Origin of the sequence: Komagataeibacter xylinus, from assembly GCF_009834365.1 — a bacterium.
Lineage (GTDB): Bacteria > Pseudomonadota > Alphaproteobacteria > Acetobacterales > Acetobacteraceae > Komagataeibacter > Komagataeibacter xylinus_D.
The window spans coordinates 2,625,565-2,681,993 of sequence record NZ_CP041348.1; the positions used below are offsets into that span (position 1 = coordinate 2,625,565).

54 protein-coding genes and 1 tRNA gene are annotated in these 56,429 nt (G+C 63.9%); 34 read left to right on the forward strand and 21 right to left on the reverse strand.

Going from position 1 to position 56,429, the window contains the following annotated elements; translation table 11 throughout:
* Positions 1 to 66: 66 nt before the first annotated feature.
* From FMA36_RS12575 to FMA36_RS12590, 4 genes are all read left to right on the forward strand, one after another.
* The gene (locus FMA36_RS12575) at positions 67 to 762 is read left to right on the forward strand and encodes a hypothetical protein (protein ID WP_159262693.1); all 696 of its coding nucleotides are present in this window, start codon (positions 67 to 69) and stop codon (positions 760 to 762) included.
* A 40-nt stretch (positions 763 to 802) separates the two neighbouring features.
* A complete protein-coding gene (locus FMA36_RS12580) occupies positions 803 to 2,176 on the forward strand; it encodes a PQQ-like beta-propeller repeat protein (RefSeq protein WP_159262695.1) in 1,374 nt (457 codons plus the stop codon).
* A gap of 16 nt (positions 2,177 to 2,192) precedes the next feature.
* Positions 2,193 to 3,620, forward strand: coding sequence for a ribosome biogenesis GTPase Der (gene der / locus FMA36_RS12585; protein WP_159262697.1), 1,428 nt, complete (start codon positions 2,193 to 2,195; stop codon positions 3,618 to 3,620).
* 128 nt (positions 3,621 to 3,748) lie between these two features.
* Complete coding sequence (locus tag FMA36_RS12590; RefSeq protein WP_159262699.1) at positions 3,749 to 4,612, forward strand: nicotinamidase; 864 nt, start codon at positions 3,749 to 3,751, stop codon at positions 4,610 to 4,612.
* 18 nt (positions 4,613 to 4,630) lie between these two features.
* On the opposite strand, the gene FMA36_RS12595 is transcribed toward FMA36_RS12590, so the two are convergent.
* A complete protein-coding gene (locus tag FMA36_RS12595) occupies positions 4,631 to 5,974 on the reverse strand; it encodes a GntT/GntP/DsdX family permease (protein WP_159263925.1) in 1,344 nt (447 codons plus the stop codon).
* 204 nt (positions 5,975 to 6,178) lie between these two features.
* On the opposite strand from FMA36_RS12595, the gene FMA36_RS12600 reads away from it, so the two are divergent.
* A complete protein-coding gene (locus FMA36_RS12600) occupies positions 6,179 to 6,928 on the forward strand; it encodes a dienelactone hydrolase family protein (protein WP_159262701.1) in 750 nt (249 codons plus the stop codon).
* On the opposite strand, the gene ubiA is transcribed toward FMA36_RS12600, so the two are convergent.
* Entirely contained in the window at positions 6,918 to 7,835 is a 918-nt protein-coding gene (gene ubiA / locus FMA36_RS12605) for a 4-hydroxybenzoate octaprenyltransferase (protein WP_159262703.1), read from the reverse strand. The two genes, FMA36_RS12600 and ubiA, sit on opposite strands and share 11 nt — an antisense overlap.
* Before the next feature lie 171 nt (positions 7,836 to 8,006).
* Between ubiA and FMA36_RS12610 the strand changes: the two genes are divergently transcribed.
* The 4 genes from FMA36_RS12610 to FMA36_RS12625 all read left to right on the forward strand — a co-directional run bounded on the left by FMA36_RS12610 (position 8,007) and on the right by FMA36_RS12625 (position 12,065).
* The gene (locus tag FMA36_RS12610) at positions 8,007 to 8,747 is read left to right on the forward strand and encodes a 16S rRNA (uracil(1498)-N(3))-methyltransferase (RefSeq protein WP_159262705.1); all 741 of its coding nucleotides are present in this window, start codon (positions 8,007 to 8,009) and stop codon (positions 8,745 to 8,747) included.
* A gap of 74 nt (positions 8,748 to 8,821) precedes the next feature.
* Positions 8,822 to 10,237, forward strand: a complete 1,416-nt coding sequence (locus FMA36_RS12615; protein ID WP_159262707.1) for a glutamate--cysteine ligase — start codon at positions 8,822 to 8,824, stop codon at positions 10,235 to 10,237.
* Positions 10,238 to 10,383: 146 nt separating this feature from the next.
* On the forward strand, positions 10,384 to 11,340 hold the full coding sequence (gene mbfA / locus FMA36_RS12620) for an iron exporter MbfA (protein ID WP_159262709.1): 957 nt from the start codon (positions 10,384 to 10,386) through the stop codon (positions 11,338 to 11,340).
* A gap of 83 nt (positions 11,341 to 11,423) precedes the next feature.
* On the forward strand, positions 11,424 to 12,065 hold the full coding sequence (locus tag FMA36_RS12625) for a LolA family protein (protein ID WP_159262710.1): 642 nt from the start codon (positions 11,424 to 11,426) through the stop codon (positions 12,063 to 12,065).
* A gap of 26 nt (positions 12,066 to 12,091) precedes the next feature.
* Here the strand turns inward: FMA36_RS12625 and rsmI are convergent, their stop codons facing one another.
* The gene (gene rsmI, locus FMA36_RS12630) at positions 12,092 to 13,084 is read right to left on the reverse strand and encodes a 16S rRNA (cytidine(1402)-2'-O)-methyltransferase (RefSeq protein WP_159262712.1); all 993 of its coding nucleotides are present in this window, start codon (positions 13,082 to 13,084) and stop codon (positions 12,092 to 12,094) included.
* Positions 13,085 to 13,095: 11 nt separating this feature from the next.
* On the opposite strand from rsmI, the gene FMA36_RS12635 reads away from it, so the two are divergent.
* Positions 13,096 to 14,436, forward strand: coding sequence for a penicillin-binding protein activator (locus FMA36_RS12635; RefSeq protein ID WP_240906352.1), 1,341 nt, complete (start codon positions 13,096 to 13,098; stop codon positions 14,434 to 14,436).
* 38 nt (positions 14,437 to 14,474) lie between these two features.
* On the opposite strand, the gene FMA36_RS12640 is transcribed toward FMA36_RS12635, so the two are convergent.
* From FMA36_RS12640 to FMA36_RS12655, 4 genes are all read right to left on the reverse strand, one after another.
* On the reverse strand, positions 14,475 to 14,819 hold the full coding sequence (locus FMA36_RS12640; protein ID WP_159262716.1) for a hypothetical protein: 345 nt from the start codon (positions 14,817 to 14,819) through the stop codon (positions 14,475 to 14,477).
* 160 nt (positions 14,820 to 14,979) lie between these two features.
* Complete coding sequence (locus FMA36_RS12645; RefSeq protein ID WP_159262717.1) at positions 14,980 to 15,921, reverse strand: LpxL/LpxP family acyltransferase; 942 nt, start codon at positions 15,919 to 15,921, stop codon at positions 14,980 to 14,982.
* On the reverse strand, positions 15,918 to 16,904 hold the full coding sequence (gene lpxK / locus FMA36_RS12650; protein WP_159262719.1) for a tetraacyldisaccharide 4'-kinase: 987 nt from the start codon (positions 16,902 to 16,904) through the stop codon (positions 15,918 to 15,920). Before lpxK ends, FMA36_RS12645 begins: the two co-directional genes overlap by 4 nt.
* A complete protein-coding gene (locus FMA36_RS12655; RefSeq protein WP_159262720.1) occupies positions 16,904 to 18,214 on the reverse strand; it encodes a 3-deoxy-D-manno-octulosonic acid transferase in 1,311 nt (436 codons plus the stop codon). Before FMA36_RS12655 ends, lpxK begins: the two co-directional genes overlap by 1 nt.
* Positions 18,215 to 18,362: 148 nt before the next feature.
* Here FMA36_RS12655 and FMA36_RS12660 point away from each other — a divergent pair, with 148 nt between their 5' ends.
* Complete coding sequence (locus tag FMA36_RS12660) at positions 18,363 to 18,584, forward strand: DUF3553 domain-containing protein (RefSeq protein WP_159262721.1); 222 nt, start codon at positions 18,363 to 18,365, stop codon at positions 18,582 to 18,584.
* A gap of 13 nt (positions 18,585 to 18,597) precedes the next feature.
* On the forward strand, positions 18,598 to 19,617 hold the full coding sequence (gene moaA, locus FMA36_RS12665; RefSeq protein WP_159262722.1) for a GTP 3',8-cyclase MoaA: 1,020 nt from the start codon (positions 18,598 to 18,600) through the stop codon (positions 19,615 to 19,617).
* Between the two features lie 3 nt (positions 19,618 to 19,620).
* On the opposite strand, the gene FMA36_RS12670 is transcribed toward moaA, so the two are convergent.
* On the reverse strand, positions 19,621 to 20,484 hold the full coding sequence (locus tag FMA36_RS12670; RefSeq protein ID WP_159263926.1) for a methyltransferase domain-containing protein: 864 nt from the start codon (positions 20,482 to 20,484) through the stop codon (positions 19,621 to 19,623).
* Between the two features lie 56 nt (positions 20,485 to 20,540).
* On the opposite strand from FMA36_RS12670, the gene FMA36_RS12675 reads away from it, so the two are divergent.
* From FMA36_RS12675 to FMA36_RS12695, 5 genes are all read left to right on the forward strand, one after another.
* On the forward strand, positions 20,541 to 21,311 hold the full coding sequence (locus FMA36_RS12675; protein ID WP_159262723.1) for a ComF family protein: 771 nt from the start codon (positions 20,541 to 20,543) through the stop codon (positions 21,309 to 21,311).
* A 77-nt stretch (positions 21,312 to 21,388) separates the two neighbouring features.
* Positions 21,389 to 21,649, forward strand: coding sequence for a glutaredoxin 3 (gene grxC / locus FMA36_RS12680; protein WP_159262724.1), 261 nt, complete (start codon positions 21,389 to 21,391; stop codon positions 21,647 to 21,649).
* Positions 21,650 to 21,658: 9 nt separating this feature from the next.
* Positions 21,659 to 22,123, forward strand: coding sequence for a DUF1178 family protein (locus FMA36_RS12685; RefSeq protein WP_159262725.1), 465 nt, complete (start codon positions 21,659 to 21,661; stop codon positions 22,121 to 22,123).
* A 67-nt stretch (positions 22,124 to 22,190) separates the two neighbouring features.
* Positions 22,191 to 22,697 (forward strand): DUF2147 domain-containing protein, encoded by a 507-nt coding sequence (locus tag FMA36_RS12690; protein WP_159262726.1) that lies wholly within the window; start codon positions 22,191 to 22,193, stop codon positions 22,695 to 22,697.
* 46 nt (positions 22,698 to 22,743) lie between these two features.
* Entirely contained in the window at positions 22,744 to 23,973 is a 1,230-nt protein-coding gene (locus tag FMA36_RS12695; protein ID WP_159262727.1) for a lactonase family protein, read from the forward strand.
* Between the two features lie 31 nt (positions 23,974 to 24,004).
* On the opposite strand, the gene ubiG is transcribed toward FMA36_RS12695, so the two are convergent.
* Positions 24,005 to 24,754 (reverse strand): bifunctional 2-polyprenyl-6-hydroxyphenol methylase/3-demethylubiquinol 3-O-methyltransferase UbiG, encoded by a 750-nt coding sequence (gene ubiG / locus FMA36_RS12700; protein ID WP_159262728.1) that lies wholly within the window; start codon positions 24,752 to 24,754, stop codon positions 24,005 to 24,007.
* A 156-nt stretch (positions 24,755 to 24,910) separates the two neighbouring features.
* Between ubiG and FMA36_RS12705 the strand changes: the two genes are divergently transcribed.
* From FMA36_RS12705 to prfA, 6 genes are all read left to right on the forward strand, one after another.
* Positions 24,911 to 26,164, forward strand: a complete 1,254-nt coding sequence (locus tag FMA36_RS12705; RefSeq protein WP_159262729.1) for an aspartate kinase — start codon at positions 24,911 to 24,913, stop codon at positions 26,162 to 26,164.
* Between the two features lie 8 nt (positions 26,165 to 26,172).
* Entirely contained in the window at positions 26,173 to 27,252 is a 1,080-nt protein-coding gene (locus FMA36_RS12710) for an NAD(P)H-dependent flavin oxidoreductase (protein WP_159263929.1), read from the forward strand.
* Positions 27,249 to 28,379 (forward strand): helix-turn-helix domain-containing protein, encoded by a 1,131-nt coding sequence (locus FMA36_RS12715; RefSeq protein WP_159262730.1) that lies wholly within the window; start codon positions 27,249 to 27,251, stop codon positions 28,377 to 28,379. The genes FMA36_RS12710 and FMA36_RS12715 overlap by 4 nt, the downstream gene beginning before the upstream one ends.
* 135 nt (positions 28,380 to 28,514) lie before the next feature.
* A complete protein-coding gene (gene ispG / locus FMA36_RS12720; RefSeq protein WP_159262731.1) occupies positions 28,515 to 29,675 on the forward strand; it encodes a flavodoxin-dependent (E)-4-hydroxy-3-methylbut-2-enyl-diphosphate synthase in 1,161 nt (386 codons plus the stop codon).
* 92 nt (positions 29,676 to 29,767) lie between these two features.
* The gene (hisS, locus tag FMA36_RS12725) at positions 29,768 to 31,024 is read left to right on the forward strand and encodes a histidine--tRNA ligase (RefSeq protein WP_159262732.1); all 1,257 of its coding nucleotides are present in this window, start codon (positions 29,768 to 29,770) and stop codon (positions 31,022 to 31,024) included.
* Between the two features lie 2 nt (positions 31,025 to 31,026).
* Positions 31,027 to 32,088: a peptide chain release factor 1 gene (prfA, locus tag FMA36_RS12730; protein WP_159262733.1), complete on the forward strand. Its 1,062-nt coding sequence runs from the start codon at positions 31,027 to 31,029 to the stop codon at positions 32,086 to 32,088.
* 12 nt (positions 32,089 to 32,100) lie between these two features.
* On the opposite strand, the gene FMA36_RS12735 is transcribed toward prfA, so the two are convergent.
* Positions 32,101 to 32,562 (reverse strand): hypothetical protein, encoded by a 462-nt coding sequence (locus FMA36_RS12735; protein WP_159262734.1) that lies wholly within the window; start codon positions 32,560 to 32,562, stop codon positions 32,101 to 32,103.
* Between the two features lie 30 nt (positions 32,563 to 32,592).
* Between FMA36_RS12735 and prmC the strand changes: the two genes are divergently transcribed.
* Positions 32,593 to 33,456 (forward strand): peptide chain release factor N(5)-glutamine methyltransferase, encoded by an 864-nt coding sequence (prmC, locus tag FMA36_RS12740; protein ID WP_159262735.1) that lies wholly within the window; start codon positions 32,593 to 32,595, stop codon positions 33,454 to 33,456.
* Positions 33,457 to 33,729: 273 nt separating this feature from the next.
* Entirely contained in the window at positions 33,730 to 34,284 is a 555-nt protein-coding gene (locus FMA36_RS12745) for a DUF4167 domain-containing protein (protein ID WP_240906353.1), read from the forward strand.
* 45 nt (positions 34,285 to 34,329) lie between these two features.
* Here FMA36_RS12745 and FMA36_RS12750 read toward each other — a convergent pair whose 3' ends face one another.
* Complete coding sequence (locus FMA36_RS12750; RefSeq protein WP_159262737.1) at positions 34,330 to 34,587, reverse strand: hypothetical protein; 258 nt, start codon at positions 34,585 to 34,587, stop codon at positions 34,330 to 34,332.
* A gap of 31 nt (positions 34,588 to 34,618) precedes the next feature.
* Positions 34,619 to 35,896 carry an adenosylmethionine--8-amino-7-oxononanoate transaminase gene (locus FMA36_RS12755; RefSeq protein WP_159262738.1) on the reverse strand — a complete coding sequence of 426 codons (1,278 nt, stop codon included), beginning with the start codon at positions 35,894 to 35,896 and terminating at the stop codon, positions 34,619 to 34,621.
* Positions 35,897 to 35,957: 61 nt separating this feature from the next.
* On the opposite strand from FMA36_RS12755, the gene FMA36_RS12760 reads away from it, so the two are divergent.
* Genes FMA36_RS12760 through bioD form a run of 3 tightly spaced genes read left to right on the forward strand, consistent with a single transcriptional unit; the run spans position 35,958 to position 39,192 of the window.
* Positions 35,958 to 37,151: an aminotransferase class I/II-fold pyridoxal phosphate-dependent enzyme gene (locus FMA36_RS12760; RefSeq protein WP_159263930.1), complete on the forward strand. Its 1,194-nt coding sequence runs from the start codon at positions 35,958 to 35,960 to the stop codon at positions 37,149 to 37,151.
* Positions 37,148 to 37,798 (forward strand): alpha/beta fold hydrolase, encoded by a 651-nt coding sequence (locus tag FMA36_RS12765; protein ID WP_159262739.1) that lies wholly within the window; start codon positions 37,148 to 37,150, stop codon positions 37,796 to 37,798. The genes FMA36_RS12760 and FMA36_RS12765 overlap by 4 nt, the downstream gene beginning before the upstream one ends.
* On the forward strand, positions 37,795 to 39,192 hold the full coding sequence (gene bioD, locus FMA36_RS12770) for a dethiobiotin synthase (RefSeq protein WP_159262740.1): 1,398 nt from the start codon (positions 37,795 to 37,797) through the stop codon (positions 39,190 to 39,192). The genes FMA36_RS12765 and bioD overlap by 4 nt, the downstream gene beginning before the upstream one ends.
* Before the next feature lie 64 nt (positions 39,193 to 39,256).
* Here the strand turns inward: bioD and lexA are convergent, their stop codons facing one another.
* Positions 39,257 to 39,928, reverse strand: coding sequence for a transcriptional repressor LexA (gene lexA, locus FMA36_RS12775; RefSeq protein WP_159262741.1), 672 nt, complete (start codon positions 39,926 to 39,928; stop codon positions 39,257 to 39,259).
* A 117-nt stretch (positions 39,929 to 40,045) separates the two neighbouring features.
* Positions 40,046 to 41,254, reverse strand: coding sequence for a molybdopterin molybdotransferase MoeA (locus FMA36_RS12780; RefSeq protein ID WP_159262742.1), 1,209 nt, complete (start codon positions 41,252 to 41,254; stop codon positions 40,046 to 40,048).
* Between the two features lie 160 nt (positions 41,255 to 41,414).
* On the opposite strand from FMA36_RS12780, the gene rpmG reads away from it, so the two are divergent.
* Positions 41,415 to 41,582: a 50S ribosomal protein L33 gene (gene rpmG / locus FMA36_RS12785; RefSeq protein WP_007400522.1), complete on the forward strand. Its 168-nt coding sequence runs from the start codon at positions 41,415 to 41,417 to the stop codon at positions 41,580 to 41,582.
* 90 nt (positions 41,583 to 41,672) lie between these two features.
* Here the strand turns inward: rpmG and FMA36_RS12790 are convergent, their stop codons facing one another.
* Together FMA36_RS12790 and eno are read right to left on the reverse strand one after the other, a co-directional pair.
* Positions 41,673 to 42,002: an FtsB family cell division protein gene (locus FMA36_RS12790; protein ID WP_159262743.1), complete on the reverse strand. Its 330-nt coding sequence runs from the start codon at positions 42,000 to 42,002 to the stop codon at positions 41,673 to 41,675.
* A 61-nt stretch (positions 42,003 to 42,063) separates the two neighbouring features.
* A complete protein-coding gene (gene eno, locus FMA36_RS12795) occupies positions 42,064 to 43,344 on the reverse strand; it encodes a phosphopyruvate hydratase (RefSeq protein ID WP_159262744.1) in 1,281 nt (426 codons plus the stop codon).
* A 139-nt stretch (positions 43,345 to 43,483) separates the two neighbouring features.
* On the opposite strand from eno, the gene FMA36_RS12800 reads away from it, so the two are divergent.
* The gene (locus tag FMA36_RS12800) at positions 43,484 to 43,969 is read left to right on the forward strand and encodes a DUF3429 domain-containing protein (RefSeq protein ID WP_159262745.1); all 486 of its coding nucleotides are present in this window, start codon (positions 43,484 to 43,486) and stop codon (positions 43,967 to 43,969) included.
* Positions 43,970 to 44,058: 89 nt separating this feature from the next.
* Here FMA36_RS12800 and FMA36_RS12805 read toward each other — a convergent pair whose 3' ends face one another.
* The 5 genes from FMA36_RS12805 to FMA36_RS12825 all read right to left on the reverse strand — a co-directional run bounded on the left by FMA36_RS12805 (position 44,059) and on the right by FMA36_RS12825 (position 52,585).
* On the reverse strand, positions 44,059 to 46,380 hold the full coding sequence (locus FMA36_RS12805; protein ID WP_159262746.1) for a xanthine dehydrogenase family protein molybdopterin-binding subunit: 2,322 nt from the start codon (positions 46,378 to 46,380) through the stop codon (positions 44,059 to 44,061).
* Entirely contained in the window at positions 46,373 to 46,846 is a 474-nt protein-coding gene (locus tag FMA36_RS12810) for a (2Fe-2S)-binding protein (RefSeq protein ID WP_061271735.1), read from the reverse strand. Before FMA36_RS12810 ends, FMA36_RS12805 begins: the two co-directional genes overlap by 8 nt.
* A 21-nt stretch (positions 46,847 to 46,867) precedes the next feature.
* Positions 46,868 to 48,196 (reverse strand): cytochrome c, encoded by a 1,329-nt coding sequence (locus FMA36_RS12815; RefSeq protein ID WP_159262747.1) that lies wholly within the window; start codon positions 48,194 to 48,196, stop codon positions 46,868 to 46,870.
* A 380-nt stretch (positions 48,197 to 48,576) separates the two neighbouring features.
* Complete coding sequence (locus tag FMA36_RS12820; RefSeq protein ID WP_159262748.1) at positions 48,577 to 50,967, reverse strand: glucose/quinate/shikimate family membrane-bound PQQ-dependent dehydrogenase; 2,391 nt, start codon at positions 50,965 to 50,967, stop codon at positions 48,577 to 48,579.
* Positions 50,968 to 51,103: 136 nt separating this feature from the next.
* Complete coding sequence (locus FMA36_RS12825; protein ID WP_159262749.1) at positions 51,104 to 52,585, reverse strand: mannitol dehydrogenase family protein; 1,482 nt, start codon at positions 52,583 to 52,585, stop codon at positions 51,104 to 51,106.
* Positions 52,586 to 52,832: 247 nt separating this feature from the next.
* Here FMA36_RS12825 and FMA36_RS12830 point away from each other — a divergent pair, with 247 nt between their 5' ends.
* The 4 genes from FMA36_RS12830 to FMA36_RS12845 all read left to right on the forward strand — a co-directional run bounded on the left by FMA36_RS12830 (position 52,833) and on the right by FMA36_RS12845 (position 56,315).
* Positions 52,833 to 54,350, forward strand: coding sequence for a replicative DNA helicase (locus FMA36_RS12830; RefSeq protein ID WP_159262750.1), 1,518 nt, complete (start codon positions 52,833 to 52,835; stop codon positions 54,348 to 54,350).
* Positions 54,351 to 54,443: 93 nt separating this feature from the next.
* On the forward strand, positions 54,444 to 54,668 hold the full coding sequence (locus FMA36_RS12835; RefSeq protein ID WP_159262751.1) for a hypothetical protein: 225 nt from the start codon (positions 54,444 to 54,446) through the stop codon (positions 54,666 to 54,668).
* The gene (locus FMA36_RS12840; RefSeq protein WP_159262752.1) at positions 54,661 to 56,172 is read left to right on the forward strand and encodes a YifB family Mg chelatase-like AAA ATPase; all 1,512 of its coding nucleotides are present in this window, start codon (positions 54,661 to 54,663) and stop codon (positions 56,170 to 56,172) included. The genes FMA36_RS12835 and FMA36_RS12840 overlap by 8 nt, the downstream gene beginning before the upstream one ends.
* A gap of 68 nt (positions 56,173 to 56,240) precedes the next feature.
* Positions 56,241 to 56,315: transfer RNA gene (locus FMA36_RS12845), tRNA-Val, on the forward strand.
* The last annotated feature ends 114 nt before the right edge of the window (positions 56,316 to 56,429 follow it).

A 56,429-nucleotide genomic window follows, 5' to 3' on the forward strand; every position in this document is an offset into this window, starting at 1 on the left:
CTGGCCCAGAAATCACGACGCGTAAGGCGCCATGCGCCACGCAAGCGAGCAGGGAACGACACGAACGTGGCTGACGACATCTTCATGGAAGTCGATGAGGAAATCCGTGCCGAACGTATCCGGGCACTGGCGCGGCGCTATCTTGTCGTTGCCGGTGTCGTGGTGGCGGCGGTGTGCATTGGCGCGGGCGGGTGGCAGTATTCTGTCTCGCGCGCCCACAAGGCGGATGCTGCCGTCTCGGCCGCCTATTTCACAGCCATGCAGGATGCCGCCCGCGCACCCGATGCCACGGGCACCGATACCAGCCTGACCACACGGCAGAAAAAGGGGCTGCAGGAGCTTGAAGCGCTTGATGCCCGGGCCCGGCCGCCGCTGCGCGTGCTCGAGCGCATGGAGCGCGCGGCCCTGCTGGCCACGGATGGCAGGTTGCCTGCTGCTTTGGCCCTGTGGGATGGCGTGAGCCAGGAACACGCGGTCGATCCCATCATCGCCTCGCTGGCCAGCCTGCTGTGGGTGCAGCACCAGATTGATGGCGGTGACCCCGCCACCCTGCGTTCGCGCCTTGCGGTCATTGATGGCGCGGGCCAGCCCTGGCGCGGTCAGGCCATCGAGGCCGAGGCCCTGCTTGACCTGCGGGTGGGCAGGCCTGCCGATGCACGTGCCAAATTCGAGCGCCTGGCAATGGACATGACCATTGCCGATGGCGTGCGCAGCCGCGCCGAAGCCATGCTCCAGACACTGGGGGGCGACGCTGGTGGCTAGTCCTGACCCTGCATCCTCCACGCCGACCGACAGGAAGACCATGAAATCAGCCCTGAGCCGCCGCCATGTGTTGCTGGGCGCGGGGGCGGCGCTGCTGCCCGCCCTGGCCGCGTGTTCTGCCAAACAGAAAAAGGCCCCGCTGCTGATCGGTCACCGTTCGGACGTGCTGCACACCGCCGCAGGCCTGACGGTTGATCCCGAGGAAACGCAGGCCGTGACCGTTCCCGCCCCCACGGCACTGAACGCGTGGCCGCAATCGGGCCTCACCCCTGACCACGGGGGCCGCAACATCGCCTGGGGCGCCCAGATGCGCCATGAATGGACGCATGATATCGGCGCGGGCAATTCCGAGCCGGAACTGCTTTTCTATGTAGCGCTCGGCGATAGCGGGCGCGGCATCATCCAGGCCACGCCCGTGGTGCAGGATGGCCGTCTGTTCGTGGTGGATGCGCAGGGCGTGGTCCGTGCCTATCGCTGGCCCGGCATGCACAAGCTGTGGGAATACAACCCCAAGCCGCGCAAGATGATGTCGAACAATCTTGGTGGCGGCATCAGCGTGGACAAGGGCACGCTGTACATCGTCGATGGCATCGGGCAGGCGCTTGCGGTCGATGCGGCCACCGGCAAGCTGAAATGGCGCGTCAACATTCAGGCGCCGGGCCGCTCCGCGCCCACCATCGCCGATGGGCGGCTGTTCCTGGGCACGATTGACGAACACCTGTACTGCCTTGATGCGGAAAACGGCAACGTGCTGTGGACCTATGCCGCTACAGCCGCCGATACCGTCATTTACGGCCAGCCCGCGCCCGCCGTGGCCGACGGCGTGGTGCTGGCGGGCTTTGGCTCGGGCGATCTCGTGGCGCTGCGTGCCGAAGGCGGCGAGGTGGTGTGGGCCGATACGCTGGGCAGCACCAATGGCCAGCAGGCGCTGATCGATTTCTCGTGCGTGCATGGCATGCCGGTCATTGCCGATGGCACGGCCTATGCCATCAGCACCGGCGCCGTTCTTGTCGCCATCGACATGCGCTCGGGCCGCAGGCTGTGGGAGCGTGGCATTTCGGGGCAGAACACGCCGCTGGTGATCGGGGACTGGATCTTCCTCATCTCCATGGACCAGCAGGTGGCCTGCCTTGACCGGCTTTCAGGCCATGTGCGCTGGATTACGCAGTTGCGGCAGTATGAGAATTCCGACAAGCAGAAGCGCGGCATCGTGTGGAATGGTCCGATTCTGGCAGGCGGCAAGCTGGTGTTCATATCGAACTTCAAGCAGAACGGCGTTGTCATCATCGACCCCGCACAGGGGCATATCGACTCCCTGTACGAGCTGCCAGCCGAGGTGACGACAGCACCGATCGTGGTCGATAATACGCTGTTGCTCATGGATAATAACGGCTACCTTATAGCCTATACCTAAAAAGAAAGTTGCCGCAGTGAGTTCATCTTTTCCATCCGCGCCAGTGGATGCGCTGCCGGTTGTCGTGATCGCGGGCAGGCCGAATGTCGGCAAGTCGACCATTTTCAACCGGCTGGTTGGCCGCAGGCAGGCGCTTGTGGCCGACACCCCCGGCGTTACCCGTGACCGCAAGGAAGGCCAGGCCACCGTGCGGGGCCGGGCCATCCGCATCATCGACACGGCAGGGCTGGAGGAGGCGGCACCCGATACGCTGTACGGTCGCATGCGGGCTTCATCCGAATCCGCCGTGGCCGAGGCCGATCTCGTGCTGTTCTGCATTGATGCGCGTAGCGGCATCACGCCCGCCGATGAGCATTTTGCCAACTGGCTGCGCCGCCAGGGCCGCCCGGTGCTGCTGGTTGCCAACAAGGCGGAGGGGCGGCAGGGTGCCGCCGCCGCCATGGAAGCGTTCTCGCTGGGGCTGGGCACGCCGCTGGCCATGTCGGCCGAACATGGCGAGGGCGTGGCCGATCTCATGAGCGAGATCGTGGACCGCCTGCCGCCCACCGACCTGCCACCGGTAAAAAAAGTCACCCGCCGCTCCCGGCGCGAGGATGCGCAGGCCGAGGGCGAGGAAGAGGATGTGCGCCCGCCCGGCCCGCTGCGCCTTGCCATCGTAGGGCGCCCCAATGCCGGCAAGTCCACGCTGCTCAACCGCCTGCTGGGCGAGGAGCGGATGATTACCGGACCCGAGCCGGGGCTGACGCGCGATTCAATTGCCGTCATGCTGCATGATGACGAAGGCCCGATCCAGCTTGTTGATACGGCGGGCCTGCGCCGCAAGGCCCGGATTGACGAAACGCTGGAGAAGATGTCCGTCTCCGCCTCCATCGAGGCGCTGAAGATGGCGGAGGTCGTGATCCTCGTGCTTGATGCCACGTTGGGTGTGCATGAGCAGGACCTGCAGATCGCCCGCCTGATCGAGCGTGAGGGCCGGTGCTGCGTGCTGGCGCTGAACAAGTGGGATGCGGTGGAGGACAGGGCAGCGACCCGCCAGGCCATCAAGGACCGGATCGAGACCTCGCTTGCGCAGATGCGCGGCATTCCCGTCGTGTCGTTCTCGGCCATGACCGGGGCAGGCATCAACCGCCTGCTGCCCACCGTGCGCCGCGCCTATGAGGTGTGGAACCGCCGCGTGCCCACCGGCGCTCTCAACCGGTGGTTCGAGATGATGGTCGAGCGCCATCCGCCGCCGCTCGTTGATGGCCGCAGGCTCAAGCTGCGTTACATCACGCAGGCCAAGGCGCGGCCGCCCACCTTCATTCTGTTCGGCACCCGCACCGACCAGTTGCCTGAGGACTATCAGCGCTATCTGGTCAACGGCATGCGCGAGACCTTTGACCTGCCCGGCACGCCCATAAGGCTGCTGCTGCGGGCATCGAGCAATCCATACGCCAAGGGTTAGGCTGCCGATAAAAGTTTTTGGTGAAGCTTTTTTCAAAAAGCTTTGTTCTATGCCGTTTTTTGAAAAAAGGCGGCACCCAAAAACTTCTATCCTTTTTATTTTAAAGTTTTTTCTCGGGAGGGGAAAGCATGGCGGCGAACGGGCATTCCGGTTCTGGCGGGCATGCAGGCACCCTGTTCATCACGTCCGCCGATGCGCTGCTGGTCATTGACATGCAGGCCGATTTCATGCCCGGCGGCACGCTGGGCGTGGCGGGGGCCGATGGCATCGTGCCGCTCATCAACCGGCTGTGCGAACTGCCCTTTGGCCTGGTTGCAGCAACGCAGGACTGGCATCCGGCGGATCATGTGTCCTTTGACATGCGCGGCGGCCCGTGGCCGGTGCACTGCGTGGCAGGCACGAAAGGGGCAGCCCTCGTGCCCGATCTGGCGCAGGCCCATATCGGCGTAGTACTGCGCAAGGGCATGCGGCGTGATATCGACAGCTACTCCGCCTTTGAGGATAACGCGCGCGCCAGTCGCACCGGGCTTGAGGAATTGCTGCGGGGCAGGGGGATCAGCCGGGTATTTGTGGTGGGGGTGGCGCTGGATTACTGCGTGGCGGCCTCGGCGCGTGATGCTGCCCGGGCCGGTTTTGCCACCGTGGTCCTGACCGATGCCTGCCGCAGCGTGGCGCAGTCTGTCGCTGCGGTGCAGGCGGCGTTTGTCAATGTGGGTGTCGAGACTGCCCTTGCGGTGGATGTACTGTCCCTTATGGATAGAGCCTTAACACCGCGGGAAATAGCCGATCTGCTTGAAGCGCCTCTGGCAGGCAGGGCATATGTGCAGGCCATCGCGGCCCGGGCGCTGAAGATTTACAACAGCCATGACCGTCCGCGATTCAAGGCCCTGTCAGATGCGCTGATGGAACTGGTGACGATGGACACCGGACCGGAATTCGAACTGGACCGGAACGCCATCCTTGCCATCATCGATACGATCAGAGCCTTGTAAAATACCGAACTGTCTCGCCTACGTCACCACCAGCGACAGCAGCAGCGCGAAGATCAGTCCCAGCACGGCAATCAGCGTCTCGATCACCGACCAGGTCTTTATGGTCTGCCCCACAGACAGGCCGAGATATTCCTTGATCTGCCAGAAGCCCGCATCATTCAGCGGCCCCAGCGCCACCGAGCCCGCGCCGGTTACGATCACCATCAGTTCAGGCGAGGCCCCATGCGTATGCAGCAGGATGGGCCCCACAATGCCCGCTGCCGTGCTCATGGCCACGGTTGCCGAACCCGTGGCCACCCGCACCACCACCGCCAGCAGCCAGGCAAGCACCAGCAGCGGTACATGGGCACCTACCGCAAGGTCGGTAATGGCGGTTGAAACGCCGCTATCAACCAGTTCCTGCCCAAAGCCGCCGCCTGCGCCCACCAGCAGCATGATAAGCGCTGTGGGGGCCAGGCAGTCATTGGTGAATTTGAGAATCGTCTCGCGGCTGAAGCCGCGGGCGCTGCCAAAAACCTGAAAGGACAGCAACGTGGCCAGCGCCAGCGCAATATCCGTATTGCCGATGAAGTGCAGCGCGTTATTCAGCGGCGTATGCGGGCCAGCCACCAGATCCGCCATCGAACCCACCAGCATCAGCACAACGGGAGAGAGAATGGTCAGGACCGTAATGCTAAAGCCGGGCATGTCGGCTGGCACTTCGTGGTTGACGAACTGCGCCTCCAGCGCGGAAGGCTGCACGGGGCCGATGCGCCCGGAAATGAAACGGGCATAGACCGGCCCGGCAAGGGCCGCGGCCGGGGTTCCGATCACGATGCCCCACAGGATCGTGCGCCCGATATCGGCATGATAGGCCGAAAGGGCCAGCAGTGTTGCCGGATGCGGCGGGATCATGGCGTGCGTGACCGAAAGCGCCGCCCCCATGGGCAGCGCCACGCGCAAAAGCGGTGTATTGGTGCGCCGCGCCAGCGTAAACGCCAGCGGGATCAGCAGCACGAATCCCACTTCAAAGAAAACCGGCAGCCCCACCAGCAGCCCGATCACCATCATCGCCCAGCTGACGCGCTTCTCACCCGCAAGGCGGGTAATGGTCAGGGCAATGCGGTCAGCCCCGCCTGATTCCGCCAGCATCTTGCCGAGCATGGTGCCCAGCGCAATAACGGTGGCCACATGCCCCAGCACCCGCCCCGCACCCGCCTCGAACGAGGCGATGGCCTTTTGCGGCGGCATGCCCGCGCACAGCGCCAGCGCCAGCGAGACTGCAAACAGCACGATGAACGGATTGATCCGGAAACGTGCGATCAGCACCACGACCGATACGATGGCGCAGATGGCGAGCGAGAGGGCAAACAGGGATGACATCATGATTTCTGTAACGGATTCATGCCCCATACAGGCCGGGGCGGGGAAGGAAAGTCAATGTTTGAAGCGCTTTTTGCGCAATATATGAACAAAAAACAATCAATTTACGATGCGATATTACAGGCATGATCGTCCCGCCCCCTCTCGGTTGGCCGTCCGCATGCTGCTATCGTGCCTTTTTGCATGACTGGCAGGAGTTTTATCATGATCATCCATTCCGACGAGACGGCAGACATCCCAACGCCTTCAGGCATGATGCGGATGCATATTTTCCGCCCCGCCATTGCAGGGCGCTTTCCCGGAATCGTGCTGTTTTCCGAAATTTATCAGGTTACGGCTCCCATCCGCAGGCTGGCCGCCATGATGGCGGGGCAGGGTTACGTCGTGGCCGTGCCCGAGGTCTATCACGAATATGAACCGGCGGGCACCGTGCTGGCCTATGACAGGCCGGGCACGGATCGCGGCAATTTCCTCAAATTCGAAAAGCCGGTCGCAGGCTACGACCATGATGCCCGCGCGGCGCTGGACTGGCTGGCCGCCAACCCGCACTGCACCGAAAGTCTTGCCACCATGGGCGTGTGCCTTGGCGGGCATCTGGCGTTTCGCGCAGCACTCGACCCACGGGTGCGGGCGGCGGTGTGTTTCTATGCCACCGATATTCATTCCGCCACGCTGGGGCAGGGCAAATGTGATGATACGCTGGCCCGTGTGGGCGAGATGCAGGGCGAGGCGCTGATGGTATGGGGGCGGCAGGACCCGCATGTACCCTTTGAAGGGCGGCAGATGATCCGTGCTGCGCTGGAAAAGGCGGGCACATGCTACGAGTGGCATGAGTTCAACGCCCAGCATGCTTTCCTGCGCGATGAGGGACACCGTTTTGATGCCGCCCTGTTCCTGCAGTGCATGGGCATGGCGCGTGATTTCCTGGCCCGCACGCTGCACGTCAGCGCGTAAGCATTCCCGCCAGCACGGCCAGGGCGATGGCAAGCCCGGTTTCGCGGTTGAAGCGGAACAGTCGCAGGCAGGTGGCGGGGCTGCGCTCATCCAGCCGCCACACCTGCCAGGCCAGCAGGGCCGCAGGCAGCGCCAGCGCCGGCCAGAAGCCCGGCCCCACATGGGCCAGGTAGCCGGCGCCCGCCAGCCCTGCCAGTGTCAGCCCATAGCACGCGCCTACGAACAGCCGCGCATGCCCCACCATGAGGCGGGAGGTGGAACGCACGCCGATGCGGGCATCGTCCTCCATGTCCTGAAAGCCGTAGATCGTATCGAAGCCGAGCTGCCACACGATGGTGGCGGCATAGAGCGTGCCCAGTGCCGCATCGATATGGTTGGCTGCTGCGGCATAGCCCAATGGTGCGCCAAAGCCGAAGGTAAAGCCCATGACAAGCTGCGGCCACCACGTGACCCGTTTGGCCAGCGGGTACAGCCCTACCAGAATGAGCGAGGACGCGCCCAGAATCTGCGAGAGCCCGTTGAGGTTCATCAGGATGTTGAAGCCGATAAGCAGGAGGGCTGCCAGGAACAGCGCCGCCTCGCGCATGGACAGTGCGCCCGAGGCCAGCGGCCTGCCAGCCGTGCGGGCCACCTGGCGGTCGATGTCACGGTCCCACATGTCATTGACCACGCAGCCCGCCCCGCGCATGACCACGCTGCCAATGCCAAACAGCACGATCAGGAATAGCCGCTGTTTTGCCGGCACGTGGTCGGGTAGCAGGATGCCCCATACGCCGGGCAGGAACAGAAGCCACGTACCAATCGGCCGGTCGAGCCGCATCAGCAGGGCGTAGGGGCGCAGGCGCGGCGGCAGGCGGCCGATCCAGCCATCCACCCTGATGTCCGTATGGGGTATGGGCTGGTCCACGCTACAACTCCTTGCCGCTTGCCTGCTGCCGGTGGGGCCGGGTTTGCCGATGACGGCACGCCCCATGGCTGCTAATGGGCACACAGATGGGCCGGAAGGCCCCGTGGGGTCAAGACCGGCCCCGGCATCGTGTCCTGTATCCTGTCCTGCGCTGAAAGGTTGTCATCCGGCATGAGGGATTGTCCGCGCCTGTTCATATCACCTGCCCATATTGACCCCATGGCGGTCGATGCCGTGTTCGATCTGGAACCGGGACAGGCCCATTACCTCGGCACGGTCATGCGCCAGCAGGCCGGGGCAGTGGTTGAGGTCTTCAACGCGCGTGATGGCGCGTGGCAGGGCGTGATCGACCACCTGCGCCGCGACCGCTGCCGCATCCGCGTGGTGGAACAGACCCGGCCGCCCGCCGCCACAGCGGGGCTGTGCCTCGTGTTCGCGCCCCTCAAGCGCGATGCGACCGAGACGGTCATCCGCATGGGTACAGAGCTCGGGGTCACGCATTTCCGCCCTGTGGTGACCGAGCGCACCAATACCCACCGCATCAATGCCGACCGCCTGAACAGCATTGCCACCGAGGCCGCCGAGCAGTGCGAGCGTCTTGACGTGCCCACCATCGACCCGCTGGCGCCGCTGACCACGGTGCTGTCGCAATGGCCTGATGATACCGCCCTTTTCGCAGCCCTCGAGCGCAGGCCGCAGGTGGCGGCCCCGCCCGCGCCCCATGTGGGCGATGGCGTGCTGATTGGCCCCGAGGGCGGATTTTCGCCCCTTGAGCATAAGATGTTGTGCGCGCAGGCTTTCGTGCGGCCGCTCTCGCTTGGCGCGCTGGTGCTGCGGGCGGATACGGCGGCCGCAGCGGCGCTGGCTCTTGTCGGGTCGGGCCTCAAGGTCTTATGTGATAAGGCTTCGTAACGACAATCCCGCTTCCCTTCCGCCTGTCTCCAGCCCAGCCTTGGCCTGACTGTCATGAGGATATTGCCCCCGCCATGTCGAATCCCGGCGCGCATAATGCAAACGTAATTGAATCCCTTGACCAGATGGTCGCCGTGCTTGCAGCGGGCGCGCGCCCGCGGGCGCAGTGGCGGATTGGCACGGAACATGAGAAATTCGGTTTTGTAAAACCCGCTGCCGCAGGCCCGGATCGTGCGGCATGGTCTGCACCTCCCTACGCTCCGCGCGGAATCGAGGCCCTGCTGCGCGCCCTGTCAGCCGAAAGCGGTGGCACGCAGTGGCAGGATATCATCGACCAGGGCGCGCTGATCGGCCTCAAGGGGCAGGCAGCGGCCAAAGGCAGTTCCATCTCGCTCGAGCCCGGCGGGCAGTTCGAGCTTTCCGGCGCCCCACTCGTCTCGCTGCATGATACGGCAGCCGAGATGGCGCATCACTTCGAGGCCATCCGCCCGGCCTGCGCGGAGCTGGGGCTGGGTTTCGCCCCGCTGGGCTTTCACCCCACGGCCAGACGCTCTGACATTCCGTGGATGCCCAAGAGCCGCTACGCCATCATGCGCGACTACATGCCGCGCGTGGGCACGCTGGGGCTGGACATGATGCTGCGCACCTGCACCGTGCAGGTGAACCTCGATTTCGGCTCGGAAGCCGACATGGCGCGCAAGATGCGGGTCTCGCTGGCATTGCAGCCGGTGGCGACCGCACTGTTCGCCAGCTCGCCGTTCTATGAAGGCCACCCCAACGGCTTCCTGTCCAACCGCGCCCGTGTCTGGACCGATACTGATAATGCGCGCGCGGGCATGCCGCGCCAGTTCCTTGAAGATGGCTTCAGCTTCACGACCTATGTGCGGTGGCTGCTCGATGTGCCGATGTATTTCGTCACACGCGGTGAGCGCATGATCAATGTAGCGGGGCATTCCTTCCGCGACTGGCTTGACGGGCGCTGCCCGCCGGGACTGGAAGGCGAGCGCCCGACCATTGGCGATTTCGAGGACCACCTGACCACGGCCTTCCCCGATGTGCGCCTCAAGCAGTTCCTTGAAATGCGCGGCGCCGATGCGGGTTCGCCCGCCATGATGCTGGCCCAGTCCGCACTGTGGACCGGGCTGCTCTATGATGACGCCACCCTGCACGCTGCCGAGAAGCTTGTGCTCGAACACGGCTGGGATGACTACTTCGCCCTGCGCGCCGCCGTGCCGCGCCTGGGGCTGGATGCGCCGTGGGGGCAGGGCACGCTGCGCCCGCTTGCCGCCCGCATGATCGCCCTTGCCACCGATGGCCTGCGCGCCCGCGCCCTGCGCGATGGCAACGGGCAGGACGAGACCCGTTATCTGGCACCGTTGCATGAAATCGCCGCGGGCGGCCCCACACAGGCCGAGGCCTTCCTTGCCGCCTATCATGGTCGCTGGCAGGGCGATGTTACCCATGTCTTTACCGAAGCGGCCGTGGTGTGAACGGGGGGCGGGAGATATTTTACCAAGAAACGTAATCGAGAAGCATAATCATTTTCGATCGTTTTACTTTGGTATTTCAATTGAGAATTATTTGTAACTTTACAATATTCTTGAGCGATTAAGAGAATTTATGCATAGACTGGGTAATGCGTAAATTCTCTTCCCTGTCCGATCAGGAAATCCTCGCGCTTGCCATCTCCAACGAGGAGGAAGACGGGCGCATCTACTCCGATTTTGCCTACACCCTGCGCGAGAAATATCCTGACACGTCCAAGATCTTTACCGACATGTCGATGGAGGAAGACGAGCACCGCCGCGACCTGATTGACCTGTATGTCAGCCGTTTCGGCCCGCATATTCCGCTGATCCGCAGGACCGATATTGCCGATTTCATGGTGCGCAAGCCCGCCTGGCAGGTACAGACGCAGGGCATCGAGGCCGTGCGCGCCCATGCAAGGCAGATGGAGATGGACGCGGCGCGATTCTATCGTCAGGCCGCCCTGCGCACGACCGATGCCGCAACGCGCAGGCTGCTTGGCGACCTTGCCCATGCCGAGGACCAGCACGAGCAGGCGGCCAACGCCATTACCCTAGACCGCCTGCCCACCAGCAAGCGCGAAAGCGAGGATGAGGATGCCCGCCGCCGTTTCGTGCTCCAGATCATCCAGCCCGGCCTTGTGGGGTTGATGGATGGTTCGGTCTCCACGCTTGCGCCGGTCTTTGCCGCAGCCTTTGCCACGCACCAGCCATGGAACGCTTTTCTCGTTGGCATGGCGGCTTCGGTGGGGGCAGGGATTTCCATGGGGTTTGCCGAGGCCCTGTCCGATGATGGCAAGCTTTCGGGTCGTGGCGCGCCGCTGCTGCGCGGGCTGGTATGCGGGCTCATGACCACGGCGGGCGGCATCGGGCATACCCTGCCGTTCCTGATTGATGATTTCTCGGCGGCCATGATTGCCGCGATGGTCGTGGTGGTGATCGAACTGTTCGCCATTTCATGGATACGCTGGCGCTATCAGGACACGCCGTTTGGCTCGGCCATCGTGCAGATTGTCATTGGCGGGCTGCTGGTGTTCGTGGCGGGCGTGCTGATTGGCAGTTCGTAGGCGCGCCGGAGGGGCTGGCTTGATATTGCGGGCATGATGGGGCACGACTGTGCACAGAGTGTCTGCACGGATTGCGCCGCATCATGAAATTTCTTCCTGTCATTGCCGCCTGTGGCGTTGCCTGCCTGCTGGGCGGCCCTTTTTCTGCGCCTGTTGCCCATGCGCAGGAGCAGATGGCCGTGGGGGCGTCGGACCAGGACCATGCGCTGCTCGAACGGGTCGAGCATCATCTTGATGCGATCAGCCTGCTCAAGGCGCGTTTCCGCCAGACCGCGCCTGATGGCAAGGTGAGCACCGGCACGGCGTGGATCGACCGCACGAATCGCCGCATGCGCTTTCAGTATGACCCGCCCAGCCCGCTGCTGCTCGTGGCCAATCATGATCAGGTGGTGTTCAACGACAGCCAGCTTGACCAGACCACAACCATGCCGATGGAAAAAACCCCGCTTGGTCTGCTGCTGCGCCCGCATCTGCAACTCTCGGGTGATGTCACGGTCACTGGCCTGTCGCATGATGGCAATGAACTCGACATTACCGTGGTGCGCACCGACACGCCGGGCGATGGCAGCATGACCCTGCTGTTTCATGACAATCCGCTGCGGCTGCGCGGCTGGATCATTCAGGATGCCCAGCAGGAAACCACCCGCGTCGATCTGCTCGATGCCACCACCGGCGGCCCGATGCCTGCAGATTCGCTGTTCAATACCGATATCGGGGCGCAGTAACGGGCTGCGTGCAGGCATAGACGCCTTTATTTCTTCCCGCGCGCCAGTTCCAGCGCGCGGGCATAGACCGTGCGGCGGGGCAGGCTGGTAATGCCGGCCACAAGGGCTGCCGCATCCTTGACCGAAAGTGTCTGCAGGGCCGCATGCAACTGGGTGTCGAGATCGGTTGCCGTGCTGTCTTCGCGCAGCGGCGGCCCAAGCACCACTGTAATCTCGCCGCGTGCCGGATGTTCGCTGTAATGGGCGGCGAGTTCCGCCACCGTGCCACGGCGCACTTCCTCAAAGCGCTTGGTCAGTTCGCGGGCTACGGCGGCAGGCCGTGCTCCGCCCATGACATCGGCCAGGGTTGTCAGCATTTCGGCCAGCCGGTGCGGGGCTTCATGCCAGATCAGGGTAGCGGACAGGCCCGCGCATTCGGCGGCGTGCAGTTGCGCCAGCACCTCGCGCCGCGCTGCCTCGCGTGGCGGCAGAAAGCCCGAGAACATGAACGGGTGCGGCGGCAGACCTGACAGTGTCAGTGCCATGACTGCGGCATTCGGTCCCGGCACCGCCGTAACGTGGCCGTCTGCCGCAACCACCGCGCGCACCAGCCGGTAGCCGGGGTCCGACATCAGCGGCGTGCCCGCATCCGAGATCACGGCGATGCGCTGCCCCGCGCTCAGGGCCTCGAGCAGGGCGGGGATCTGCCGGTCCTCGTTGTGGTCATGCAGGGGGCGGGTCCGGGTGCGGATGCCGTATTCACGCAGCAGCCGCGCGCTGGTGCGCGTGTCCTCGCACAGGATCAGGTCGCAGGACTCCAGCGTCTCGACCGCGCGGCGGCTCATGTCGCCGAGGTTGCCTATTGGCGTGGAAACAAGCACAACTTCTCCACCCTGATGCACAACCGCAGCGGTTTCATCGGCGTTCCCGTCATGACGGGTGGCGGATTCTCCGCTATGAATATCATCACGGTTTATATCCGCCGGATGTTCCGGGGCATGTTGAGATTTTGAAGGCGAGGAAGATGAGGCGTCAGACATTCGGAACCCAGATGCAAGGACAGGATGCTGATACTGCCTCTGTGCGCCCTGCATGCAAGCGCTTATTGCTGGCAGGGCTGGCGCTGTCGGTGCTGACCGCCTGCGCTGGCGGTGAGGGCGGTGGCCGTCATGCGCCCCATGCCGGGCGCAACGTGGGCGTGCTGCTGCCACTGAGTGGCGCGAACGCCCGGCTGGGCCAGGAAATGCTGACCGCCACGCGCATGGCCATGAACACGCCCACGGCCCCGCCACTTGACGTGCATGATACCGCCGCCCCCGGCGGTAATGCCGCAGTCGCAGCGCAGGCGGCCATCAAGGCAGGCGATGGGCTGATCCTCGGCCCGCTCACCATGGATGAGACAGCGCAGGCAGCTCCTGTTGCCACTGCCGCCGGGGTGCCTGTCCTGGCCTTTACCAGCGACATGTCGGTAGCCCAGCCCGGTGTCTGGACCCTTGGCATTGCGCCCGAGCAGCAGGTGCGCCGCATGGTGCTCGCCGCCCGCCAGCAGGGGCGGCAGCATTTCGCGGCTTTCCTGCCCGATAACCGGCTCGGCCATGCGCTTGGGCAGGCATTGCAGCAGGTTTGCGAGGAAAACGGCCTGCAATCGCCGCAGATCATGTTCCATGACAGCACGCAGGAGGCGATTACCGCCAACCTGAAAACCCTGTCGGCCTATGACACGCGCGCCGCCGCCGTGCCGCAGCCTGATCCCGTGGCCCAGCCGCCGGTTGCCCCGACACCCGAGGCCACACCCGATTCAGCGACCATCGACCCAGCCAACCCCGATGGCGCGCCGCAGGCCGCCACGCCAGCGCCTGAGGCCGTCACGGCACCTGCTGCCACGCCAGATTTTCCCGCTCCACCATTTGACGCGCTGCTTCTGGGCGATACCGGGCTGCAACTGGGCATGATCATCAACGCGCTGGCGCAGGCGCATGTGGACAATACGCATGTGCAGATCATGGGGCCGGGATTGTGGGCGGCATTTGCCACCAAGCTTGGCGCGCTGCAGGGCGCGTGGTACGCAGCGCCCGATCCGGCGACACGACAGGCCTTCGTGCAGCAGTTCATGGCGGCTTACCACCATATGCCAACCCCGCTGGCCGATCTGACCTATGATGCGGCAGCCCTGGTGAAGGCGCTGGACCAGAACCGCCCCGCCGGAAGCGCCAATGGCTACTCCGTGCAGGCCCTGACCCGCCCCGATGGGTTTGGCGGGGTGGATGGTGCATTCGGTTTTCTGGAGAATGGCAAGACGCGGCGCGATCTGGCCGTGTTCCAGATCCTGCCCACCGGTGGCGGCAAGATCGTCATTCCCCCTGCGGGCAGGCTGCGGCGCAGCGCCAACTAGGGGCAGTGCAGTAGGGTAATTTAACCGTCGCTGGCCTTTCAGGCAGCGACGGTCGCCCCATGCGCCAGCACCGGGCGGATGGCGTGAAGGGCAGCTTCAAAGCTGCTGTAGGTGGCGAGCTGGCGGTCGCGGATCTGGTCAACAAGCACCCAGCCCATGCCTTCGGGGCGGACCATGTAGGCCGGCTTGGCGTTTTCGCGCACCCAGACCAGCACATGTTCGATATCGGGTTCGTTTGCATCGTTGTGATCGGAGATATCCGCATCACACAGGCCCATGCACGCGCCAGCTTCAAGCCAGCGCATCAGGTATTCCCGGTGGCGGGGCAGGAAGCCCTGCCGCAGGGAAACAACATTGGTGGCGGAAGCCTGCCTGGTCATCATGTGCATTCCGTTGGCCCTCTGACTGTCTTGGCGTGACAAGATAGGAACAACGCTATTACTGCATGGCAGCTTTGCCAAACTGAATTTCAGACAGAAAGCCGCACAAACAGGCAGAAACAACACCCTGTGGCAAAAAAGCAATATTTCGTAGCATAAGTGCCTATTTTATAGGCCCTAATTTAGGCATTTGCCTATTCCATCGGCGATGAATCCAGAGCCAGCTCCCCGGCTTCTGCCGTATTGTGCCTTCAATCCAGTCATTCACCTGCTGCGTCAGCGTCATCTGGTCTGCTGTGCGGTTGCCGCTATCGGGCAGGTCGATGGGGGGGTAGACATGCATGCGCAGCCGCGCCGGACCCAGGCGCTCGATATAGCCGGGTATGACGGAGCAGCGCAGCCTGAGCGCCATGGCGGCCATGGCGCCCGCTGTCATGGCGGGCAGGCCGAAAAAGCTGGCAGCGACTCCATCATTCATCTTCTGGTCCACCAGCATGCCCAGATGGCCGCCTTTGAGTATGTGCGCCAGAGCATTGCGTGCACCGCGCGCCCCCTTGGCAAACAGCGGTACGGGCTGCCCCATTGCCTCATCGCGCAGATCGCACAGGATGCGATCGACCAGCGGATTGTTGGGCGCACGGTAAAACGAGGAGAACGGCAGCCCGTATCGCGCCACGGCGGGGGGCAGCATCTCCCAGTTGCCGATATGGCCGGATACGAAAATGGTCGGGCCGCCCTTCGCCGCCTGCGCAATGAGGTGTTCCTCGCCCACCACATCCCAGCCGGGGGCACCATCAGCCGGGTTACGGGGCAGGGTGGCAAGGTGGGGGAACTCGCCGGCGTTGCGGCCGATATTGTCCCACATGGCGCGGATGACGGTGTGGCGCATGCTGGCGTCAAGTTCAGGCATGGCCATGCGCAGGTTGGCATCGGCTATTTTCGATATGGGCAGGTGCGGCCCGATCGTGCGGCACAGCCAGCCGCCAAGGTTGGAGGCCCGCACCGGGCCAAGGCGGCGAAAGAGGGCCACAAGCCCGCGCACCAGGGCCGCTTCAAGGCGCATCTGCCCTGTGGGCTGTCGTGCTTTGGACTGTTCCGTTTTCATCGCTGTGTCGTGCCCAGCCATAGATCCAGTATCCGTTCAGGCATGGCGGGGTTGGCCCATGCCAGTTGCAGGCCGACCGTGCGCACTTCTGTCCGCATGGCAGCATTGAGGCGCACTTCATCCTTCTGTGTTGTAACAAGGCAGGCCCCGGCCTGTACTGCAAGCCCGTGCAGTTCAGCCTGTTCGGCAGCGGTATAGGCATGATGATCGGGAAAGGCGAGGCAGCTTGCGGGGCGGATGCCGCTTTGCGCCAGACCCTCGAAAAACTTGGCGGGCCGCCCGATTCCTGCAAAGGCGATGATGGGCTGATTGCGCGGCACCGATTGCGTGTCGGGTTGCAGGGTTGCCGCAAAACAGGGCAGTCCGTCGGGCAGGCTGGCTGCAATGCCCTGCTGGTCATGTCCCATGATCACCACCCCCCCGGCACGGGCGAGCCCGGTTGCGACCGGCTCACGCAGCGGGCCTGCGGGCAGCACGCGGCCATTGCCGAAACCGACCGTGCCATCAACCACCACCAGCGCCAGATCCTGATGCAGGGTGGGGTTCTGGAACCCGTCATCCATCAGCAGGCAGTCCGCGCCATCCGCCAGGGCGCGGCGTGCCGATATGGACCGGTCAGCCCCGACATAGCACGATGCGATGCGCGCCAGCAGCAGGGGTTCATCGCCTACGTCCCGCGCGGTGTGATGGTTCGGGTCAACCCGCGTTCCTGCCGGTGCCCGGCCGCCATATCCGCGGGAGAGAAAAGCGGGTCTGCGCCCCCGGCTTATGGTGCGCCGTGCCAGATCCATCACCAGCGGTGTCTTGCCTGCGCCACCCACGCCAATATTGCCACAGCACAGCACCGGCACGGGCGCATGCCATGGCGCACGGCGCAGGCGGCGTGCCGCAGCAGTGGCATAAATATGGGCGAGGGGGGCCAGCAGGCCTGCCATCAGTCCGGCATCGGTGGCCGGTCGCCACCAGAAGGCGGGTGGCTGCATCAGTTTTGGCCCAGCGCAAGCAGGGTGCTGGCGATCTTTCGGGCCAGCGCGGGATCGGGCAGGGCATGCTGCCGGGCGCCTGCGCCTGCCTTGAGGCGGGCTTCAGGGCTCTGGAGCAGCGGGATGAGCCATCGGGCGATATCGTGCGGGGTTTCGACAAACTGCACGCTATCCGCTATGCGGGCGTAAGCCTGGCGGAAATTGCCGATCCGTGGCCCGCTGGCGACAGGGCAGCCGGCACGCGCGGGTTCTAGCGGGTTATGGCCACCACCCGTGCAGCCCGGCAGGCTGTTACCCATCAGCACCGGAGCACCAGAAGCGAAGAAAAGGCCCATCTCGCCCAGTGTATCACAGATCCATAGCCCGTCCTGCGCGGTGGGAGCCTGACCCAATGCGCGGCGCGGGGTGCCGGGGCTGGCATGGGCTGCGATGTCCGCGCCGCGTTCAGGGTGGCGGGGTATGAGGAGGGTCAGGGCATCGGGCAGCATTTGTCGCACAAGGGCGCTGGCGGCGATAATGGTGGCGTCTTCTCCCTCATGGGTGGAGGCCGCGACCCAGACCGGTCGACCAGCCAGCAGGGTTTGCAGTTCGGCCAGCGCCGCCGGGTCATGTGGCAGGGGCGGCGCTGCATCCTTGAGGTCGGCAATCAGGTCGATCCGGGGTGCGCCGCCCTGCTGCAGGCGGACGGCATCTTCCGTGCTGCGGGCCATGACCCACGCAAAAGTTGAGAGCATGCGCGCCAGAAGGCAGCCCGCCCTGCGCCAACTCGCCAGGGAGCGGTCGGACATGCGGCCATTGAGCAGTGCCAGCGGCATATGCCGCGCATGGCAGGCGGCAATCAGGTTGGGCCAGAGCTCGCTTTCCACCAGCGCGCCCACGTCAGGCCGCCAGTAATCGAGAAACCGCGCGTCCCAGCGGGGCACATCCAGCGGCGCGAATTGCGTGATGATGCGCTCCTGCCCCACTATTGCAGGCAGGCGGTCGTGCAAAATGACATTTCCCGTGACCGTGCCGGTCGTGACCAGCACGTGCAGCGCGGGATTAGCCCTGAGCAATGCCTCCAGCACCGGGAGGATGGCAACCGTCTCGCCCACGCTGGCCGCATGCAGCCACACAAGTGCTCCTGCAGGGCGGGGCCGGCTGGCAAGGCCCTGCCGCTGGGGCAGGCTGGCCTGGGTTTCCTTGCCGCGCGCCAGTCTGCGGCGCAGGTTCACGCGCAGGACAGGGGCCAGCAGGACAGACAGGCCATGCCACCCCGCCCCCAGCACGGCTGCACACAGGCGGCCCCTTATGGCGGGGCGGCGGCTCATGGCTGTACCGGTCGGGAAAGAGGGGTGCGCATGCCTTTGCGGTAACATGCCTTGTGATGGGGGAAAAGGCAGGGCTGTGACTATGGGTAGACTGTTTTTTTGTTGAATACCCGCCAATGGGGTTTAATAAGACCGCCACCGGTCCGATATGCCGGTCATGACCCCCATGCAGGAACCGCACAGCATCATGGCCCCTCCACCTTTCCGGTCCTTTCTTGTTCCGGGGCAACTGGTCCGCCACCCTGATCACCCGGAATGGGGCGATGGCGCCGTGCAGTCAGCCATTGGCGAACGTGTTACGGTCATGTTTCCCCATGCAGGCAAGGTGATGGTCAATGCCATGGTCGTGCAACTGACCGTGCTGTCGTAGGGCCTGTGACTGCATGAACCATGCCCCGCTACCCGATTCCTACGGCCGTCTGCTGACCTACCTGCGCGTATCGGTTACCGACCGGTGCGACATGCGCTGCATCTATTGCATGGCCGAGGACATGACCTTCCTGCCCAAGGCGGAAATCCTGTCGCTGTCTGAACTCGAGCGCCTGTGCGCCTCGTTCATCCGCCACGGTGTGCGCAGGCTGCGGGTGACCGGGGGCGAACCGCTGGTGCGGCGCGATGTCATGTCCTTCTTCCGCGAGATGGGCAAATGGCTGCACCGCGATACCGGCCAGCCGGGGCTCGATGAACTTACGCTGACCACCAATGCCAGCAGGCTGGCCGAATTTGCCGATGGCCTGCATGCCTGTGGCGTGCGCCGCGTCAATGTCAGTCTGGACTCGCTGGATCCTGCCCGCTTTGCCCGCATCACCCGGCGCGGCAACCTTGCCCGCACGCTCGATGGTATCCGCGCGGCACGCGAGGCGGGGCTTGCGGTGCGCATCAATACCGTGGCCATGGCGGGCGTGAATGAGGACGAATTCGATACCCTGATCGCCTGGTGCGGCGAGATCGGTGCTGATCTGTGCCTGATCGAGACCATGCCCATGGGTGAGACGGGCGAGGACCGCACCGACCATTACCTGCCGCTCTCGACCGTGCGCCGCAGGCTTGAGCGGAACTGGGCGCTGGAGCCACTGGCCTACCGCACCGGCGGCCCGGCGCGTTACGCCCGCATTGGCCAGACAGGTCAGCGTATCGGCTTCATCACGCCCATGACCCATAATTTCTGTGAAAGCTGCAATCGCGTGCGCCTGTCATGCACCGGCAGGCTTTACACCTGCCTTGGCCATGAAGGCTCGACCGACCTGCGCGCGCCGCTGCGCGCGGGCGAGGATGATGCGGCGATGATGGATCATGTCCGCGCCGCCATCCTGCGCAAGCCGAAGGGGCATGATTTCCTGATCGGGCGCGATGCGGATGACCCCGCCCGTGTGCGGCGCCACATGAGTGTCACGGGCGGCTGAATGTTACGGCCGCCCGCGCAGCGCCTCCTCCAGGCTCATGCTGAACTGGCCTGGCCGGAGGGGGCGGGGCTGCGTGGGGGCAGGGGCCCAGCCGGTCATGACCGCGATGTGCAGCGACTGCGCGATACCGCCATCGGCATCACGCGGCAGGCGGCCCAGGGCATCGGCCAGCAGGGCAGGGGATGTCAGGCCACGCGCGCGCTGGCACAGGGCATTGGTCTCGCCTGCGTGGCGCAGATCGGCCAGCAGGCCCATGGGGGTTGCGTAGCTCAGTTCGATCACATCCGCATCGGCTACCGGCAGGGCAAACCCCGCGCGTTGCAGCAGGGCTGCACAGTCGCGCAGGCCAGGAAAGGGCGAGATGCGCGGCGAGACACCACCGCGCTGTGCCATCTCGGCTTCCATCAGGGCCGTGCGCAGCCCGCCCAGCGTGGGCAGTATGGGCATGCAGGCCAGGAACAGCCCATCAGGCGCCAGAACGCGACGCACCTGCGCCAGCAGCCCCGGCAGGTCATTGACCCAGTGCAGAGAAAGACATGCCACCACCAGGTCGAAACTGTGTGGTGCAAAGGGCAGCCATTCCCCATCCATGGCGATGGCGGGTCCGGCATCAAGGGCGGCCATGCGGGGCGAGAGATCAGCGGCAAGGGTTTCGATGCCGCGCGCGCGCAGGAGCGGGGCTACGACGCCACGCCCACCAATGTCGAGCGCCGTGGCGAAAGGGCGTGTGACATCATCGAGCCGGTCGAGCAGGCGGGTGGCGGCTTCCTCCACAATGGGGCGGACTGCCGTCACGTCACGTGCCGCGCGGTCACGGTGCAGCCTGACGGCATGACGGTCGAATATCTGCGGCACATCCGGGCTCATGCCCCTTGGTGTGAACCCATGCCCGCGCCGTGCCAAGCCCACGATCGTGTGAAGCCATGAAACGCGTCCCATGGTGGCTCACGTGGTGGCGCAGGGCCGCAACGCCGGTGCTTGACCTGCTGTTTCCGCCCCGCTGCCTTGCCTGCGGGGCGGAGGTGATGGAGGCGGGGCATCTGTGCGGTGCATGCGTGGGCCGGCTGCACCTGATTACGTCGCCTTTTTGCCGCCGCTGCGCCCTGCCGTTCTCATCCCGCGCGGCCGCAGGGCCGGACATGACCTGCACCACCTGCCAGCAGAACCCGCCGCCGTGGCGCGAAGCCCGCGCCGCCATGATGTATGATGAGACCGCGCGCAGCCTTATCCTGCCGCTGAAATATGCCGACCGCACGGAAAACGTATCGCTGCTGGCACGTTATATGGCCATGGCGGCCAGTGATATCATGACGGGGGAGAGCCTTTTCATGCCGGTTCCGCTGCACCGCCTGCGGCTGTTTGGCCGCCGCTACAACCAGGCCGCGCTTCTGGCCCGCGCGCTCGCTGGAATGGCGGGGGCTACGGCCCTGTGCGACGGGCTTGAGCGCACCCGTGCCACCCGCCCGCTTGAAGGGCTGGGCCGCAGCCAGCGCCAGCATCTTATGTCTGGGGCGATTACGGTGCGCTCCGGGCGGATTCCCGCGCTGGCGGGGCGGCATGTCATTGTGGTGGATGACGTGATGACCACCGGCGCCACACTGGCCGCCTGCGCCGTTCCCCTGCTTGCGGCAGGGGCCGCGCGGGTTGATGTGCTTGCCGCCGCGCGTGCCAGTGGTCAGCATGCATCGCAATAGGATAAGATGGCCCGAAACAGACGCATTCGCCCCGGATTATGGGTGGCGGATCAACCCGCAAGCCAAGTGAAGGTTCAATGCCCGCAATTGATATCTATACCCAACCCGGCTGCCCCTATTGCATCCGCGCCGTGCGGCTGCTTCAGCAGAAGGGTGTCCCTTTCAACGAAATCGATGCCCCCTATGGCACGCCCGAGCGCGCGGAATCCATCAGCCGCTCGGGTGGGCGCACCACCGTGCCGCAGATCTTCATCGACAACACGCCCATTGGCGGCTGCGATGACCTGATGGCGCTCGAACGCTCGGGCAGGCTCGATGGCCTGCTGGGCAAGGGCTGATAAAACGGCATGATCCGGTACCAGTTGCGCTGTGGCGCGGAGCACGAGTTTGAAGGGTGGTTTCCCGGCAGTGCCGCGTTCGAGCGGCAGGCCGCGGGCGGGCTGCTGTCGTGCCCGCATTGCGGCTCGCCCGACGTGACGCGCGCCCTCATGGCGCCCGCCGTCCATACGGGCATGCCCGCGCGCGTGGCAGAAGCAGCCGAAACGCCCGCTGGCATGCCTGCGCCACCCGGCCATGCGCCACAGGCCATGCCCGATACCATGGTCGCCCTGTTACAGAAAATACGCGACACTGTTGAGACGCATTGTGACGACGTAGGCGACCGCTTTGCCGAGGAAGCCCTGGGCATGCACCGTGGCGAGCGTGAAGCCCGGGGCATTTATGGTAGCATGACGGAACAGGAGCATGCCGAACTTGATGAGGCGGGCGTGGAGGTCCACGCCATTCCATGGGTCCGGCGGGCTGACAGCTAAAGGGTAGACGCAGGCGCGCTCCGGGGCACTGATCGGAACGCGTGCCATGTCGGGGGAACGATTGAAAATGCACGATACAGAACGGAACACGACCCTGCGCCAGACAGGTGGCCGCATCCTCCGGGCTTTCGCCCTGTCGGGCATGGCCGCGTTATGCGCCATGGCGGTCGGGCTGGCTTCCCCCATCACCGCGCATGCCGAGGCGCCGGACATCATTGGCCGGTGGATGACCAAGGACCATGACGGCGTGTTCGAGATCAGCCAGTGCGGGCAGGAAGTATGCGGCAGGCTGGCAGGGCTGCGCTACACCACCGAGATGCCACGCGACAAGCGGGGCGAGCCGGAATGCAACCTTCCCATGCTCAACGGGTTTATCCCTGACCCCGAAACGAAGGGGCACTGGAATGGTCATGTCACCGATCCGGATACCGGGCATGTGTACCATGCCAAGCTGTGGGTCTCGCAATCGGGCGACCTGAAGCTGCGTGGCTTCGTGGCCGTGCCTTTATTTGGTGAAACCGAAACCTGGACCCGCTATACCGGAGATATCGGCCCGGCGTGCAAACTGCCGTAGCAAGCAAGAAAAACAGTTCCAACTGATCAGGATCGCCCTTTCTGTCATGAGCACCACCCTCTCACGTCGCACCTTCGCCACCGCCCTGGCTGCTACCGTGCCAGCACTCTCCCGGCGCGCCATGGCCCAGACCGCGCCGGGCAAGCCCCGCACCATATGCTATATTGGTGGCTACACCCAGCATGCCCCGCCGGGCGGGGCTGGCAACGGGCAGGGCATATCGGTGTTCGAGATGAACCCCGATACCAGCAGCCTTTCGCCGCTCATGACGTATGTGGATATTGCCAGCCCGTCCTTCATGGCCATGTCCAGCGATTTCAAGCATCTCTATGCCCTGAGCGAAATCGATGACTTCAACGCCAACAAGGAAGGCTGCGTTACCGCATTCTCGGTCAACCGCTCGAGCGGGGAACTGACCAAGCTGAACGTCATGCGCTCGGGTGGCGCCGTGCCTGCGCATCTGAGCATTCATGCTTCGGGCAAATACGTGCTGGTGGCCAATTACATGGGCGGCACGGTGGGCGTGCTGCCCATTCACCCTGATGGCAGCCTTGGCGACCCGACCGATGTCGTGCACAACACCGGCCCGCGCATGCCCGACCGCGCGGCGGACAACCCGCCGGGCAATTTTGCCATAAGCGACCATTCCATGGCGCATGTGCACATGGTGGCTTCCGACCCCTCGGGCCGCTACGTCCTGGCCTGCGATGCCGGGCTGGACCGGGTCTATGTCTGGACGCTCGACCTGCATACCGGCCGCCTCGTGCCCGCCAAGACACCCTTCATCGCCATGACGCCGGGTTCCGCCCCGCGCCATTTCTCCTTCAACGAGAAGGGGACGATGATCTACATTCTGGGCGAGCAGGATTCGAAAGTGGTCGCCGCCACCTTCAACCCGCAGACCGGCGAGATCGTGCCGCAGCAGACCGTGAGCACCGTCACCCCGCATTTCCGTGGCAGCACGCTGGCTGCTGGCATCCTGCTCTCGCCCAATGGCAGGTACCTGTATGTGTCGAACCGGCTGGGCGATTCGCTTGCCAGCTTCCACGTGAATGATGACGGCACGCTCAACCTGGTGGAAGAAATCTGGATGCATGCCGATTACGGTCGCGCCATGATGTTCGACCCCAGCGGCACCTTCCTGTTCTGCGCCAACCAGCGCAGTGATTCGGTCACGTCGTTCAAGGCCAATGCCCAGACCGGCGTGCTCGACTTTACATGGAACTTCACCCCCGTTGGCAGCCCGACCACCTTCGCGTTCATGAGCACGATCTGAGTGGCCTGACCCCAATGGGTGCGCGGCCCGCTCAGTCGCGCACGAGGGCTGCGATGTAGTTTACCGCCATGTCGCGGCTCTCGCGCCAGCCGCCCAGGCCGGGCACCATGCCCGCCACATCGGTTACGCGCAGACCGGCATGGGCGGCGTACTGGCCCAGTTCGGCGGGGGTGATGAACTTTTTCCAGTCATGCGTGCCCACGGGCAGCAGGCGCAGTACGTATTCCGCCCCGATCTTGGCCATGGCCATCGAGCGCCACGTGCGGTTCATGGTCGAGACCACCATCGCCCCGCCCGGTCTGAGCAGGCTACCCAGCATGCACAGGAAGGCGGCGGGGTCGGTCACATGCTCGATGACCTCCAGGGCGGAAATCGCATCAAAGCGGGCATGGTGGGCCACGAGTTCCTCCGCACTGCCGCAACGATAGGCCAGCGGGCCTGCAGATGCGGGCAGGGGGTGATGGCGCAGGTGCAGCCGCCCAGCCGTAATCGCGGCCTGGGAGGCATCAAGTCCGGTCACGTCAAAGCCCGCGCGGGCAAAGGCCTCGCTGGCCAGCCCCGCGCCACAGCCGATATCGAGCAGCGTGCGCCGGGTGCCATCTTCCGCCACGGGGGCGGGCAGGTGGCGCATGGCCCAGCCCGTGCGCAGGTCGTTCATGGCATGGAGCGGACGCATGGGGCCTGCGGGATCCCACCACCGGGCAGCGAGATCGCTGAAATGGGCGATTTCATCCGGGGCGACGGAATCCGCCGACACAACGGTCGAATCGTGATGCTGCATGGGTGCACCGCCTTTCATTTGGCTTTCTCCCGCTGGACGCGGAAGCTGGGGAGATGTATGTGACGCGGCTTGCGCATAACGCAATGCCCCGGATTGGCCAACAGGCCCCCGTTCCGGATATGCTGAAGCCCGAGCCATAATGGAGCCATTATTCCGATGTCCCCTACCGTACCGCGGATCGTGATGAAATTCGGCGGCACTTCTGTCGCTGATCTTGACCGGATTCGGGCCGTGGCGGAAAAAGTCCGGAAACAGGTCGAGGCCGGGTGCGAGGTTGCCGTTGTGGTCTCCGCCATGTCTGGCGTGACCAACCGCCTTGTCGGTTATTGCCGCGATCTTTCCGCAACGCACGATGAACGCGAATACGACGCCGTCGTTTCCACTGGCGAGCAGGTGACCAGCGGGCTGCTCGCCTTAGCGCTGCAGAAGCTTGGCATCAACGCCCGCTCCTGGCTGGGCTGGCAGATCCCGCTGCGCACCGATAACGCCCATGGCAAGGCCCGCATCGAATCAATCGACGGCACGGCCCTGATTGCAAGCATGCGCGCAGGACAGGTGCCGGTCGTGGCGGGTTTTCAGGGTATTGGGGAAGACGGGCGCATCACCACGCTGGGCCGGGGTGGCTCCGATACCTCGGCCGTGGCGCTGGCCGCGGCACTGAAGGCGGATCGCTGCGACATCTACACGGATGTGGACGGAATCTATACAACCGATCCCCGTATTGTTACCAAGGCACGCAAGCTGGACCGCATCACCTACGAGGAGATGCTGGAACTGGCGTCGGTCGGTGCCAAGGTACTCCAGACCCGGAGCGTGGAACTGGCCATGAAGGAGCGCGTGCGGGTGCAGGTGCTCTCCAGTTTCAATGACGGGCCAGCACCATCGGAAGGGCATCTGCCCGGTTCATTAGTCGTGGATGAGGACGAAATCGTGGAACAGGAACAGGTCGCCGGAATTGCCTACTCCCGGGACGAGGCAAAGGTTTCCGTCCGCCAGCTTCCCGATCGGCCGGGTATTGCCGCCGCCGTGTTCGGCCCGCTGGCCGACGCCAACGTGAACGTGGACATGATCGTGCAGAGCACCGGCGATGACGGCATGACCAACATGACCTTCACCGTGGGCAAGACCGACCTCGCACGCGCCATTTCGGTGCTGGAAAGCACGCACGCCACCACGCGGTATGCCGAACTGCAGACCGATGACAGCGTGGTCAAGATCAGCGTCGTGGGCGTGGGCATGCGCTCGCATGCCGGTGTGGCCAGCACCATGTTCCGCACCCTGGCCGAACGCAACATCAACGTGCAGGTCATCTCGACAAGCGAGATCAAGGTCTCGGTGCTGATCGCCGCCGAATATACCGAGCTGGCCGTGCGCGCGCTCCACACCGCCTATGGGCTGGATGCAGCGTGAGCACCACCATGTCCGCCACTCCTGATGCCCCGTCCGCCCTGACTGACCCCACGCGCCGCAAGGAGGCCCGGGCCCGCCTTGACCACCTGTGTGGCCGTGGCACGCGCTTTCTGGGTAGCGAATACGCGCTGCTGGCGGGGGCGATGTCGTGGGTGAGCGAGCGCAATCTTGTCTCGGCCATTTCCAACGCGGGTGGCTTTGGCGTGCTGGCCTGCGGCGCCATGGAACCCGAGCGCCTGGCCGAGGAAATTGCCGCGACGCAGGCGCTGACCCAAAAACCCTTTGGCGTGAACCTGATCACCATGCATCCCCGGCTCGATGATCTGGTGCAGGTGTGCATCAGGGCGGGCATTACGCATGTGGTGCTGGCAGGCGGCATTCCGTCCGGCCCGGTCATCCGCGCCATCAAGGATGGGGGCGCCAAGGTCATCGCGTTCGCGCCCGCCTTCGTGCTGGCCAAGCGGCTGGTGCGGCTGGGCGTCGATGCGCTGGTAATCGAGGGATCGGAAGCCGGCGGCCATGTCGGCCCCGTGTCGCTGACGGTGCTGGCGCAGGAAATCCTGCCCCATATCCATGACGTGCCGGTGTTCGTGGCTGGCGGGCTGGGACGGGGGGATGCGATCCTGTCCTACCTCGAGCAGGGCGCATCGGGCGCACAGCTCGGCACGCGCTTTGCCGCCTCACGCGAGAGCATCGCGCATGAAAACTTCAAGAAGGCCTTCATCCGCGCCAATGCGCGTGATGCCGTAACATCGGTGCAGCTTGATGAGCGTTTTCCGGTCATTCCGGTGCGGGGGCTGAACAATGCAGGCACAAGGCGCTTCATGCAGCACCAGGCGGAAACGCTGCGCCGCTTTCAGGGTGGTGAACTGACCAAGGAAGCCGCCCAGCTTGACATCGAGCATTTCTGGGCGGGCGCCCTGCGCCGCGCCGTGATTGATGGCGATGTGGAGAATGGATCGGTCATGGCCGGGCAGTCCGTGGGCATGATCACCGCGGAGCAGCCGGTCAGCGAAATTATCAATCAGCTGGTCGATCAGGCCATCGATGCCCTGATCCGTCAGGAAGAGAGGGCCCGCTACGGATGACCGACGGCAAGCGCATTTTCCGCGGCAAGGCAACGCCGGGCACGCCCGCGCCAGCACCGGGCACCACTCCCATCGCCTCGGTAGGGGACATGCTGCGCGCGCGCCGCGAGGAGCTGGGCTGGAACCTGCCTGATGTCGCGGCATGGCTGCGCATCCGCCTGCCTTACCTGCAGGCCCTTGAGGAGGGACGCCCCGGCGAACTTCCCGGCTCAGCCTATGCCATCGGCTTCCTGCGCAGCTACGCCAATGCGCTGGGGCTGGAAGGCGAACAGCTTGCCGAACGCTTCAAGATAGAAAGCAGGGGAGCCTTTACCCGCAAGGCCGAACTGTCCTTTCCCGTGCCGCTGCCTGACCGGGGGCTGCCAACCGGCGTGCTCCTGCTGTGCGGCCTCGTGATCCTGGTTGGCGCCTATGCGGGGTGGTACAAGCTGACCGGCTCTCAGGGCATTCATGACCTTCCGACCAAGCTGACCCTGCCGGGCCTGTCATCGGGCACGACCGCGTCGCCGCAGGTGGCCTCGGTGCTGCCGCCTGCGGATGAACGGCCTGCGCCGCAGCCCCTGCCGCCGCAGGAGCGCGAGGCGCTGACCGGGGGGGACACCACGCTGCCGCCAGCGGCAGTAATCCCGCCCATGCCAGCACCTGCTGCTCCCCCGCAGCCGCTCGAGAAAATGGGCGAGGACCGCAACGTGCTGGCCCAGCAGGCTTCGGCCACGCCAGCACCCCTTGCAGCGGGCGACAGCGTGACCCTGAATGCATCGGCCACGACCTGGGTGCAGGTGCGCAAGCACGGCGGCCCGGTGCTGTATGACCATGTGCTCCAGCCTGGCGAGACATGGCAGACCCCGCCCGGCCAGTCCGGCCTGGAACTGACCGTGGGCAATGCAGGCGGCCTGACGCTTGCGGCAGGCGGGGTCACGACCCAGCCGCTCGGCCGTAATGGCGAAGTGCGGCACAATATCGCGCTCAGCCCGGCGGCAGTGGCTGATGGCTCGGTGTTGCATGCCGCACCGGTGGAAAATATCCACCCGGCAATGCCTTCATCCATGCAGTCAGGCGGCACAACCGCCACAGGGAGCGGCAATAATCTCTCTCCGCCCCTCCCGCAGCACATCAATCCAGAGTAAAAGGGTCTTCTACGGCATGGTCCACAATGTGGTCACCATGCCGGGAACCGGCATGTAACAGACCAACGGGCCGTGCCACGCCCCGCCACGGCGGGCCGGAGCACACACCGCCGCCTTAATGTGGAGGGCACAGAAATGAGCAGCTATCGTCCCTATCAGCACATCGAACGCCGCAAATCGCGGCAGATCCATGTCGGCAAGGTGCCGGTCGGTGGTGATGCCCCGGTTTCGGTGCAGACCATGACTAACACGCTGACCACCGATGCCGAGGCTACGATCGCGCAGATCCGCCGCGCCGAGCTCGCGGGCGTGGATATCGTGCGCGTGTCCTGCCCCGATGAGGAGAGCACCAGGGCGCTGGCCGAGATTGTGCGCGAAGTGAACGTGCCGATCGTGGCCGACATCCACTTCCACTACAAGCGCGCCATCGAGGCCGCCCAGGCCGGTGCCGCGTGCCTGCGCATCAACCCCGGCAACATCGGCAGCGCCGAGCGCGTGCGCGAGGTGGTGAAGGCGGCCAAGGACCACAACTGCTCCATCCGCATCGGCGTGAACGCCGGTTCGCTGGAGAAGCACCTGCTGGAAAAATACGGCGAGCCCAACCCCGAAGCACTGGTGGAGAGCGCGCTCGAGCATGCCAGGATCCTTGAAGATCATGACTTCCATGAGTTCAAGATCAGCGTAAAGGCATCGGACGTGTTCATGGCGGTCGCGGCCTACCAGCAGCTTGCCGATGTATGTGACCACCCGCTGCATATCGGTATTACCGAGGCAGGCAGCAAGCGCGCGGGCACGGTCAAGTCCTCCATCGGGCTGGGCAACCTTCTGTGGGCGGGCGTGGGTGACACGATGCGCGTCTCGCTCTCGGCCGAGCCGGAAGAGGAAGTGCTGGTCGGCTGGGATATCCTGAAGTCGCTCGGCCTGCGCCACCGTGGCGTGAAGATCATTTCCTGTCCGTCCTGCGCACGCCAGGGCTTCAACGTGATCGAGACCGTGCAGACGCTGGAAGATCGCCTGGCCCATATCAAGACGCCGATGACGCTGTCGATCATCGGCTGCGTGGTCAATGGCCCCGGTGAGGCGCTGATGACCGATATCGGTGTGACCGGCGGCGGTTCGGGCCGGCACATGGTCTATTCCGCCGGCAAGCAGGATCACACCATGCCTGCTGGTGACATGATCGAGCATATCGTGGATCTGGTGGAAAAGAAGGTGGCCGTGCTGGAAAAGGCAGATGCCAACAACACCCCCGCCGAGGAAATGGCCCGCGAGGCCACCATGTCCACCACGGACTGAATCAAACGCCGCGCGCCCGGCCAAAAGGGGGCGCGCGGTCTGACTGGTGGCCTGCGTGCGGGCCACCGGACTGAATACAGGAATATCGCGTAGTGAGCAGCTTACAGCCCGTTCGTGGCACCCATGACCTGATTGGTGAGGAACGCAGGCGGTTCAACCACGTAGTGGAAACCGCGCGCCGCATTGTCGGCCTGTACGGGTTTGATGAATGGTCGACCCCCGTGTTCGAGGATACGCGGGTCTTTTCGCGCTCGCTGGGCGATACGTCTGATGTAGTCTCGAAAGAGATGTACACATTCGAGGACCGTGGCGGTGAATCCCTGACCCTGCGGCCCGAGGGCACGGCAGCCATCTGCCGCGCGCTGGTCACCAACGGGTTGACCCAGTCGCTGCCGCAGAAGGTGTTCTACGCAGGCCCCATGTTCCGCTACGAGCGCCCGCAGAAGGGGCGCTACCGCCAGTTCCACCAGATCGGCGCCGAATTGCTGGGATCTGCCGAGCCGCTGGCCGATGCCGAGGTCATTGCCATGGGCCGCGACGTGCTGCACGCGCTTGGCATTGGCGATGAAGTGGTGCTGGAACTCAACACGCTGGGCGACAGCGCCAGCCGCGATGCGTGGCGCACGGCGCTGATCGCCTATTTCAGCGAACGACGCGCCGAGCTCTCTGCCGATAGCCAGGCCCGGCTGGAGCGCAATCCGCTGCGCATTCTCGATAGCAAGGCCGCACAGGACCGCGCGCTGGTGGCGGATTCCCCCACCATTGCCCAGTTCCTCACGCCCGAGGCGCAGGCTTTCTGGGATGGCCTGCGCAGCACGCTGGATACGATGGGCGTGCGCTTTCGGGAAAATCCGCGCATCGTGCGCGGGCTGGATTATTACGGGCATACCGCCTTCGAGTTCGTGACCGAGCGCCTTGGCGCGCAGGGTACCGTGCTGGCGGGTGGACGCTACGATGGTCTCGTGGCCGAAATGGGCGGTCCTGCAACCCCTGCCATCGGCTGGGCTGGGGGTATCGAGCGCCTGTCCATGCTGCTTGAGGATGTTCCGGCCGAGCCACGCCCTGTTGCCGTCGTGCCGATGGGCGCAGATGCGCAGGCCGTGTCCCTGACCGTGCTGCAGAGCCTGCGGGCTGCGGGCATCCGGGCCGAGACATCGTATCGCGGCAACATGAAGCGCCGCATGGAACGTGCCAACCGCATGAAGGCGTCGCATGTCGTGGTGATTGGCAGCGACGAGATTGCACGCGGCGTAGCCCAGCTCAAGAACCTCGATAGCGGGCAGCAGACCGAGGTGCCCCTCGATGGCGTGGCCGCAGCCCTTCAGGCCGGAACCGCCGCAGGGGGCTGAGCGTGTCAAAATTTGACGAACGCCTGGACCGGATCGTTGGTCGGTGCGAGGAATTGCAGGCCCTGCTGGCACAGGGCCTGTCGGGCAGCGACTTCACGCAGGCCTCGCGCGAGTATGCCGAGCTTGAGCCGATTGTCACGCGCGTGAACGCGTTGCGTGGGGCGGAAGAAGCCGAGCGCGATGCCAGCCAGATGCTCGCTGACCCCGAAATGCGTGAACTCGCCCAGGCCGAACTCGACGAACTGCGCACGCAGATCCCGACCCTGCGCCACGATATCCGCTTGGCCATGCTGCCACGTGACGAGGCGGATGAACGCAGCGCCATCCTTGAAATCCGCCCTGCCGCGGGGGGAGACGAGGCCGGCCTGTTCGCGGCCGAACTGTTTGGCGCCTACCAGCGCTATGCCGACCAGCGCGGCTGGCGCTTCGAGATTCTGGAATATGACCAGTCAGAACTCGGCGGCCTGCGCGAGGGGATTGCCAGCATTACCGGGCGTGGCGTGTTTGCCCGGCTGAAATATGAATCCGGCGTGCACCGCGTACAGCGTGTGCCTGCGACCGAGAGCCAGGGCCGCATCCATACCTCCACCGTTACCGTGGCCGTTCTGCCCGAGGCGGAAGAAGTGGATGTCGAGGTCAATGAAGGCGACCTCCGCATTGATGTCTACCGGGCATCCGGGGCAGGGGGGCAGCACGTCAACAAGACCGAGAGTGCCGTGCGCATCACGCATCTGCCCACCAATATCGTGGTGGCGATGCAGGAAGAGAAAAGCCAGCACAAGAACCGCGCCAAGGCCATGAAGATCCTGCGCGCGCGCCTGTATGAGCGCAATCGCGCCGCAGCCCACGAATCCCGCGCCGCCGACCGCCGCGCCCAGGTGGGCACGGGCGACCGTTCCGAGCGCATCCGCACCTACAACTTTCCGCAGGGCCGCGTGACCGACCACCGCATCGGGCTTACGCTTTACAAGATCGACCGTGTGATGGCAGGCGAACTCGATGAGTTTGTCGATGCCCTGACGCAGGAAGAACAGGCCGCCCTGCTTGCGGCAGATGAAGGCTGAACGAACACCCGTTCAGGACGTGGGGGCGGCGCACAGGCTGCTATGGCCGGGGTGGCGCTCGACGCTTTCAGGCTCGGTATCATCGACAAGGTAGAATTCGGTGAAATTGCGCGAGGCAATGGCTTCATAATGGTGGCCATCGGGATGATACAGCACGCCCTCGCCGCTGACCTGATGGATCTCGACCTTGCCACTGGGGCGGCGGATGTAAATCTCCCCGCACAGGGCGTAGCTGTGGTTGAGGCGCCCCATCGCGGTATCGACATGGACCGTTTGGCTGGTATGGTCCGCATCCAGGTGAAAGGTGGCTACAAGCTGCTCATCGACATAAAACCGCTCGGATTCCGAAATCTCTCCACTGCCATAGTCGTCCCTGACATCGAACGATCCGGCAAGGGCAGGGGAAGCGCCAGCGCACAGCATGGCGGCCAGGAACACGCGCGCAAGGCGCGATGAAAGGGCAGGCAGGTACATGATGCCCCAGTATGACGGAAAGCAGCGGCGATGAAAGATGCCATGACACCAGCGCCCACAAATTTGCGCCAGTTGTTGCATGACGCGACGCAACAGCTACGTGCAGCCAACATCGAGGCCCCCCAGCGCGAGGCCCGCCTGCTCGCGGCCCATGCGGCGGAAACCGACCTGGCCGGACTGCTCCGCATCGATATGCTGCCTGACGCGGCCCATGCACGGTTTGCCGATGTGCTGGCCCGGCGCCTGCGTTATGAGCCCATGGCCTATATTACCGGGCAGGCCGGGTTCTGGTCGCTCGATCTTGCAGTGTCACCCGCCACCCTCATCCCCCGCGCCGACACCGAAACCCTTGTCGAGGCCGTGCTCGACCATCTGCCTGACCGTAATGCCCCGCTGCGCGTGCTGGATATCGGCACCGGCACCGGCTGCCTGCTTTTAGCCATTCTGGCGGAATACCTGCACGCTTACGGTATTGGCACGGACATCAACCCGCAGGCGGCGGAACTTGCCAGCCTCAACGCCATGCGCAACGGGTTGATTACGCGCAGCAATATGCTGTGCTGTAACTGGGCTGATGGGGTGGAGGGGTCGTTTGACCTCGTGCTGAGCAACCCGCCCTATATTCCACATGCCGATCTGGCTACCCTCATGCCCGATGTAGTGGCCCATGAACCTGCGCGCGCACTGGATGGCGGCCCAGACGGACTCATCGCCTACCGTGCTCTGGCCCGCATGCTGCCGGACCTTCTGGCACCCGGCAGCCTGGGCGTGCTGGAACTTGGCATCGGGCAGGACCACAGCGTACCCGCACTCATGCGCGCAGCAGGGCTGGATGTTGTGGAAATACGCCCCGATCTTGGCGGAATAGGGCGGGCGCTGGTGGTGAAAAAATAATTTGGCAGAAAGAAAAGCGCAGGTTATATTGCCAGAACGCAGGGAAACGAAAAGCGTGTTGATTGCTGTTCCATTCCCCGCGGGCGATCCCGATTGCAAAACATAAATACAGGCGATCCGAACCCTCAACAGGTTCCGCCACGCGCAGGGATCCATGTCCGGTGTCGTACCGGACAACCAACATGGCAACAGACGGGACGGGCAGAGACCGCCCCACGGTCCAGGGCAGCGCCAGCGACCGGCAACAGGAAAGTGCTGCGACAGCTTATGAACATGAAACGCATGCGGAGCCGTCACCATCGTTCGGGCGGCAGCAGTGGTGGAACCGTACGCCATAATAATGGCCAGATCCCGTTGAACCGCAACCATGTATTTGACAGCAATGGCCCGGACCTGCGCGTGCGGGGCACGGCACAGCAGCTGTTTGAAAAATATCTGCAGCTTGGCCGCGACGCCAGCAGCAGCGGCGACCGCGTGATGGCGGAAGCCTATTTCCAGCATGCCGAACATTACTTCCGCATTCTCAATGCCATGACGCAGGCTGCCCAGCAGAGCCAGCAGGAACGTCAGGAGCGCATGTCCAACCGGCAGCCGCGCCCCGTCGAGAACCGTCAGCCCAGCGATAGCACTGTTGATGAACCCGCCGAGCCTTCGGCCGAGCAGCCTGCCGTGATCGAGCCTGCGGAAACTGCTCCCCAGCCCACGATCGATGCGGCCCCTGAAGCACCTCCGGCCCCTGCGCCGCGCGCTCCCCGCGCACCACGCCGCAGCAGCCGCGCCAAGTCCGCGGCAGGCAAGAAGGAAGAACTGGAATCCACCCCGTCCTGATAAACGGGTCGACCCCCGCCAGCCCTGCTGCGGGGGTCATTTCGTTCAGGTGGTCGGCTGGACCAGCCGCCACACCTTGCGCTTGCGGCCATCACTGGCCCCCGGCGCGTCTTCTACCGTGACCAGACCCTGATTGCGCAGGGCCTGCAGGGCCAGACGGGCGTGATAGGTGCCGAGTTCGGGAAACAGGTCACCGATTTCCTTGACGGAACGTGCCTGACCATCCGACAGGATCTTCAGTACGATCTGCCGCTTGCTGTCATGATTTGTCATGCGCCAGGATCTATGCTGAAAAAAAGTCATATGCTTCCATACCAGAACAGTCCCTGATGGCCTAGCGCTGATCCGGCAACAACTCCTTCAGAACCGTGTGGATTGCAGCGCAAAGGCGGCTGAGCTCGGCTGGCGTGATGGTGAAAACCGGCGTCAGGTAAATGATATTACGGAAGGGCCGCACCCATACCCCCTGTGCAATCAGGGCGGTCTTGAGCGCATTCATGTCACGTATGCGGTCAAGTTCCACCACGCCAATGGCCCCCATGACACGCACATCAACCACATAAGGAAGGGCACGGCAGGGTTCGAGTTCGGCGCGCATCTGCGTTTCAATGCCTGCCACCTGCTGCAGGCGCGGTTCGGTTGCAAACAGGTCGAGCGAGGCATTGGCGCAGGCGCAGGCCAGGGCATTGGCCATGAAGGTTGGCCCATGCATGAGCGCATGCAGCGGATCATCGGACAGGAAAGCCTCGAACACATGCCTGCGCGCCACGGTGGCTGCCAGTGCCATCGTGCCCCCGGTCAATGCCTTTGAAAGGGTGATGATGTCAGGCACGATTCCGGCCTGCTCGCAGGCGAACATCGTGCCGGTACGGCCAAAACCGGTAAAGATCTCATCCAGGATCAGCAGCACGCCATGGCGGTCGGCCAGGGTGCGCAGGGTGCGCAGCACCTGCGGCGCATGGAACAGCATGCCGCCCGCGCCCTGCACCAGGGGTTCGGTAATGATGGCGGCAATGCTGCCTGCATGCTGCGCCAGCAGGACATCAAGGGCTGCGGTGCTCGCGGCATCGACCGGCAGGTCGGCGATGAAATGCTCGGGTAGCGCACCGTTATAGAGGCTGTGCATGCCTTCCTCCGGGTCGCACACGGCCATGGTGGCGATCGTATCGCCATGATAGCCGCCGCGGAAAGCCAGCAGCTTTGTCCGCCCGGTCTGACCCTGATTGAGCCAGTACTGGATGGCCATCTTCATGGCCACCTCGACCGAGACCGAGCCGGAATCCGTAAAAAACACCCGTTCCAGATCACCGGGCAGAAGGCCTGCAAGCCGGCTTGCCAGTGTCAGGGCCGGTTCATTGACCAGACCGCCAAACATGACATGTGGCATGCGCTCAAGCTGGGCCGCCACCGCAGCGCGGATATGGGGGTGGTTATAGCCGTGGCAGGCGGTCCACCACGAGGCGATGCCATCAAGCAGTTCCGAGCCATCAGCCAGCGTGATGGTGCAGCCCTGCGTGCGCGTGGCAGGCAGCGGGGGCAGGGCAGTCTGCATCTGCGCATAGGGCAGCCAGACATGCCGCATGCCCTGCTCCAGCCATTCAGGTCCACACATGCGCTCTCTCCGTGATATTGAATTGGCGGGATTGACCGGGGCGGCAGGCTCCGGCAGGAGAATGCGCTTCATGGCCTGTTTCGACACCCTTTTCCAGACTGCGCTCGACCACATGGCGCAGCGTCATATCCGCCGCGTGCTGCGCCCCGTGCGCCATAGCGGGCCGGTAACCGTTATCCGTGACGGGCGCGCGCTGGTCAATTTCTCATCCAATGATTACCTCGGGCTGTCACATCATCCAGCCCTTGTTGCCCGCGCGGCGCAGTGGCTGCATGAGGATGGAACGGGTGCGGGTGCCTCGCGGCTGGTCACCGGCACCAGTGCGCGGCACATGGCGGTGGAAGCGCGTCTTGCGGCCTTCAAGGGGGCGGAAGCAGCACTCCTTCTGGCCAGCGGGTGGCAGGCCAATGCCTCCGTGCTGGCGGCCATATTGCGGCTGGCGACCGATCAGGGCGCACCCCCGCTGGTGTTTGCCGACCGGCTGAACCATGCCAGCCTACACCATGGCTGCATGGCGGCAGGCGTGCGGCAGATCCGCTTCCGGCACAACGATCTTGACCATCTGGAAAGCCTGCTGCTGCGGCATGCGCCTGATCCGGGCCTGCGCATCATCGTGACGGAAAGCGTGTTCAGCATGGATGGCGACTGCACCGACATTGCCCGCCTCAGCGCGTTGGCCCGGCAACATGGTGCCTTTACTTACGTGGATGAAGCCCATGCCACCGGCGTGCTTGGCCCGCAGGGGCGCGGGCTGTGCGCGGGGCATGAGATCGATCTGGTCATGGGCACGTTCAGCAAGGCGCTGGGCGGGTTTGGCGCGTTTGTAACCGGCTCGCGCGCCCTGTGTGACTGGCTGGTCAATGCCTGTTCGGGCTTCGTGTTCACCACCGCCCCGCCGCCTGCCATGCTCGGCGCAATGGACGCGGCCATTGAATGCGTGCCCCATCTGGATGAAGAGCGCGCCCGTCTGGCCCGCAACGCAGTTCATATCCGCGATGTGGTGCGCAACTGCGGCCTGTCGCCGGAACCCTCGACCACGCAGATCGTACCGATTATGCTTGGTGATGCTGCGCGCGCCCTGCGCTTTGCCGCAAGCCTTGAGGCGCAGGGCCTGCTGGCCGCCGCCATACGCCCCCCCACGGTGCCGCCCAATGGCAGCCGCATCCGTTTTGCGCTGAGTGCGGCCCATACCGATGCCATGATCGACCAGCTTGCCACAGCCATTCCGCTGGCCCTGCAACAGAGTGCTGCATGAGCACCACCCTGCCGCTGGCTTTCGTGCATGGCTGGGCGTTCGACCCCACGTTCTGGACCGCGACCCGTACGGCCCTTGGCAACGCACGCACGCGCTGCCTCGATTTTGGCTTCTTTGCCCCACGCGCCCATATGGAACTACCGCAGGAGCCCTATATTGGCGTCGGGCACTCACTGGGCACGTTATGGCTGCTGCGCCACCACGGCCCGCTGTGCCGGGGCCTGATCCTGATCAACGGCTTCAGCCGGTTCGGGGCCGGACCGGATTTTCCGGCTGGCATTACCCGGCGTGTGATCGAACGCATGCGCCAGGGGCTGCTGCGCGCGCCGCAGGGATTGCTGCACAGTTTCCGCCTGCGCGCGGGCATTGATTCGCCGGTGCCTGAACCGATCGTGCGCGACCGGCTGGAAACCGGGCTCGAAGCCCTGATGGACATGGATTGCCGGGCCGACCTGATCCGCACGACATGCCCGGTTCATGTCATGGCAGGCACGCAGGATGCCATTGCCCCCCCAGCGCTGACCGAGGCCTGTTTTCCAGCCCGTTCCCTTCAATGGCTGGAAGGCGGGCATCTGCTTCCGCTCACGCATGCCACGGCCTGTGCGGATGCCATAACCACCATGGCCAGACGGATGATGCCATCATGACGCGCAAGGACAGCATTGCCGCCCGTTTCGACATGGCGCAGCACTACGAGCAGGCGGCCCGCATCCAGCGCATTGCCGCGACCGAACTGGCCCGGCGTATTGCTGCCGCCATGAGCCCTCATGCCCCGCGCCGTATTCTGGAAATTGGCTGTGGTACCGGCTTCCTGACCCGTGAGCTGCGCCGCCTGTTCCCCCAGGCGTACATCACCGCCACCGATATCGCGCCGGGCATGCTGCAACGCCTCGCACGATCCATGCCCGATGACGCGCAACTTGTGCTGCACCGCATGGATGGTGAAGCGCCCGACCTGACTGGTCCGTTTGACCTTATCTGTTCCAGTCTGGCCATGCAGTGGTTTGCCGACCGCAAGGCGGCTCTTGCCGCACTGGGCCGCCTGCTGGCACCGGGTGGGCACATGGCGCTGGCAACCCTGTGCGCAGGCAGTTTTCACCAATGGCGGGCTGCGTATGACGCCGTGGGCAGGACATGCCCCATGGCCGATTACCCACCCTGCACCACGTTGCAGGCCGAATGGCCCGATTGTGGCGCTGGTCTGTGGGAAGACGCTGAAATCATCGATACGCCTGCGTCACCACTGGCCTTCGTGCGTGAACTTCGGGCTATCGGTGCAACCCATACGGACAGTTCCCCCACGGATGGCCTGCGGCGCGTACTGGCTGCGGCAGGCGAGGGGGATGCACCTTTTGCCGTATCATACCATGTGGCGTACGGGCAGTTCGACCGCGCGCCATGGCCGGGCGTGTTCGTGACCGGCACGGATACGGATGTGGGCAAAACCGTTAGTTCCGCCGCACTGGTAAGGGCATGGAACGCCGCTTACTGGAAGCCCCTGCAAAGCGGCACGGATGACGCGCCATCCGACAGCATGAGCCTGCGCCATCTGACCGGACCTGATGCGACCCGGCTTTATCCGCCTGCAGCGAGTTTCGGGGCTTCCCTCTCGCCCGAGGATGCAGCGCGGCAGGCCGATACCCGGATCGACCCTGATCTGATTACCCTGCCGGATCACGACCCTGCGGCAGGCCCGGTGGTGGTGGAAGGGGCAGGAGGCGTGTTCGTGCCGATCGCGCCCGATTACCTGATGATCGACCTCATGGCACGGCTGGCGCTGCCGGTGGTGCTGGTTGCCCGCAGCACGCTGGGCACGATCAACCACACGCTGCTCAGCCTTGCCGCCCTGCGGGCACGGGGGCTGCGCGTGGCAGGCGTGATCCTGAACGGTCCACTCGAACCCGTGGGGCGCGAGGCCATCATCCGCCACGGGCAGGTGCGCATTCTGGCGCAGTTTCCGCCCATAACGCCCATGGGGCCGGACGCGGTGGCGCAACTCGCTGCCCTGCTGCCGCCATGGCGTGACATCATGCAATCATGAAAACGCTGCCTTCTTGCAAAAAAGGGCGCCCAGAAATTTTGGGGCTGGCAGCGGGCCGCAACCTTTAATAACGGCGGATCAGGCCTGCCAGCGTGCCCTGTATGTACACACGCCCCGCTGGAAAAATCCGGGTCTCATACGCGCTATTGGCCGGGATCAGCGCAATTTCGCTGCCCTGATGGCGGATGCGCTTGAGGGTGACCTCATCGCCATCAATCAGCGCCACCACGATCTCCCCGTCATTCGCGTGGTTCTGCTGGCGGATGATGACCATGTCACCATCAAGAATGCCCGCTTCCTCCATCGAATTGCCCGTCACTTCCAGTGCGTAATGGCTGGCCTTGCCCAGCATGTCGGCAGGCACGGTGATGCGGGTGGTCTCGGGTGTTATGGCCTCGATGGGATTGCCTGCGGCAATACGCCCCACGAAAGGCACGTCCATCACCGCGGCGATCTGTTCAGGGGCAGGCAGGTCTGGCGCGGGATGGGGCGAATCGGCCGGGCGGGGCGGCGGCGGATCAATATCGGGCAGGCGCAGGATCTCGAGCGCACGGGCCCGATGATGCCTGCGGTGCAGGAACCCACGCTCCTCTAGTGCTGAAATGAGGCGATGAATGCCTGACTTGGAGCGCAGGCCGAGTGCATCCTTCATTTCATCGAAAGAGGGTGAAAAACCCGTGCGGCGCAGATGGCTATCGATAAACAGCAAAAGCTCATGTTGTTTTCTGGTGAGCATGTCACATGTCCTTTTGCCGTGAGCAGCGCCGCCGATGCGTGAGCGCCATGGAACAAATCAAAAACCTGTTCCATGTTCTACATTGGTTCCTCCTCGCGCGTCAACCGGCATTCCGGCCTATGCAAAGACGTGATCGATACGGATCAGTTCGCATTTATCACCTGTCTGTGCTGCTGGCGCATGGGGCGCGCGCAGCACCAGCGCCTGGCTTTGCGCCAGCACGTGCAGCATGGCCGAATCCTGCACGGGGAACGGCGTTGCCACCAGGCGGCCCTGTGCGTCATGTGCAAGGGTTGCGCGCAGGTGGTCCATGCGCTGGTCGTTTGGAGGCACGTCGCAGCCCAGAATGGCGTGAACCGGCGGCTCAACGGGTTGCGCCAGTCCGGCCATGCGCCGCAGGGTTGGCAGCACGAACACGATAGAGCACACGAAGGCCGCAACCGGATTGCCCGGCAGGCCAATGAACGGCAGGCGGCCAAGATGGCCCGACATCAGCGGGCGGCCCGGTCGCATGGCAATCTTCCAGAAATCGGTTTTCAGCCCCACCTGTTCCAGCCCGCGCCGGACCAGGTCGTGGCTGCCTACGCTGGCGCCGCCCGCAGTCAGCAGCATGTCCACGCCATCGACCATGCGCTCGAGTGTTGCCACATCGGCCATGTCATCGCGCAGCACCGGCAGCATGATCGGCTCGGCGCCTGCGGCGCGCAGCAGGGCGGCCAGCATGGGGGTGTTGGCGTTGGCGATCTGGCCCGCGCCGACGGGGCTGCCAGGCAGGAGCAGTTCATCGCCCGTAGCGGCAATGGCCACGCGCGGGCGGCGCGTCACCTGCACCCACGCATTGTTGGCCGCTGCCGCCAGCCCCACATCGCGTGCTGAGAGCCTGTGGCCTGCGGGCACAAGCATCTGCCCCGCCGCAAAATCCTGCCCCTTGCGGCGCACATAGGTGCCAGGCGCCAGCGTGTGAGTGGTATGCACGCTGCTGCCCTCGCGCCGTGCGTTCTCCTGTATCAGCACGGCGTCCGTGCCTGCAGGCATGACGCTGCCGGTAAAGATGCGTACGCACTGCCCGGGGCCAGCCGTGCCGGTAAAGGGGTGGCCCGCAGGAGCCTCGGCAATGCAGGCAAGTGTTACCCCGCCTGCCGAAAGATCCGCCGCGCGCACGGCGTAGCCATCCATGGACGAGACATTGGCTGGCGGGTTGGACAGCCCCGCCATGATGGGGGCCGCACTCACGCGCCCGCAGGCATCGGTCAGGGCCACGACCTCGGCAGGGAGGGGGAAAACCCCTTCCAGAATCCGCTCACGCGCTTGCGCTACACTCAACATCGGGCACGACACTCCATTTTTTTTGCCATTCTGGGGCGATTCCAGCAGAAATATCGGTCAAGGTGCTTGACCTGAGCCTTGTGTATGCGCATTTTCCGCCAACTTGAACCACTGCTGCACCTGAGTGTTCCAGCAGCGGCGGAGCAGTGCTGAGGATATCATGGCCAAGAGCAACACCATTCAGATCAAACTCGTCTCCACGGCGGACACGGGCTACTTCTATGTGACCAAGAAGAATGCCCGCGCCCAGACCGGCAAGATGGAACTGCGGAAATATGACCCCGTCGCGCGCAAGCACGTGGCCTTCCGCGAAGCGAAGATCAAATAATCTCCCGATTTGCGGAGATGCAAAAAACCCCGGCAGGTTTTCCGCCGGGGTTTTTTTGTATCTGCCGCGTGCCGTAGCGCCGGGGTAATTTCAGTACAGATGGTCATGCTCCGCGTATGGCACGACAATCTCGTCCTGGCGCGCAAGGTTCTGCATGGAGCGGGCGCGTTCATCGAGCAGGTCGGTGTCGAGCGCGCCTTCCTTGAGGCCACGCACGCGGCGCAGCCACACTTCCTGCTCGGCCGTGGCGTCCTTCTGGGCCGAGCGCGCCTCATCAAGCAGGTGCAACTGCGTGGCGTAGCTGTGCAGCCCATGTTCGCCGCGCATGACATTCCAGCCAAAATAGCCTGTCAGTGCGATGAACAGGGCAGGGGGAATGGTTGCCCGCATCACACGTTTCGCGATCTTGACTATCTGCATCCCATTCCCCTTTTTCGTATTCCTTCAGGCCGGACGGGCTTAACCCGCCCGGACCCGTGTGTCACCCGTTCTTGAGAATCGTGCGCCCGGCATAGCGTGCCGCCGTGGCCAGTTCGTTCTCGATCCGGATCAGCTGGTTGTATTTTGCCGTGCGGTCGGAGCGTGACAGCGAGCCGGTCTTGATCTGCCCGCAATTGGTCGCAACCGCCAGATCGGCAATGGTGCTGTCCTCCGTCTCGCCCGAGCGGTGGCTCATCACGGCCGTATAGCCTGCATGCTGGGCCATCTGCACGGCTTCCAGCGTCTCGCTCAGCGTGCCGATCTGGTTGACCTTGACCAGCAGGGAGTTGGCCACGCCATCCTTGATGCCCCGGCGCAGGCGATCGGGGTTGGTCACGAACAGGTCATCGCCCACCAGTTGCAGCTTGTGGCCCAGATTGGCGGTCAGTTCGGCCCAGCCTTCCCAGTCATCTTCCGCAAGGCCATCCTCGATGGAGATGATGGGGTAGCGGGCAGAAAGATCGGCCAGATAGGCAATCATGCCAGCCGCATCGAGGCTCCTGTCCTCGCCTGCCAGTTCGTAACGGCCATTTTTATAGAACTCGGTGGCCGCGCAATCGAGGGCGAAGGTCACGTCATCACCCGGCTTGTAACCTGCCGCCTCGACCGCGCGCATCATGAAGCCAAGAGCCTCATCCGCTGATTTCAGCGCCGGAGCAAACCCGCCTTCATCGCCAACGTTGGTATTGTAGCCAGCGCCCGACAGGCTCTTCTTGAGCTGGGCAAAGATTTCGGACCCCATGCGAATGGCATCCGTGACCGTGGGGGCGCCCACGGGCTGGATCATGAATTCCTGGATGTCGATCGGGTTATCGGCGTGCTGGCCACCATTGATGATGTTCATCATCGGCACGGGCAGGGTGCGGGCATAAACACCGCCCACGTAGCGGTAGAGCGGGGTCTGCAGTTCTTCCGCCGAGGCCTTGGCGACCGCAAGCGACACGCCAAGAATGGCATTGGCGCCCAGCCGGGCCTTGTTGGGGGTGCCATCAAGATCGATCATCGCCTCGTCAATGGCGACCTGATCGGTTGATTCCACGCCCTGCAGCGCTTCAAGGATTTCGCCTTCAACATTGGCTGCGGCCTTGAGCACGCCCTTGCCGCCATAGCGCTTGGGGTCGCCATCACGCAGTTCCACGGCTTCATGCGCGCCGGTGGAAGCACCTGATGGCACGGCAGCGCGGCCCTTGGCGCCAGAAGCCAGTTCAACATCTACCTCGATGGTGGGATTGCCCCGGCTGTCAAGAATTTCGCGGGCAATGATATCGATAATGGCGCTCATGATATCTGTTTCCTCAGATTTGACATTATGGGGATACCGCATGCCACCGGCATGCATATCCTTCCCCACGATAACAGATGCAACGCATCACGCCAGAGTAGGCTATGCAACTCAGCACAAGATATTAGGAGACCCCGCCGTGAAACGCCTGCCGCTGCTCGCCATCGTCACTGCTCTGGCCAGCCTGCTGCCACTGGTTGGCTGCACCTGTGCGATCCTGTTCCTTTCACCCGACCACACTCCACGCCTGCTGACCGCCGCCGTGGGCTATGGCGCGGTGATGCTGTCCTTTCTTGGCGCGGTGCACTGGGGCATGGCGCTGGAGCAGCCTGACATCATACCCGCCGGCGGCACGCAGCGCCTGACCAACCTGCGCCTCGCACTTGGCGGCCTGCCTGCCTTCATTGGCTGGATCGGGCTGTGCGCCGCCACCGTGCAGGAACTCGCCGGGCTCATGACGCTGATCGCGGGCTTTGCGGCAACAGCCGTGGTGGAACGCATGGCCTGGCGGCGCGGTGCCATGCCTCGGGGCTACATGACGGTGCAGTGGTTTGTCATTTGCCTGGCGGAGCTGTGTTTTGTCGCGATTCTGGCAGCGTGCATGGGCATGCGCCCCGGCAGTTGAGGGCGCGGCGCCGCGTATTGCGCAGGCCATGAAAAAGCCCGGCATGCAGGTACATGCCGGGCTTTTTTATTGCATCTGGATGCGGGAGATCAGCTTCCCTGCAATCCGCGCAGCACATCCGCCGGGCGCACCGGCATGTGGCGCAGGCGCACGCCCACGGCATTGAAGATGGCATTGCCAATGGCAGGCCCCACCACCGTCGTGCCAGGTTCACCAAGGCCCATGGGCTTCTCGGTGCTGGGCAGGAACTCGATGTCCATCTCCGGCGTATCGGCAATACGCAGCGGGGTATAGGTGTTCAGGTTCCGGTCCACGGGCATGCCGTTCACGATTTCCGTGTTCTCGAACAATACCATGCTCAGGCCCCACAGCGCCGCACCCTCGGTCTGGGCCCTGGCGCCATCGGGGTCGACCACGGTGCCCGCATCAACCACGATGGTCAGCTTCTGGCACGTGACCACGCCGGTGCTGCGGTCAACATGCACCTGCGCAACACAACCGATCCAGGTCGGCATGCCGCGTTCCTGTCCCGCCGTGGTGGCAAGGCCGAGTGCTGTGTCCTTGGGCAGGGTGGTCTTGCCCCAGTTCACCTTTTCCATCAGGCGGCGGACAACGGCAGCCTGACGCAGTGCGCCACCTACGGAATCCGGTGCTTCCCCCTTGTTGCGGCCCTGCGCGGTCAGCAGGTCAAGGCGGAACTGGGCGGGATCCTTCTTCTGGCGGTGCGCAACCTCATCGAGGAAGCATTCGATCCCCCAGCTGGTCCAGCCGGGGCTGACCGAACGCAGCCAGCCGGGGCGGAAGGTCTTTTCTGCCAGGTCATTGCGCAGCGCACGCACGCGGAAGGCGCCAACCTCGTACCAGTGATCGCCACCAGCGATGGCAAACTGGTCATAAGGCTTGCCGTCCACGCCCTTTTCCATGAAGGCCTGCGCCATCACGCCCGTGGGCCAGCCGGCAGCGGCCTGATAGTCCATGCCGGTGATCTTGTCGCTACCATCAAACGCCATGCGCACGCGCTGGACGGAAGGCGAGCGGAAGGAATCGAACTGCATGTCGTCCGACCGCGTCAGGATCAGCTTGACCGGCTTGCCGCCCAGCGCCTTCGACGCAAGGGCGGCAGGGATCATGTAGTCACCGTTGAGGCGGCGGCCAAAGCCCCCGCCAAGCAGGTAGCTGCGCAGGATCACCTTGCTCTCGGGCACCTGCAGCGCCTTGGCCAGCGTGGGCAGGATCAGGCTCTGCCATTGGTTGCCGGCATGGATCTCGTACACGCCGTCCTTCTCGAAGGCTACGGCATTGGTCGGCTCAAGCTGGTAGTGCAGCACGGATGCGCAGGTATATTCCTGCTCCATGACCGTATGCGCACCGCTGAAGGCTTGGTCCACGCCATCATCATTGAAGATGTAGACGCCACCATCCCTGTTCTTGATCAGCTCGCGACCACGGTCCTGAATGTCGGCTTCGGATGTGTGGATGGTCTCACCCGGCGTCCACTCAACCTTCAGCGCATCGGCCGCGCGGATGGCGGCGCTGTAGGTCTTGGCCAGCACCACGACCCAGCCCTGCACCACCTCGGACGGATCCTCGATGATCAGGTAGCGCTCGTAGCCCTTGATCTTCTTGGCGTCCGTATCATCAACGGAACGCACCTTCGAACCATAGCGGGTGGGCGGCATCTTGGGGCGGCCATAGACCATGCCCTCCACCTTGACGTCGATGCCGTAGATGGCGGTGCCGTTGGTCTTGGCCGGAATGTCCAGCGCCTTGATCTCGGCATTGCCGATCAGGCGGCGTTCGCTCGCGGGCTTGAGCGGCAGCTTGGCCATTTCCTCAGGCGTGAAGGAATGCGACGGATGGCCCTTGGCCACGATATCGCCAAAGCTGATCTGCCTGGTGCCAGCCGACACGATGCCATTGGCGACCGTGCATTTGTCAGGCGTGGTGCCGAGCAGGCGGGCGGCTTCCTCGACCAGTGCGGTGCGGGTGGCTGCACCGGCCTGGCGGAATACATCCCACGTCATCCACACCGACCAGCTGCCGCCGGTCACCATCAGGCCCCATTTGGGGTCGGTGTCGACGTAGTTGATGCGGACCTTGCTCCAGTCGGCTTCCATCTCGTCCGCGATGATGCGGGCAAGCGCTGTGCCGATATGCTGGCCCATTTCCGCGCGGATGATGTTGACCGTGATCTCGCCATCAGGCGCAATCGAGCACCAGATGGTCGGCTCGAACGCGCCATCGCCGGGCAGGGCCTTGTCGAGCGGGAAAATCTGGTTGGCCGAGGCCGGACGCGCGAAGCCGAACATGACCCCGGCGCCAAGCGAGGTGACAAGAAAGCCACGACGCGACAGGGTGGTCTGTTCGCGGCGTCCGTCCTTGCCCAGGCGGAAGCGGTTTAATCTACCCATTTGATGCATCTCCGCGTGCGTTGGCCGCGGCCTTCTTGATGGCCTCACGAATGCGAATATAGGTCATGCACCGGCACAGGCTGCCAGCCATGACGGCATCGATTTCCTCATCCGTGGGAGAGGGGTAATCCTTCAGCAGGCTCACGGCCTGCATGATCTGCCCGGACTGGCAGTAGCCGCATTGCGGCACCTGGATCTCGCGCCAGGCCTGCTGCACGGGGTGGTTACCCTCGGGGTCGATGCCTTCGATCGTGGTGATGTCGGCACCTTCTGCCGCGCTGACTGGCGTCACGCACGAGCGGGTGGCCCGGCCACCGATATGGATGGTGCACGCACCACACATGCCGATGCCACAACCGAATTTTGTTCCGGTCAGGCCAACTTCGTCACGGATGACCCACAGCAGGGGGGTATCATCCGGCACGTCAACGGTTACGTCTCGTCCATTGAGGCGAAAGGTCGTCATGTTCTAGCTCCGTCTTTCAGCTCAATGGGACGACGCGACAGGCGGCGTGGGCAGGGTCTTGCGCACGTCGGCGGCCTTCTTTTCCAGATCGGTCCACGGTGGCAGGGTCGTGCGCGTGGCGCGCAGGTAGGTTGCCAGGCGGGCCAGGTCCGCATCCGAGAAGGAATGGTAGAAACTGGGCATGGACACCGTGGAAATGCCTTCCGTCGTGCCAATTCCGCGCAGGATCACCTGGAACAGGTTGGTTGGCTCATCGAGCCACAGCGCATTGTTCAGCGCGAGGTCGGGGCGACCTTCAACCGGCTGCGGCCCGGCATTGGCGTGGCACGCGGCACAGGCGCCGGCATAGAGCTTGGCGTTCGGGTTGACCTGCGGGCCGACCAGATCCTTCATCGAGGCCTTCATGGCCCATGCAAGGGCCTTGGGGTCCTGGCTGACGCGGGTTGCGGAATGATCGATCTCGGCCAGGTAATGCGCGATGGCATGCACGTCCGATTCCGGCATCTCGCTCAGGCCGCCATGCACCACCGGCGACATCGGGCCCGCAGCACTGCCGTGCAGCGGCGCGGAACCAAAGCGCAGGTATTTGAAAAACTCGTCCTCGGTCCACACGACCGGGGTCGGATTGTTCTCATTGAGCGGGGGGGCGATCCAGTTATCGACCGGCGCGCCGTCATAGGGCGCGCTGGCCTTCTCGGCCCCCATCAGGTTACGCGGCGTGTGGCATGCCGAGCAGTGGCTCAGGCCTTCGGCCAGGTACGCGCCACGGTTCCACTCGGCATCCTGGTTTGGATTGTTCTTGAGCGGCCCTTCATGCAGGAACAGAAGTTTCCAGCCCGCCTGCTCGAGGCGGATGTTGAAGGGGAAGCCCACCGTATTGTCACGCTTGACCGAATGCACCGGCGCACGCGTCATGAGGAAGGCGTAGACCGCATCGATGTCCTCATCCGTCATGTGCGTGAAGTGATCGAACGGGAAGGCGGGGAAGAGCTGCGTGCCGTCACGCGAGATGCCCTTGCGCATGGCGCGCTTGAAGGCGGCCTCCGACCAGTGGCCGATACCCGTTTCGGGGTCGGGCGTGATGTTGGAGGAGAAGATGGCGCCAAAGGGCGTATCCATCTTGTAGTCACCTGCAAGCTCGACGCCGCGCACGCCATCGGTGCGGGTATGGCACTCCGCGCAGTAGCCGCCGGCGGCCAGCACGCGCCCGCGCTCGATCTGGGCTGCGGTGAAGGTGGAGGGAGGAGGCGGTGCAACCGGCGCAATGGCCGGATACCATGCATAGGCCAGGAACCCGACGCCACCGGCGACACCGATCCCCACAATCGCTGCTGCAATACGTTTAATCACGATGTTCTCGCGGTTGTGAAAGTCATCATATCACCCCGTATCATCCGCCCGGTTCCAGTGCCGTCATGGCGCGAAACACAGGAGGCGGCGCAACATTGCGCCCCCTCCGAAGCACCGGAACTGCCGGATGTGCGGGAACATCGGCGCCACGGCGGAAACTTTAGTATTACCGTTTCCTAATCAAGCCGTTCGGGCGCACGTAAGATCAAAGCGGTGATAAGACTTATTTGATTTTCTTCTTAATGCATAAAATCCCTGCAAAACCGTGGATAATGGTTTGCAAGGTGGCCTGTATGAGCAGTATCTATATACCAATGAATATAGATATGAAGGGCAATGTCAAGCCGGGGAAGGAAAAAATCCTTCCCCGGCGCGGGGTCTCAGTTCCCGTCGGGCAGGCTGTAGGCGACGATGTAGTCACCCAGCTTGGTGCCGAATGATCCGTGGCCGCCATCGGCAGTGACGATGTACTGCCTGCCATCGACCGCATAGGTCATGGGCGTGGACTGGCCACCGGCGGGCAGGCGGTCCTGCCATAGCACCTGGCCGTTCGTCACGTCATAGGCGCGGATGTAGTAATCGAGCGTCGAGGTCAGGAAGGCCACGCCACCAGCCGTGGTGAGCGGGCCGCCAAGGCTGGGCACGCCCATCTTGATGGGCAGGGGCAGCGGCGCGCTGTCACGGATCGTGCCGTTGCGGTGCTTCCACACGATCTTGTTGGTGCGCAGGTCGATGCCCGACATGTAGCCCCAGGCGGGCTGCTTGCACGGCAGGCCGAACGGCGAGAGGAACGGATGCAGGTCCACGCCATAAGGCACGCCAAACTGCGGCTGCACACCACTCTCCGAGCCCGAGGGTAGGGACTTGTCAGGTGTTGCCGGGTTGTTCGGCCCGCGCGGGATCAGCTTGGACACGAACGGAATGGCGATGGGGTTGGCAATCGCGATCTGGCGCACGGGGTCAACCGCAAGGCCGCCCCATTCGAACATGCCGAGATTGCCGGGGAAGACCAGCGTGCCCTGCAGCGAAGGCGGCGTGAACGTGCCATCATAGCGCAGGCGGTGGAACATGATGCGGCAGACCAGCTGGTCATACATCGTGCCGCCCCACATGTCGGCATCGGTCAGGAGCTTGCTGGGGCGGAAGGTCAGCTGCGAGAAGGGCTGCGTGGGCGAAAGATGATCGCCCGGCGCGGCCCCCTGCGGCACGGGGCGCTCGGGCGCAGGCACCACGAGCTGGCCGTTGCGCCGGTCGAGCACGAAGATGTTGCCGGTCTTGGCAGGGGCATACAGGGTGGGGATGACCTCGCCCTGTTCGTTGCGGATATCAACCAGGCTGGGCTGGGCCGGGATGTCCATGTCCCACAGGTCGTGGTGGACGGTCTGGTAGGACCAGACCAGCTTGCCGGTAGAGGCGTTCAGCGCCACAATGGAGCTTGCATAGCGCTCGGCATCCGCACCGCGGTTGCCGCCCCAGATATCGGGTGTCTGCACGCCCATGGGGATGTAGATCAGGTCGAGCTTGGCGTCATAGGATGCCGTGATCCACGAATTGGGGGAATTGGGCACGAAGCTGTGGTGCTCGGACGGCATCTCGTTCGGGTCGGGATTGCCAGGGTCGAACGCCCATTTCAGCGCGCCGGTATGCACGTCGAACCCGCGCGTGACGCCTGAAGGCTCATGCGTGGAATAGTTGTCGGTCACGGCGCCGGACACGATCACGGTGGTATCGGTCACGACCGGGGGGGAGGTGGGTTCATAAAAGCCCAGCGTCTTGACCGGCATGCCGTCCTGCAGGTTCACCACACCATTATTGCCAAAACTGGCACACCGCGCGCCGGTTGCGGCATCGAGCGCGAAAAGCTGGCCATCATTGGTGGGCAGGAAGATGCGGCGCGCGCACTCGACCGGCGCGGCAGTGCCATCCGCCGCCTGCGCGTCATCGGCTTTGTTCTCATGATAGGACACGCCACGGCAGGTCAGGTGCTGGAAGGTGGGGTTGTAGGCCAGCTTTGGGTCAAACTTCCACCGCTGCTGGCCAGTCTTTGCATCGAGCGCGAACAGGATCTGGTGGGGGGTGCACAGGTAGAGCGTATCACGGATCTTGATGGGCGTGACCTCATCGGTGATTTCACCGGGGTCGTTGGGGCCGCGCAGGTCGCCGGTGCGGAATGTCCAGGCCACCTTCAGCTTGCTGACATTGCTGGCGTTGATCTGCTTGAGCGGGGAGAACCGGTCACCAAACTGGGTGCGGCCATAGGCCTGCCAGTCTTCATCGGGCATCTGATGGGCATCGCCCGGCTCGGGGGCATTCTGCGCCACGGGGGGCAGGCTGCCCGCGATATCCTGCGGGTCCTGCGTCAGGGCTGCGCCCACCACCACCACGGCGGCGCCAATCGCGCCGAACAGCGGCAGGCGGGTGGCAGGACCTGCAGGCTGCAGGTGGCGTGTTACCCACGGCAGGGCGAGCACGATGCCGATGGGCACCAGAATATCGCCACGCGGGGCCAGCGCCCAGAAATCAAATCCGGCTTCCTGCACGGCCCACACCATCGTGCCGAGCAGGAGCACGGCATAGACCGTGAGCGCCATGGCCTGCCGCCGAAACAGCAGCACGGCCGTGACCAGCAGCAGGGCACCGGCAACGACATAATAAAAGGAGCCGCCGATGAGACACAGCCATAGCCCCCCTCCCAGCAGGTAGAGACCTGTCAGGGCGCAGACGGCAATGGCCGCAGCGAGAAGGGGAGCCGAGCGTATGAGGCTATTCATAAGTTTTCCTGATTACCGTGATACAGTCCGAACATTTTCAATGAGAAAACGTAGGAGACGTCATCAGGTCAAGCCCAACTTTATGAATAAAACGTGTGTCATAATATTTCGAGGGGTTAAATCTCCCCCTGAGTGTCTATTCCCCGGTGGATACAACCTCCGCCAGCGTGGCACGGGTTCCCCGGTCACGAACGGACTGGCGCAACGCCAGGTAGCGCTGCACGAAAACCGCACTTTCCCGCAGGTCCCAGCCTGCAAAAGCGGTCATGTCCAGCGCATCTTCAAGCTGGGCCGAGGCCGCCTTGAGCCTGTCTTCATCGGTCAGGTGAGGCTCGATCACATCATAGACCGTGCCTTTATCGTCACGCCCGCGTAAATATTCCGCATAGCACGCGACCACGAAGGCGATGTGCTCCACCGGGCGACGATGGGCGATTACGCCCATGGCGGTGCTCTTGATGAACATGGACAGCTTGGAGGTGCTATCAAAGGCAATGCGCAGCAACTGATCGCTGATCGCCTTGTTGCGGAAACGATGCAGCAGCCGCCTGCCATAATCCCTCAGCGCCATGCCCGGGGGTGCATGCAGCAGGGGTTCGGCATCAAAGGCCAGATACTGCTCGACGAGTGCCACCTCGTTGAGGTCAAGCATGATCTCGCTGACAAAGCGGTAGCCCGACAGCACGCCCGAAAGCCCGAGCAGCGAGTGGGAGGCGTTGAGCATGTGCAGCTTCACGGCCTCATAGGGCTCGACATTATCTGTAAACTGCACGCCTACGGCGTCGAGTTCCGGGCGGCCTGCGCAGAATTTGTCCTCGACGACCCACTGGATAAAATCCTCGCAGAAAACGGGGATACGGTCATCAAGCCCGCTTTCGGCATCGAGGCGCTTTACATCCTCAGGGTGCACGGCAGGGGTGATGCGGTCCACCATGGTGCAGGGGAAGGTGACATTCTCCTCCATCCATTGCGCCAGCCCCGCGTCACGTGCCCGCGCCCAGCCGAGGAAGGCCGCGCGCGCCACATGGCCGTTCTGGGGCAGGTTGTCACACGACAGGATGGTGAACGGACCAGCACCGCTCTCGCGCCGCTGGCGGAGCGCCTCGGTCAGCAGGCCAAACACCGTGTGCGGTACGTCGCGCTTCAGGTCTTCGGCTATGACGGGGTGATCGAGGGGAAAGATGCCGTTTTCATCAACGTAATAGCCGCCCTCGGTCACGGTCAGGCTGACAATGCGGATGGCGGGATCGGCCAGGCGGGCGATGGTGGCGGCCCGGTCGGCGGGGGCGTACATATACTCCGTAATGGAGCCGATCACGCGCACCACGTTCGGTGCATCGGGCGCGCATTCGGTCAGGGAATACAGGCCGTCCTGCAAGGCCATGTCCTGCGCCTTGAGGGCCTCGTGCGGGTTTTCCATCAGGCCAACGCCCAGCAGGCCCCAGCCCTGCTGGCCCGCGCGCGCCAGAACGCGGTCGATATAGACCGCCTGATGGGCGCGATGAAAATTGCCAACGCTGATATGCGCGATGCCGGGCGTTACCTTGCTGCGGTCATAGGCAGGCACCACGATCTCGGGCGGCAGGTGGGGCAGGGATGTCTTGTTAAGTGGGGTCATGACCATATTTCCACGGAAAGGATTTTTCGACGCCTAATCAGAAAAGACCCATGCGGCAACCCGCCCTCACGGGAGCCGGGCGTCTGTCCGCCTGCAGCGCAGGGGCAAAAATCGCACTACCCCGCGCGTTGGCCCCGGGCCGGGTGGAAAACATGTTTTTTATTATGCCACGCAGGAGGGGGGTGCAGGCGCGGCCATGCATAATCATCTCTTCCGGCGCGACCGCCTGATCGGATAGAAGGAAGGGGTGAATACCATCCAGAATCCTCCCTCCGCTGAGTCCCGCCAGCCGGACTCGCTTCTTGGCGTGTCACAGCGCCTGCCGCCTGCCAACCTGCAGGCCGAGCAGGCGCTGCTTGGCGCGTTGCTGACCAACAACAAGGCCTATGACCGCGTTTCGGACTTCCTGACCGGCACACATTTTGCCGATGAGATCAACGGGAAGATCTATGATGCGATTTCGCAGCATATCGAAGACGGCAAACTGGCTGACCCGGTCACGCTGCGCATCTATTTCCAGAATACCGGCGTGCTCGACCCCGTAGGCGGCACGTCCTATCTCGCCAAGCTGCTGACATCGATGGTCGGCATCATCAATGCCGCTGATTATGGGCGCGTGATCCATGATGCCTGGATCCGCCGCCAGTTGATCGATATCGGGCAGGACGTGGTGAACAACGCCTTCGGCGCGCGCCCCGACCTTGATGGCCCCGACCAGATTGCCGCCAGCGAGGAAGCACTGTTCCGCCTGGCTACCGAGAAGGGGCAGGATGGCGGCTTCCTGTCCTTCGACCGCGCCCTGGCCGATGCGGTCAAGATTGCCCAGCATGCCTTTGACCGCGACGGCGACGTGGTGGGCCTGACCACGGGCCTGCGTGACCTCGACAAGAAAACCGGCGGCCTGCATCCTTCCGATCTGCTGATCCTTGCCGGGCGCCCCGCAATGGGCAAGACGGCGCTCGCCACCAAGATCGCGTTCTCCGCTGCGCGCTCGCTCATGGTGGCTGCGCGTGATGCCGAGGATGATGCCAGGCCCAAGGGTTCGGTCGCCATCTTCTCGCTGGAAATGTCGGCCGAGCAACTGGCCACCCGTATCCTGTCCGAGCAATCCAGTGTGTCGGGCGAGAAAATCCGCCGTGGCGAACTGGTGCAGAAGGAATTCGACCGCTTTGTGCAGGTCAGCCGCGAACTGTCGCAACTGCCGCTGCATATTGATGATACGCCCGCCATCACGCTCTCGGCCATGCGCACGCGCTGCCGCAGGCTGGCCCGCACCAAGGGGCTGAGCCTTGTGGTGGTCGATTACCTGCAGCTCATGCGGCCCTCGGTCGGCACCAAGGCGGACAATCGCGTGCTCGAAATCTCCATGATCACGCAGGGGCTCAAGGCGCTGGCCAAGGAACTCTCGGTGCCGGTCATTGCGCTGTCCCAGCTGTCGCGTCAGGTCGAGAGCAGGGAAGACAAGCGGCCGATGCTGTCGGACCTGCGTGAATCCGGCTCGATCGAGCAGGACGCCGATGCGGTGATGTTCGTCTATCGCGACCAGTACTACCTCCAGCAGCGCCAGCCCAAGGAAACCTCCTATGATTCCGTGGACAAGTACCAGACCGCGATGGAGGAGTGGCAGCGCAAGATGGATCTGGCCCATAACCGCGCCGAACTGATCCTGGAAAAGCAGCGTCATGGCCCGACAGGGACGGTGAACCTGTTCTTCGAAGGTGAGTTCACGCGCTTTGGCGACCTCGACATGTTCCACGACGCTTAAGGGAAGGGTGAAAGTGATGCGCCGTGTCCGGGCGGCGCATCACTGTGGTCTATGTGCCACAGGCAGCATGATGCGGCTGGTTGGGATAGCGCCGTGCACAAAACCGCACAGCCGAAATGGGATGGTGGATACAGGCAGGACAGATGGGCAGACCCTCCTCTCTCGCGCATCCAAATGTTTTATAAGAAATCTTATGCCAACAAATTGGATGTGAAAGAAGCCAGGGCGCATGATCCGGCCGGTTTCGCCATGTTGCTTTTCGCCATGTTCCATAATGGTCAAGCCGCCCGTAATCCGGCATCATCCATGCATGACTGATACGGCGCTCGCATCGATCTGCGGTTTTGCATTTTCCGGCATCGAGGCCGTTCCTGTCAAAGTCGAGGTCCAGCTTTCTGTCGGCCTGCCATCGTTCCTGATCGTGGGCCTGCCGGACAAGGCAATCAATGAATCGCGTGAGCGCGTACGCGCGGCCCTGTCGGCCATGGGTCTGGCGCTGCCCGCCAAACGCATCGTGGTCAACATGGTGCCCGCCAGCCTGATGAAGGAAGGATCGCATTTCGACCTGCCCATCGCCCTCGCCCTGCTTGTGGTCATGGGCCTGCTTTCGGGCGATATGGCGCAACGTTACGCGGCTTTGGGCGAACTGTCGCTTGATGGCGGCGTCAACCCGGTCTGTGGCGTGCTGCCTGCTGCCATGACGGCGGCCAGCCTGTCACTCGGGCTGATCTGCCCCGCAGCCCAAGGCGTGGAAGCCCGCTGGGCCAGTGAGGATATGGACATTCTTGCCATCCGTTCCCTGCCCGAGCTGCTCAATCATTTTCGCGGCCAGCAGGTGATCGAGCCGGTCGAACTGCCCCCCATTGGGCCAGAAGACCTGACCGCCCTGCCCGACCTTGCTGATATCCGTGGCATGGAAACCGCGCGCCGTGCGCTGGAAATTGCCGCTGCGGGCCGTCATTCGCTGCTTATGGTCGGGCCACCGGGTGCTGGCAAATCCATGCTGGCCGCCCGCCTGCCCGGCATCATGCCTGACCTGACGCCGGTTGAAATGCTGGAGATCAGCCGCATTCACAGCATTGGCGGCCTGCTGAAGGATGGCCAGCCCGTGCGCAGGCCGCCATTCCGCGATCCGCATCATTCCTCCAGCCCTGCTGCCCTGAGCGGTGGTGGCGCGCGGGCGCGCCCCGGCGAGGTCAGCCTGGCGCATCGTGGCGTGCTGTTTTTGGATGAAATGCCAGAATTTGGTCGCGCGGCGCTCGAAGTGCTGCGCCAGCCGATGGAAACCGGCAGCATATCCATCGCCCGGGCTGCAGCCCATATCACCTACCCTGCCCGCTTTCAGCTCATTGCGGCCATGAACCCGTGCAAATGCGGCTATCTGGGTGATGCGGCACAGGAATGCCGCAAGGCGCCGCGCTGTGGCGAGGACTATCAGGCCCGCCTGTCCGGTCCGCTGCTCGACCGGCTGGACATGACCGTGCATGTCGAACCCATGCCCTTAAGCCGGATTGCAGAACTCAAGGGTGGCGAGGCCAGCGCCGTTGTCGCGGCCCGCGTGCGTGAGGCCGTGGCCCGACAGCAGGCCCGTCAGGGCGAAGCCCGCAATGCCGAGGCCTCGACCGATGATTTCCGCATCACGACGCAGGCGCGTGATTTTGCCGTGCAGGCCGCTGAAAAAATGCGTCTTTCTGCCCGTGGCTTTACCCGCCTGCTGCGCGTGGGCCGCACCATAGCCGATCTGGGTGCGCAGCCCGACGTGGAGCGCAGCCATATTGCCGAGGCCCTGGCCTACCGTTTCCGCCGTGCGGGGGGAAAATGACCCGAAAGCGATTTTTCCCTCTTGCGCACCCTGTCTGGCTGAACTAAATAAGCCCCACCGAAGCGGATGGGTGCGTAGCTCAGCGGTAGAGCATCGCCTTCACACGGCGGGGGTCACAGGTTCAATCCCTGTCGCACCCACCATCCGGCCTTAATTCCTTACAATATACGCTTGAAACACTGCATTGCAGCAGCCTGTGATAATGGGCGCAGCATACGCAAGCGTATTGCTGTACGGACAGACTGAGCCTCCCCCGA

Bases quoted from the DNA above. Each gene is read 5' to 3' on its own strand.
- lpxK (WP_159262719.1), bottom strand. From the start codon at position 16,904: ATGCAGCCACCCGCCTTCTGGTGGCGACCGGCCACCGATGCCGGACTG.
- FMA36_RS12655 (WP_159262720.1), bottom strand. From the start codon at position 18,214: ATGAGCCGCCGCCCCGCCATAAGGGGCCGCCTGTGTGCAGCCGTGCTG.
- FMA36_RS12735 (WP_159262734.1), bottom strand. From the start codon at position 32,562: ATGTACCTGCCTGCCCTTTCATCGCGCCTTGCGCGCGTGTTCCTGGCC.
- FMA36_RS12595 (WP_159263925.1), bottom strand. From the start codon at position 5,974: ATGTCATCCCTGTTTGCCCTCTCGCTCGCCATCTGCGCCATCGTATCG.
- FMA36_RS12660 (WP_159262721.1), top strand. From the start codon at position 18,363: ATGCCGGTCATGACCCCCATGCAGGAACCGCACAGCATCATGGCCCCT.
- FMA36_RS12840 (WP_159262752.1), top strand. From the start codon at position 54,661: ATGACTGATACGGCGCTCGCATCGATCTGCGGTTTTGCATTTTCCGGC.
- FMA36_RS12715 (WP_159262730.1), top strand. From the start codon at position 27,249: ATGACCGACGGCAAGCGCATTTTCCGCGGCAAGGCAACGCCGGGCACG.
- FMA36_RS12590 (WP_159262699.1), top strand. From the start codon at position 3,749: ATGGCGGCGAACGGGCATTCCGGTTCTGGCGGGCATGCAGGCACCCTG.
- FMA36_RS12675 (WP_159262723.1), top strand. From the start codon at position 20,541: ATGAAACGCGTCCCATGGTGGCTCACGTGGTGGCGCAGGGCCGCAACG.
- FMA36_RS12750 (WP_159262737.1), bottom strand. From the start codon at position 34,587: ATGACTTTTTTTCAGCATAGATCCTGGCGCATGACAAATCATGACAGC.
- grxC (WP_159262724.1), top strand. From the start codon at position 21,389: ATGCCCGCAATTGATATCTATACCCAACCCGGCTGCCCCTATTGCATC.
- FMA36_RS12615 (WP_159262707.1), top strand. From the start codon at position 8,822: ATGTCGAATCCCGGCGCGCATAATGCAAACGTAATTGAATCCCTTGAC.
- FMA36_RS12645 (WP_159262717.1), bottom strand. From the start codon at position 15,921: ATGAAAACGGAACAGTCCAAAGCACGACAGCCCACAGGGCAGATGCGC.
- ubiG (WP_159262728.1), bottom strand. From the start codon at position 24,754: ATGCAGCATCACGATTCGACCGTTGTGTCGGCGGATTCCGTCGCCCCG.
- bioD (WP_159262740.1), top strand. From the start codon at position 37,795: ATGACGCGCAAGGACAGCATTGCCGCCCGTTTCGACATGGCGCAGCAC.
- eno (WP_159262744.1), bottom strand. From the start codon at position 43,344: ATGAGCGCCATTATCGATATCATTGCCCGCGAAATTCTTGACAGCCGG.
- FMA36_RS12745 (WP_240906353.1), top strand. From the start codon at position 33,730: ATGAAACGCATGCGGAGCCGTCACCATCGTTCGGGCGGCAGCAGTGGT.
- FMA36_RS12790 (WP_159262743.1), bottom strand. From the start codon at position 42,002: ATGCAGATAGTCAAGATCGCGAAACGTGTGATGCGGGCAACCATTCCC.
- FMA36_RS12765 (WP_159262739.1), top strand. From the start codon at position 37,148: ATGAGCACCACCCTGCCGCTGGCTTTCGTGCATGGCTGGGCGTTCGAC.
- FMA36_RS12635 (WP_240906352.1), top strand. From the start codon at position 13,096: ATGCAAGGACAGGATGCTGATACTGCCTCTGTGCGCCCTGCATGCAAG.
- FMA36_RS12755 (WP_159262738.1), bottom strand. From the start codon at position 35,896: ATGTGTGGACCTGAATGGCTGGAGCAGGGCATGCGGCATGTCTGGCTG.
- rpmG (WP_007400522.1), top strand. From the start codon at position 41,415: ATGGCCAAGAGCAACACCATTCAGATCAAACTCGTCTCCACGGCGGAC.
- FMA36_RS12705 (WP_159262729.1), top strand. From the start codon at position 24,911: ATGTCCCCTACCGTACCGCGGATCGTGATGAAATTCGGCGGCACTTCT.
- FMA36_RS12820 (WP_159262748.1), bottom strand. From the start codon at position 50,967: ATGAATAGCCTCATACGCTCGGCTCCCCTTCTCGCTGCGGCCATTGCC.
- prmC (WP_159262735.1), top strand. From the start codon at position 32,593: ATGAAAGATGCCATGACACCAGCGCCCACAAATTTGCGCCAGTTGTTG.
- FMA36_RS12625 (WP_159262710.1), top strand. From the start codon at position 11,424: ATGAAATTTCTTCCTGTCATTGCCGCCTGTGGCGTTGCCTGCCTGCTG.
- FMA36_RS12805 (WP_159262746.1), bottom strand. From the start codon at position 46,380: ATGGGTAGATTAAACCGCTTCCGCCTGGGCAAGGACGGACGCCGCGAA.
- FMA36_RS12610 (WP_159262705.1), top strand. From the start codon at position 8,007: ATGAGGGATTGTCCGCGCCTGTTCATATCACCTGCCCATATTGACCCC.
- ispG (WP_159262731.1), top strand. From the start codon at position 28,515: ATGAGCAGCTATCGTCCCTATCAGCACATCGAACGCCGCAAATCGCGG.
- FMA36_RS12670 (WP_159263926.1), bottom strand. From the start codon at position 20,484: ATGAGCCCGGATGTGCCGCAGATATTCGACCGTCATGCCGTCAGGCTG.
- mbfA (WP_159262709.1), top strand. From the start codon at position 10,384: ATGCGTAAATTCTCTTCCCTGTCCGATCAGGAAATCCTCGCGCTTGCC.
- FMA36_RS12695 (WP_159262727.1), top strand. From the start codon at position 22,744: ATGAGCACCACCCTCTCACGTCGCACCTTCGCCACCGCCCTGGCTGCT.
- FMA36_RS12825 (WP_159262749.1), bottom strand. From the start codon at position 52,585: ATGACCCCACTTAACAAGACATCCCTGCCCCACCTGCCGCCCGAGATC.
- FMA36_RS12600 (WP_159262701.1), top strand. From the start codon at position 6,179: ATGATCATCCATTCCGACGAGACGGCAGACATCCCAACGCCTTCAGGC.
- rsmI (WP_159262712.1), bottom strand. From the start codon at position 13,084: ATGTCTGACGCCTCATCTTCCTCGCCTTCAAAATCTCAACATGCCCCG.
- FMA36_RS12780 (WP_159262742.1), bottom strand. From the start codon at position 41,254: ATGTTGAGTGTAGCGCAAGCGCGTGAGCGGATTCTGGAAGGGGTTTTC.
- FMA36_RS12640 (WP_159262716.1), bottom strand. From the start codon at position 14,819: ATGATGACCAGGCAGGCTTCCGCCACCAATGTTGTTTCCCTGCGGCAG.
- FMA36_RS12580 (WP_159262695.1), top strand. From the start codon at position 803: ATGAAATCAGCCCTGAGCCGCCGCCATGTGTTGCTGGGCGCGGGGGCG.
- FMA36_RS12690 (WP_159262726.1), top strand. From the start codon at position 22,191: ATGCACGATACAGAACGGAACACGACCCTGCGCCAGACAGGTGGCCGC.
- FMA36_RS12810 (WP_061271735.1), bottom strand. From the start codon at position 46,846: ATGACGACCTTTCGCCTCAATGGACGAGACGTAACCGTTGACGTGCCG.
- FMA36_RS12710 (WP_159263929.1), top strand. From the start codon at position 26,173: ATGTCCGCCACTCCTGATGCCCCGTCCGCCCTGACTGACCCCACGCGC.
- FMA36_RS12685 (WP_159262725.1), top strand. From the start codon at position 21,659: ATGATCCGGTACCAGTTGCGCTGTGGCGCGGAGCACGAGTTTGAAGGG.
- lexA (WP_159262741.1), bottom strand. From the start codon at position 39,928: ATGCTCACCAGAAAACAACATGAGCTTTTGCTGTTTATCGATAGCCAT.
- moaA (WP_159262722.1), top strand. From the start codon at position 18,598: ATGAACCATGCCCCGCTACCCGATTCCTACGGCCGTCTGCTGACCTAC.
- FMA36_RS12760 (WP_159263930.1), top strand. From the start codon at position 35,958: ATGCGCTTCATGGCCTGTTTCGACACCCTTTTCCAGACTGCGCTCGAC.